Annotated in this window: 59 protein-coding genes and 1 other annotated feature (1 of these 60 cut by a window edge); of the genes, 52 read left to right on the top strand and 7 right to left on the bottom strand. The window is 52.5% G+C overall.

What is annotated here, in order from left to right; genetic code table 11:
• Window positions 1–73 precede the first annotated feature (73 nt).
• Entirely contained in the window at window positions 74–424 is a 351-nt protein-coding gene (locus EVJ21_RS02975) for a YlaH-like family protein (protein ID WP_236633741.1), read from the top strand.
• A gap of 36 nt (window positions 425–460) precedes the next feature.
• Here the strand turns inward: EVJ21_RS02975 and EVJ21_RS02970 are convergent, their stop codons facing one another.
• Complete coding sequence (locus EVJ21_RS02970; RefSeq protein ID WP_083273976.1) at window positions 461–661, bottom strand: YlaI family protein; 201 nt, start codon at window positions 659–661, stop codon at window positions 461–463.
• Window positions 662–774: 113 nt separating this feature from the next.
• Between EVJ21_RS02970 and EVJ21_RS02965 the strand changes: the two genes are divergently transcribed.
• Window positions 775–1,224, top strand: a complete 450-nt coding sequence (locus tag EVJ21_RS02965) for a PNPOx family protein (RefSeq protein WP_070327586.1) — start codon at window positions 775–777, stop codon at window positions 1,222–1,224.
• 32 nt (window positions 1,225–1,256) lie between these two features.
• Window positions 1,257–2,573, top strand: coding sequence for a PhoH family protein (locus EVJ21_RS02960; protein WP_016509526.1), 1,317 nt, complete (start codon window positions 1,257–1,259; stop codon window positions 2,571–2,573).
• A 361-nt stretch (window positions 2,574–2,934) separates the two neighbouring features.
• Here EVJ21_RS02960 and EVJ21_RS02955 read toward each other — a convergent pair whose 3' ends face one another.
• Entirely contained in the window at window positions 2,935–4,134 is a 1,200-nt protein-coding gene (locus tag EVJ21_RS02955; protein ID WP_070327957.1) for a multidrug efflux MFS transporter, read from the bottom strand.
• A gap of 147 nt (window positions 4,135–4,281) precedes the next feature.
• Complete coding sequence (locus tag EVJ21_RS02950; protein ID WP_070327585.1) at window positions 4,282–4,749, bottom strand: hypothetical protein; 468 nt, start codon at window positions 4,747–4,749, stop codon at window positions 4,282–4,284.
• Window positions 4,750–4,921: 172 nt separating this feature from the next.
• Between EVJ21_RS02950 and EVJ21_RS02945 the strand changes: the two genes are divergently transcribed.
• The 4 genes from EVJ21_RS02945 to EVJ21_RS02930 all read left to right on the top strand — a co-directional run bounded on the left by EVJ21_RS02945 (window position 4,922) and on the right by EVJ21_RS02930 (window position 11,407).
• Window positions 4,922–5,200 carry an Fpa/YlaN family protein gene (locus EVJ21_RS02945; RefSeq protein WP_070327584.1) on the top strand — a complete coding sequence of 93 codons (279 nt, stop codon included), beginning with the start codon at window positions 4,922–4,924 and terminating at the stop codon, window positions 5,198–5,200.
• A gap of 86 nt (window positions 5,201–5,286) precedes the next feature.
• Window positions 5,287–6,522, top strand: a complete 1,236-nt coding sequence (locus EVJ21_RS02940; RefSeq protein WP_131465356.1) for an FtsW/RodA/SpoVE family cell cycle protein — start codon at window positions 5,287–5,289, stop codon at window positions 6,520–6,522.
• A gap of 26 nt (window positions 6,523–6,548) precedes the next feature.
• Window positions 6,549–9,998 carry a pyruvate carboxylase gene (locus EVJ21_RS02935; protein ID WP_131465354.1) on the top strand — a complete coding sequence of 1,150 codons (3,450 nt, stop codon included), beginning with the start codon at window positions 6,549–6,551 and terminating at the stop codon, window positions 9,996–9,998.
• A gap of 53 nt (window positions 9,999–10,051) precedes the next feature.
• Window positions 10,052–11,407 (top strand): cryptochrome/photolyase family protein, encoded by a 1,356-nt coding sequence (locus EVJ21_RS02930; protein ID WP_131489863.1) that lies wholly within the window; start codon window positions 10,052–10,054, stop codon window positions 11,405–11,407.
• Between the two features lie 66 nt (window positions 11,408–11,473).
• Here the strand turns inward: EVJ21_RS02930 and EVJ21_RS02925 are convergent, their stop codons facing one another.
• The gene (locus tag EVJ21_RS02925) at window positions 11,474–12,376 is read right to left on the bottom strand and encodes a COX15/CtaA family protein (protein ID WP_071399536.1); all 903 of its coding nucleotides are present in this window, start codon (window positions 12,374–12,376) and stop codon (window positions 11,474–11,476) included.
• A 333-nt stretch (window positions 12,377–12,709) separates the two neighbouring features.
• Here EVJ21_RS02925 and cyoE point away from each other — a divergent pair, with 333 nt between their 5' ends.
• From cyoE to EVJ21_RS02875, 10 genes are all read left to right on the top strand, one after another.
• Complete coding sequence (gene cyoE, locus EVJ21_RS02920) at window positions 12,710–13,642, top strand: heme o synthase (RefSeq protein ID WP_070327579.1); 933 nt, start codon at window positions 12,710–12,712, stop codon at window positions 13,640–13,642.
• Window positions 13,643–13,752: 110 nt separating this feature from the next.
• Window positions 13,753–14,730, top strand: coding sequence for a cytochrome c oxidase subunit II (coxB, locus tag EVJ21_RS02915; RefSeq protein WP_070327956.1), 978 nt, complete (start codon window positions 13,753–13,755; stop codon window positions 14,728–14,730).
• 38 nt (window positions 14,731–14,768) lie between these two features.
• A complete protein-coding gene (gene ctaD, locus EVJ21_RS02910) occupies window positions 14,769–16,637 on the top strand; it encodes a cytochrome c oxidase subunit I (RefSeq protein ID WP_070327578.1) in 1,869 nt (622 codons plus the stop codon).
• Entirely contained in the window at window positions 16,638–17,264 is a 627-nt protein-coding gene (locus EVJ21_RS02905) for a cytochrome (ubi)quinol oxidase subunit III (protein ID WP_070327577.1), read from the top strand. It begins immediately after the preceding gene.
• Between the two features lies 1 nt (window position 17,265).
• Window positions 17,266–17,595 carry a cytochrome C oxidase subunit IV family protein gene (locus EVJ21_RS02900; RefSeq protein WP_083273975.1) on the top strand — a complete coding sequence of 110 codons (330 nt, stop codon included), beginning with the start codon at window positions 17,266–17,268 and terminating at the stop codon, window positions 17,593–17,595.
• A 136-nt stretch (window positions 17,596–17,731) separates the two neighbouring features.
• Window positions 17,732–18,655, top strand: coding sequence for a cytochrome c oxidase assembly protein (locus EVJ21_RS02895; protein WP_070327576.1), 924 nt, complete (start codon window positions 17,732–17,734; stop codon window positions 18,653–18,655).
• 23 nt (window positions 18,656–18,678) lie between these two features.
• On the top strand, window positions 18,679–19,140 hold the full coding sequence (locus EVJ21_RS02890; protein ID WP_016509532.1) for a DUF420 domain-containing protein: 462 nt from the start codon (window positions 18,679–18,681) through the stop codon (window positions 19,138–19,140).
• Between the two features lie 20 nt (window positions 19,141–19,160).
• A complete protein-coding gene (locus tag EVJ21_RS02885; RefSeq protein WP_131440363.1) occupies window positions 19,161–19,775 on the top strand; it encodes an SCO family protein in 615 nt (204 codons plus the stop codon).
• A 5-nt stretch (window positions 19,776–19,780) separates the two neighbouring features.
• Window positions 19,781–20,053 carry a hypothetical protein gene (locus EVJ21_RS02880; protein WP_035386138.1) on the top strand — a complete coding sequence of 91 codons (273 nt, stop codon included), beginning with the start codon at window positions 19,781–19,783 and terminating at the stop codon, window positions 20,051–20,053.
• Between the two features lie 145 nt (window positions 20,054–20,198).
• Window positions 20,199–20,690: a cysteine hydrolase family protein gene (locus tag EVJ21_RS02875; protein ID WP_131465350.1), complete on the top strand. Its 492-nt coding sequence runs from the start codon at window positions 20,199–20,201 to the stop codon at window positions 20,688–20,690.
• Between the two features lie 76 nt (window positions 20,691–20,766).
• Here the strand turns inward: EVJ21_RS02875 and EVJ21_RS02870 are convergent, their stop codons facing one another.
• Both EVJ21_RS02870 and EVJ21_RS02865 read right to left on the bottom strand, forming a co-directional pair.
• Window positions 20,767–21,126, bottom strand: coding sequence for a YugN family protein (locus EVJ21_RS02870; protein ID WP_070327573.1), 360 nt, complete (start codon window positions 21,124–21,126; stop codon window positions 20,767–20,769).
• Between the two features lie 102 nt (window positions 21,127–21,228).
• Complete coding sequence (locus tag EVJ21_RS02865) at window positions 21,229–21,984, bottom strand: ATP-grasp domain-containing protein (protein ID WP_201738980.1); 756 nt, start codon at window positions 21,982–21,984, stop codon at window positions 21,229–21,231.
• Window positions 21,985–22,105: 121 nt separating this feature from the next.
• Between EVJ21_RS02865 and EVJ21_RS02860 the strand changes: the two genes are divergently transcribed.
• The 5 genes from EVJ21_RS02860 to EVJ21_RS02840 are packed head-to-tail and all read left to right on the top strand — an operon-like array spanning window position 22,106 to window position 24,913.
• Entirely contained in the window at window positions 22,106–22,558 is a 453-nt protein-coding gene (locus EVJ21_RS02860) for a YlbF/YmcA family competence regulator (RefSeq protein WP_070327571.1), read from the top strand.
• Window positions 22,542–22,805, top strand: a complete 264-nt coding sequence (locus tag EVJ21_RS02855; RefSeq protein WP_016508973.1) for a YlbG family protein — start codon at window positions 22,542–22,544, stop codon at window positions 22,803–22,805. Before EVJ21_RS02860 ends, EVJ21_RS02855 begins: the two co-directional genes overlap by 17 nt.
• A 53-nt stretch (window positions 22,806–22,858) precedes the next feature.
• Entirely contained in the window at window positions 22,859–23,425 is a 567-nt protein-coding gene (rsmD, locus tag EVJ21_RS02850) for a 16S rRNA (guanine(966)-N(2))-methyltransferase RsmD (protein ID WP_070327570.1), read from the top strand.
• A 4-nt stretch (window positions 23,426–23,429) separates the two neighbouring features.
• A complete protein-coding gene (gene coaD, locus EVJ21_RS02845; RefSeq protein WP_016509015.1) occupies window positions 23,430–23,924 on the top strand; it encodes a pantetheine-phosphate adenylyltransferase in 495 nt (164 codons plus the stop codon).
• Window positions 23,921–24,913, top strand: a complete 993-nt coding sequence (locus EVJ21_RS02840) for a SepM family pheromone-processing serine protease (protein WP_131465346.1) — start codon at window positions 23,921–23,923, stop codon at window positions 24,911–24,913. Before coaD ends, EVJ21_RS02840 begins: the two co-directional genes overlap by 4 nt.
• Here the strand turns inward: EVJ21_RS02840 and EVJ21_RS02835 are convergent.
• The gene (locus tag EVJ21_RS02835; protein WP_236636552.1) at window positions 24,892–26,022 is read right to left on the bottom strand and encodes a tRNA(Met) cytidine acetate ligase; all 1,131 of its coding nucleotides are present in this window, start codon (window positions 26,020–26,022) and stop codon (window positions 24,892–24,894) included. The genes EVJ21_RS02840 and EVJ21_RS02835 overlap by 22 nt on opposite strands.
• 157 nt (window positions 26,023–26,179) lie before the next feature.
• On the opposite strand from EVJ21_RS02835, the gene EVJ21_RS02830 reads away from it, so the two are divergent.
• From EVJ21_RS02830 to carB, 30 genes are all read left to right on the top strand, one after another.
• Window positions 26,180–26,707 (top strand): YceD family protein, encoded by a 528-nt coding sequence (locus EVJ21_RS02830; RefSeq protein ID WP_070327567.1) that lies wholly within the window; start codon window positions 26,180–26,182, stop codon window positions 26,705–26,707.
• A gap of 22 nt (window positions 26,708–26,729) precedes the next feature.
• A complete protein-coding gene (gene rpmF, locus EVJ21_RS02825) occupies window positions 26,730–26,903 on the top strand; it encodes a 50S ribosomal protein L32 (RefSeq protein ID WP_081338944.1) in 174 nt (57 codons plus the stop codon).
• A 110-nt stretch (window positions 26,904–27,013) separates the two neighbouring features.
• Window positions 27,014–27,853: a ketopantoate reductase family protein gene (locus EVJ21_RS02820; RefSeq protein ID WP_131489861.1), complete on the top strand. Its 840-nt coding sequence runs from the start codon at window positions 27,014–27,016 to the stop codon at window positions 27,851–27,853.
• Complete coding sequence (locus EVJ21_RS02815) at window positions 27,847–28,206, top strand: DUF3397 domain-containing protein (RefSeq protein WP_131489860.1); 360 nt, start codon at window positions 27,847–27,849, stop codon at window positions 28,204–28,206. The genes EVJ21_RS02820 and EVJ21_RS02815 overlap by 7 nt, the downstream gene beginning before the upstream one ends.
• A 24-nt stretch (window positions 28,207–28,230) precedes the next feature.
• Window positions 28,231–29,787 (top strand): bacillithiol biosynthesis cysteine-adding enzyme BshC, encoded by a 1,557-nt coding sequence (bshC, locus tag EVJ21_RS02810; RefSeq protein ID WP_236636551.1) that lies wholly within the window; start codon window positions 28,231–28,233, stop codon window positions 29,785–29,787.
• 168 nt (window positions 29,788–29,955) lie between these two features.
• A complete protein-coding gene (gene rsmH, locus EVJ21_RS02805) occupies window positions 29,956–30,888 on the top strand; it encodes a 16S rRNA (cytosine(1402)-N(4))-methyltransferase RsmH (protein ID WP_131465336.1) in 933 nt (310 codons plus the stop codon).
• A 23-nt stretch (window positions 30,889–30,911) separates the two neighbouring features.
• A complete protein-coding gene (gene ftsL / locus EVJ21_RS02800; RefSeq protein WP_084813098.1) occupies window positions 30,912–31,274 on the top strand; it encodes a cell division protein FtsL in 363 nt (120 codons plus the stop codon).
• A 38-nt stretch (window positions 31,275–31,312) separates the two neighbouring features.
• A complete protein-coding gene (locus EVJ21_RS02795; RefSeq protein ID WP_236633738.1) occupies window positions 31,313–33,421 on the top strand; it encodes a penicillin-binding transpeptidase domain-containing protein in 2,109 nt (702 codons plus the stop codon).
• A gap of 58 nt (window positions 33,422–33,479) precedes the next feature.
• The gene (locus tag EVJ21_RS02790; protein ID WP_201739975.1) at window positions 33,480–34,784 is read left to right on the top strand and encodes a UDP-N-acetylmuramoyl-tripeptide--D-alanyl-D-alanine ligase; all 1,305 of its coding nucleotides are present in this window, start codon (window positions 33,480–33,482) and stop codon (window positions 34,782–34,784) included.
• Between the two features lie 21 nt (window positions 34,785–34,805).
• Complete coding sequence (gene mraY / locus EVJ21_RS02785; RefSeq protein WP_070327561.1) at window positions 34,806–35,765, top strand: phospho-N-acetylmuramoyl-pentapeptide-transferase; 960 nt, start codon at window positions 34,806–34,808, stop codon at window positions 35,763–35,765.
• Window positions 35,766–35,780: 15 nt separating this feature from the next.
• Window positions 35,781–37,118, top strand: a complete 1,338-nt coding sequence (murD, locus tag EVJ21_RS02780) for a UDP-N-acetylmuramoyl-L-alanine--D-glutamate ligase (RefSeq protein ID WP_236636550.1) — start codon at window positions 35,781–35,783, stop codon at window positions 37,116–37,118.
• Entirely contained in the window at window positions 37,115–38,191 is a 1,077-nt protein-coding gene (gene murG / locus EVJ21_RS02775) for an undecaprenyldiphospho-muramoylpentapeptide beta-N-acetylglucosaminyltransferase (RefSeq protein ID WP_131489857.1), read from the top strand. The genes murD and murG overlap by 4 nt, the downstream gene beginning before the upstream one ends.
• Window positions 38,192–38,204: 13 nt before the next feature.
• A complete protein-coding gene (locus tag EVJ21_RS02770) occupies window positions 38,205–38,975 on the top strand; it encodes a cell division protein FtsQ/DivIB (RefSeq protein WP_131456279.1) in 771 nt (256 codons plus the stop codon).
• A gap of 228 nt (window positions 38,976–39,203) precedes the next feature.
• Complete coding sequence (gene ftsA / locus EVJ21_RS02765; RefSeq protein WP_070327557.1) at window positions 39,204–40,493, top strand: cell division protein FtsA; 1,290 nt, start codon at window positions 39,204–39,206, stop codon at window positions 40,491–40,493.
• 47 nt (window positions 40,494–40,540) lie between these two features.
• Window positions 40,541–41,686, top strand: coding sequence for a cell division protein FtsZ (gene ftsZ / locus EVJ21_RS02760; protein ID WP_070327556.1), 1,146 nt, complete (start codon window positions 40,541–40,543; stop codon window positions 41,684–41,686).
• Window positions 41,687–41,740: 54 nt separating this feature from the next.
• The gene (gene pgeF, locus EVJ21_RS02755; protein WP_131489856.1) at window positions 41,741–42,502 is read left to right on the top strand and encodes a peptidoglycan editing factor PgeF; all 762 of its coding nucleotides are present in this window, start codon (window positions 41,741–41,743) and stop codon (window positions 42,500–42,502) included.
• On the top strand, window positions 42,499–43,152 hold the full coding sequence (locus tag EVJ21_RS02750) for a YggS family pyridoxal phosphate-dependent enzyme (RefSeq protein ID WP_201739974.1): 654 nt from the start codon (window positions 42,499–42,501) through the stop codon (window positions 43,150–43,152). Before pgeF ends, EVJ21_RS02750 begins: the two co-directional genes overlap by 4 nt.
• Window positions 43,153–43,175: 23 nt before the next feature.
• A complete protein-coding gene (locus EVJ21_RS02745) occupies window positions 43,176–43,643 on the top strand; it encodes a cell division protein SepF (protein ID WP_070327553.1) in 468 nt (155 codons plus the stop codon).
• A gap of 4 nt (window positions 43,644–43,647) precedes the next feature.
• Window positions 43,648–43,920, top strand: coding sequence for a YggT family protein (locus EVJ21_RS02740; protein WP_070327552.1), 273 nt, complete (start codon window positions 43,648–43,650; stop codon window positions 43,918–43,920).
• Window positions 43,921–44,691 (top strand): YlmH family RNA-binding protein, encoded by a 771-nt coding sequence (locus EVJ21_RS02735; RefSeq protein WP_070327551.1) that lies wholly within the window; start codon window positions 43,921–43,923, stop codon window positions 44,689–44,691.
• Between the two features lie 18 nt (window positions 44,692–44,709).
• A complete protein-coding gene (locus EVJ21_RS02730; protein WP_016509011.1) occupies window positions 44,710–45,255 on the top strand; it encodes a DivIVA domain-containing protein in 546 nt (181 codons plus the stop codon).
• 2 nt (window positions 45,256–45,257) lie between these two features.
• Window positions 45,258–45,478, top strand: a binding site (T-box leader).
• Window positions 45,479–45,527: 49 nt separating this feature from the next.
• Complete coding sequence (gene ileS / locus EVJ21_RS02725; protein ID WP_131443391.1) at window positions 45,528–48,254, top strand: isoleucine--tRNA ligase; 2,727 nt, start codon at window positions 45,528–45,530, stop codon at window positions 48,252–48,254.
• Between the two features lie 59 nt (window positions 48,255–48,313).
• Window positions 48,314–48,787 carry a signal peptidase II gene (gene lspA, locus EVJ21_RS02720; RefSeq protein ID WP_070327549.1) on the top strand — a complete coding sequence of 158 codons (474 nt, stop codon included), beginning with the start codon at window positions 48,314–48,316 and terminating at the stop codon, window positions 48,785–48,787.
• Window positions 48,787–49,698, top strand: coding sequence for an RluA family pseudouridine synthase (locus EVJ21_RS02715; protein ID WP_070327548.1), 912 nt, complete (start codon window positions 48,787–48,789; stop codon window positions 49,696–49,698). Before lspA ends, EVJ21_RS02715 begins: the two co-directional genes overlap by 1 nt.
• Window positions 49,699–49,890: 192 nt before the next feature.
• Window positions 49,891–50,424, top strand: coding sequence for a bifunctional pyr operon transcriptional regulator/uracil phosphoribosyltransferase PyrR (pyrR, locus tag EVJ21_RS02710; RefSeq protein ID WP_070327547.1), 534 nt, complete (start codon window positions 49,891–49,893; stop codon window positions 50,422–50,424).
• A gap of 49 nt (window positions 50,425–50,473) precedes the next feature.
• Complete coding sequence (locus EVJ21_RS02705; RefSeq protein WP_131465318.1) at window positions 50,474–51,775, top strand: uracil-xanthine permease family protein; 1,302 nt, start codon at window positions 50,474–50,476, stop codon at window positions 51,773–51,775.
• Between the two features lie 130 nt (window positions 51,776–51,905).
• The gene (locus tag EVJ21_RS02700; protein ID WP_131465316.1) at window positions 51,906–52,811 is read left to right on the top strand and encodes an aspartate carbamoyltransferase catalytic subunit; all 906 of its coding nucleotides are present in this window, start codon (window positions 51,906–51,908) and stop codon (window positions 52,809–52,811) included.
• Complete coding sequence (locus EVJ21_RS02695) at window positions 52,808–54,088, top strand: dihydroorotase (RefSeq protein ID WP_131489854.1); 1,281 nt, start codon at window positions 52,808–52,810, stop codon at window positions 54,086–54,088. The genes EVJ21_RS02700 and EVJ21_RS02695 overlap by 4 nt, the downstream gene beginning before the upstream one ends.
• Entirely contained in the window at window positions 54,066–55,148 is a 1,083-nt protein-coding gene (locus EVJ21_RS02690) for a carbamoyl phosphate synthase small subunit (protein WP_131489853.1), read from the top strand. Before EVJ21_RS02695 ends, EVJ21_RS02690 begins: the two co-directional genes overlap by 23 nt.
• A gap of 1 nt (window position 55,149) precedes the next feature.
• Window positions 55,150–57,671 carry the 5' portion of a carbamoyl-phosphate synthase large subunit gene (carB, locus tag EVJ21_RS02685; RefSeq protein ID WP_131489852.1) on the top strand. 682 nt of this gene lie beyond the right edge of the window, so 2,522 of the gene's 3,204 nt are visible here — the first part of the coding sequence; its start codon is at window positions 55,150–55,152; its stop codon lies off the right edge, out of view.

The following is a 57,671-nucleotide window of genomic DNA, read 5'->3' as shown; positions in this document are numbered from 1 at the left end:
AGCGCCGAGGCGTTCCCTTTTATTTTGATTCGTGTAGAATAGACGTGTAGGAAACAAAGGGGGATTATTTGCCTTGAAAGCTTCTCAAACGATGGACATTACCCAAATCGACGTTCCGTGGATCGCCTCGCTATTAGGTGTCGGCAGTGACGCGAACGACTTTTCGGTCGGCTTTAACGCCTTGATCATCACGGTCATCTTATTGACGTTGCTCGTCTTTAAATTAGGTTTTGCCAAACAACTCGCGTGGTGGAAGGCGCTCATCGTCTACATCATTCTCGCGCTCGGAGCGGGGACGATGGCGCTCGTCTTCTTCACGTGGCCAATCCCGGAAGTATTGCTCGTCATGGCGGTCGTCCTAGCCATTTATCGGGGCCGGCTCTGGTGGAACCGCCGTCAAGACCAAGTCAATGAACCAACCTAAAAAATGGACGTCCCGTTAAAGGGACGTCCATTTTTGTTACCATCTTCGCTTTTGGCGAAACGATGGATATAGGTGGAATTGGCCTGTTGCCGCACGCTCAGCCGTTCGTTCCGTAATGCGTGCATGACATTCTTGGCACATGTACGTTTTAGCAGGTTTATTGCGAAGTCGTTTCGCTTCGAACGACCACGAATCAATCGTATCGACTTTATCACAAAGAGAGCACTTTACGCGCATGGTCTCACCTTCCTCTTCGTTGATTATAGCATGATTTCCAGATAGAAAAGCAGGGAAAGAAGTCATTAAGGGCGAATCCATTTCATATACCCGTTTAAGAAGGAGGGGAGTGCATGGCGAGTAAAGCAACGTTCGAACTTTCCCGGGCGCAACAAGAAACGTTAAACGAGATGCCGTTGACGTTTCTCGTCGCGTTTGATGAAGCGAAGCGGTGGCCGATCACCCACGCCATCAGTTGGGTGCAGGCGACCGATCAACAGACAGTCCGATTTGCCCTGACAAAAAACTCGCATCTCATCACGCTTTTGACAAGCGAAAAGACGGCGGGGCTCATCTTTTTAGAGGACGGTCTCGCTTACAGTGTGACGCTCTCGCACGTCCATGAATTTGAACCGGCTGTAAAACCGGGACTGCACCTGCGTTTTTTTAAAGGTTCGGTCGAAGAAGTCCGCAACATCTCCTTTTACGGGGCGACGTTCGGGCAACCGGACATCGTCAAGACGTACGATATCGAAGCAGCGGAAAAATTGGACCGAGAAGTGAAGGAAAGCTTGAACTCTTGATCACCAACAATTTTCGAGGGGCGGCAAAGCTTATGAAAAAAACGTATGTGCTCGATACGAACGTACTTCTACACGACCCACTCTCACTCTTTCAATTCGATGAGCATGACGTCGTCATCCCGGCCATCGTCCTAGAAGAACTCGATGGAAAAAAACGAAACATGGACGAGCTTGGCCGTAACGCCCGAGAAACGGCGCGTGTGCTTGACCAGCTCCGATCGACCGGCAAACTTCATGACGGGGTGCCGCTCGAGAATGGCGGCCATCTCTTCGTTGAGATCGGTCATGAACATACAGTCGACTTCCCGTTCGACGTCATGACGAATGACAACCGGATTTTGACGGTCGCACTCGGTTTGATGAAACAGTATGAGCATGATCACAACCGGAAAGTCGTGGTCGTCTCAAAAGATATACTGGTCCGTGTCAAAGCGGATGCGATCGGCATCGAAGCCGAAGATTATTTGACAGACCATATCGTCGACACGACGAATTTGTACGCCGGCTATCGCGAGATTGAGGTCGATCAGGCGATAATTGATGAATTCTATCAAGTTCGCCAGCTACCGACGTCGGCTTTTTCAAAAAACCAACTGTACCCGAACTCATTTGTCATCTTAAAGAGTAACGTTTCGAAAGCGAGCGCACTCGCGGTCGTCGATCCGTTACAACCGATCGTTCGACCGTTATCGCTCGACGCCGAGCACGTCTGGGGCATTCATCCGCGGAACGTCCAACAACGAATGGCGCTCGATTTACTACTTCGCGACGATATTCCGTTCGTGACGCTCCTCGGGAAAGCCGGGACCGGGAAGACGCTCCTCGCACTCGCGGCGGGACTTGCCCTCGTCGAGGACGAACGTCGCTTCAACAAGCTCGTCGTGGCGCGTCCGGTCGTGCCGATGGGCAACGACATCGGATACTTGCCGGGTGAGATGGAAGATAAGCTTCGTCCGTGGATGCAGCCGATCTATGACAATCTTGAATTCTTGTTTAATGCCAACTCGAAAGACGAGCTCGGAAATATCCTCGCCGGCATCAAATCGATTCAGCTCGAGGCGCTCACATATATTCGGGGGCGAAGTATGCCGGATCAGTTCATCATCATCGATGAAGCGCAGAACTTGACGAAGCACGAGATCAAGACGATTTTGACCCGGGTCGGGGAGAATTCGAAGATTGTTCTCGTCGGCGATCCGTATCAGATCGATCATCCGTATTTAGATGAATATTCGAACGGGCTCTCGTACGCCGTCGAGCGGTTCAAAGGGCAAAACGTATTCGGTCACGTCCAACTCATCAAAGGCGAACGCTCGTCGCTCGCCCGGTTGGCGGCCGATTTGCTATAGAAATAGACGCCGAGCGTAAGCTCGACGTCTCAGCTTGTTGACCAACATGAACGATATTGCTCGTCTTCCGGCGCCCACGCTTACTGCAGGCAATCCCGGAGCCGCATCGCGACTTGCGTCGCTGCTGGGTCTCCATCGGATTGCTGTCCTGCAAGAGTCGGGGCGCCATCGGACGAGCAACGCAAACGGTCGCCATCTGGCGACCATTTGTCTTTTTCTGAGGCCCCGACAGTCGAAAGAAAAAGCCCGATTTATGTCGGGCAGTTCACTTCGAGGTCTTCGGACATAAAAAAGACGAACCAGATCGCTATTAGCGACCTGGTTCGTTAACAGCCTGAGACGCCGAGCATGAGTTCGACGTCTATTTTGTGTTTGGGTGGAGCAAAACTTGCACGTTCGCTTTCTCAAGAAACGCGTTCGTCAACATGATCAAACCGGTCACGATGAAGAGCGCAGAGAATCCGAAGTGGGCGACGATTTGGGATCCGAACAACGGTCCGAGCAGGTTGCCCATGAACTGGGCCGACTGATTGTAAGAAAAAATGCGTCCGGTCGCGTGACTCGGTGTATGTTTCCTTAGCAGTGACTGCACAGACGGCATGAGTGCCGCGGTCGCGAAACCAAGGCCGAAACGCAACATGACGAGCTGTGTCGTCGACGTCACGAACGCCTGAGGAATCAAGAACGCGGTATAAATGATGAGCGCCCAAAACAAAATCCGTTCCGGCCCGTGGCGGTCTGACAGCCGCCCGAGATGTTGTGCGGACAGGAGGGCGGCCACCCCCGGCGCTGAAGCGACGATTCCCGCGATGAATGCAAGGGAAGTCGTGTACGGGTTCAGTTCGCGGACGTACAGTGTCAACAGTGGCCCGATTGACTGCGTTGAAAACTGAATTAAAAACGTCGTTAAAAACAAGCTGAAGATGAGTTGGGGATGACGGAGCGAGGCGATGATCGACTTTGTCGAATCAAGTCGCTCGCGCGCCACCGGGACGAAATCTTCTTTCACGAACAGGAGTGTGATTAAAAACGTGACGAAGAGTGCGCTACCGGTAAAGAGAAAAACGGGTCGAAGCCCAATCCAATCTGCGAGCAGTCCACCGATCAATGGACCGAGGAGTCCGCCGGTGATACCACCGGTCGACAACGTGCCGAGCGCCCAGCCGCTTTTCTCTTTTGGTGTCTGTGAGATGACGAGAGTGATGCCGGCCGAGATGAATCCGGAGACAGCACCCATGATGAGTCGTAAACCGACGAGTTGATAAACGTCTTGCACGAAGCCGATCAAGAACATGACGACGGCCATTCCGAGGCTCGCCCGAATCAACATGAGCTTGCGCCCTTTCTGGTCAGCGAGTCGGCCCCAAAGCGGGGAGACAATGGCGGCCACGAGGAAAGTGGCGCCGAAAGCGACGGCGGACCAGGTGACGACGTGGTCAGGGTTGGTCACGCCGAGCTCTTCGATAAATAAGGGCAGGAACGGCAAGACGAGGCTCATCGAGGCGGCCGTCAAGAAGCTGCCGATCCAAACGATGATCAAGTTCTTTTTCCATAAAGGTATCGTAAGCGTCACGACCTTTCTGCATAGAGTATATTTCGATATCACACATGTTACACTTTGTGAAGTAAAAAGTCCAAAAAAAAGACGAACGAGATCGCTGATAGCGACCGCGTTCGTCAACAGCCTGAGACGGCGAGCGCCTTCCCATCAGCCATCCGTTCGGACGACGATATGGTCGACTTGACGAATGATTTGGTTGTTGTAGAGTGCATAGACTGGTCCGTCAGCCAACACTTTTCCATCTTGTGAAAACTGAAGATAAATCGAACCGACTTCGGCGAGCGGGATCGTCAATACCGTCTCCCCATAAAAGCTGACATGCGTCGCCGTATTGAGCGGCTCGGCGTTTTGGAGAAATGGTGCGAACGGCATCGCGAACGAGTCACGAAGCGCGGCGTCTTTATCGGCCCGCGACATCGGCTTATTGTGGTCGACGCGCGTCCCTAGTGTCAATCCGTCGTCCCATGCCTTCCCCATTTTGGCATAGTAGGCGTCTGAATCATTCTCGACGGCCTGGTCGAGTTCGTCGACTTTGCGTTTACGTTCGTCAAAAATCCATACAGTCGGGTCAATCGTCAGCGCGTGACGGACCGCTCCATCTAACGGAAAAATCATTGATACTCCCCCTTAACTAGCGATACAATGTATATTATACAGCTCTTCCGTGCAAAAAGGAAAACTGCGAGAAACACGCTTTGAATCTAGACTGTTCATTGAATTATGATGAAATATAATGTACAGTTGAGTTATGACAAACAGTCTGTCATTGTACGGAGGAGGGGTCGTAGTGGCGACAAATTTGGCTGCAGTCCAACGGGAACAGGCGCTTCACTTGCTTGAAGCAGATGCTGAAAAAATCCGTTGCTTGATTGAGGTACAATTAGAAAACTTGAAAATGCCGAAGTGCCCGCTTTATGAAGAGGTACTTGATACACATATGTTCGGTCTGTCGCGCCAAATCGATTTTGCGGTCCGGCTTGGACTTATTTCAGATGTCGAAGGCAAGCAACTGATCGATTCATTGGAACAAAAGTTATCCGCGCTCGCGGAAGCTTCAGAATTATGAACCTTATACTCAAACTGTGCAGGCGGCGCTGTTTGAGTATTTTTTTATAACGGGTTGCGGATTGCTGTACATAAGGAAGTGAAAACATGAAAACTCGGTTTCGGTACTTTGATTTCTCACTGTTCATTGCGGTGCTCTTGCTCGTTGGGATCAGCTCGATCATGATTTACAGCGCCAGTGTTTGGAATCGTGGGGATTACGCGAACAGCGGCTTGTTTTATCGGCAACTGTTCTATGCAGGGTTCGGGATTGTCGTCTATTTGATCGCGACGATGTTCCGGTATGAAAACTTCCGCAAAAAGAACGTGTTGCGAAGCCTGTATGCGCTCTCGGTCATTCTACTGTTTGTCACTTGGGCGATGCCTCCGCTGAACGGTGCCCGGGCTTGGCTCATTATCGGCGGTTTCACGATCCAACCAATCGAGATCGCTAAGTTTGTGTTAATTTTATTGCTCGCCAACTACTACCATCAGTTATGGAATCGTGAACTGACAGGATGGCCGGGCCGAATCGGCCGTGCGGCGATCGAACGGAAAAAGCTACGCGCCCAAATCGGGGCTTTCTTCATCATCCCGGGTTTGTTCTACTTTTTCCCGTATGCCTTCGTCATAAATGGACAGCCTGACCATGGCGGATTGTTCGTCTTAGGGGTAATTATGTTCATGATGTGGTTAGCTGCCGGGGCCCCGCTTCGCATCATCATCCCGGTGATTATTGCTGGAATTGGTTTTGTTTATGCTATGTATACGTTTGTTTTCACAGAAAACCAAGTTAGTCGGATTAACGTCGTCTTCAATCCATTCATGGACCCAGAAGGCTACGGGCATCAACTTCTCATGTCGATCATCTCGATCGTGCATGGGGGATTGACCGGCGTCGGACTTGGGAATAGTTATCAAAAGTATGGCTATTTGCCGGAGCCGGAGACGGACTATATCATGTCGATCATCGCCGAAGAACTTGGCTTTATCGGCGTCCTCGTCGTCTTGGTGTTGCTCTTTTTCATCGCGTTCCGGGCAGTAAATATCGCCAACCATACCGACAGCCATTTTGCGATGTTCGTCTCGTTCGGGATTGCCGCGCAAATCATGGTCCAAACCGGGATCAATATCGGGGCGATGTCGGGCTGGTTCCCGGGTACGGGTGTGACGCTTCCACTCGTCAGTTACGGCGGCACGTCGCTGATCATGACGATGGGAATTCTCGGTGTGCTCAGCAGTATCTCGATGCGTAACCGTCACCGAGAGGCGACACGCCGCGCGGAAATTCGCGAAAAATCAGAAGAAAACGTTCAAAATGCATCACTACATGTAGTAAGGTAAAGATGTATATGTAAACGATTTCCAAAATGGGGGGATTTAGGTTGAAATCAATTAGCAAATTGCTTGTAGCCAACCGTGGAGAGATTGCCATTCGTGTATTTAGGGCAGCCTCAGAATTAGGAATGCGTACTGTCGCCATCTATTCGCAAGAGGATAGTGGATCGTTACATCGTTTTAAAGCCGATGAAGCGTATTTGATCGGTCTCAACAAGAAACCGATCGACGCCTATCTCGACATCGAAGACGTCATTCGAATCGCGAAGCAATCGGGGAGTGACGCGATTCACCCGGGGTACGGTTTCTTATCGGAAAACATTGAACTAGCTCGTCGTTGCCGCGAAGAAGGCATCATCTTCGTCGGACCGGACGAATCGCACCTGCACGCGTTCGGAGATAAAGTTCGGGCTCGTCAAAACGCGATCGCAGCCGGGCTACCGGTCATTCCAGGCTCGAACGGTCCATTGACTTCGTACGAAGACGCGCTCGACTTTGCGAACGTGCATGGTTTCCCGCTCATGGTCAAAGCCTCAATGGGCGGCGGCGGACGCGGTATGCGCGTCATCCGGACCGAGGCTGAGATGAAAGATTTGATTGAACGTGCCAAGTCAGAGGCGAAGCAAGCGTTCGGCTCAGACGAAGTGTACATAGAAAAATTAGTTGAACGTCCGAAGCATATCGAGGTGCAAATTCTCGGGGATGATCACGGGAACATCATCCATTTGTTTGAGCGTGACTGCTCGGTTCAACGTCGTCACCAGAAAGTCGTCGAAGTCGCACCGTGTGTGACGTTGTCGGAGGCGTCTCGTCAAGCAATCTGTGACGCGGCGGTTCAAGTGATGCGTCACGTCGGCTATGTGAACGCAGGGACGGTCGAGTTCCTCGTCACTGAGGATGAGTCGTTCTACTTCATCGAGGTCAACCCACGGATCCAAGTCGAACATACGATCACTGAGATGGTTACTGGGTTCGATATCGTCCAAACACAGCTCATGATCGCCCAAGGCGAGTCGCTTCACGGTGACGTGATTCACATGCCGAAGCAAGAAGATATCAAACTGCTCGGCTATGCGATCCAATCCCGTGTCACGTCGGAAGACCCGGCTAACAACTTCATGCCGGACACAGGGAAAATCATGGCGTATCGTTCGCCAGGCGGTTTTGGGGTTCGTCTCGACGGCGGGAACGCCTATGTCGGGTCTGAAATCTCGCCGTACTACGACTCGCTCCTCGTCAAGCTGTCGACGCATGGGATGACGTTCGAACAAGCGGCAGCGAAGATGGTCCGTAACTTGAACGAGTTCCGGATTCGCGGCATCAAGACGAACATCCCGTTTTTGATCAACGTCATGAAGCACCAAAACTTTATTAGCGGGGACTATAGTACGTCGTTCATCGATGATACACCCGAACTGTTCGTCTTCCCGAAACGGAAAGACCGAGGGACGAAACTCCTCAACTATATCGGGGACGTCACCGTCAACGGATTCCCGGGTGTCGGCTTGAAAGATAAGCCGATCAGCCGCTCGGTCCGAATCCCGCAAAACCTTCCGGCCGAAGCGAAGCCGGGGACGAAACAAATCCTGACAGAACTCGGTCCAGACGGTTTGGCTGACTGGATCAAACGTCAACCAGAGCTGCTCTTGACGGATACGACGATGCGAGACGCCCACCAGTCGCTCCTCGCGACACGGATGCGGACGCAAGACATCTTGAATATCGCCGAGCCGACGAGTAAACTCATGCCAGAACTGTTCTCGGTCGAGGCGTGGGGCGGGGCAACGTTTGACGTCGCCTACCGTTTCCTCTCGGAAGACCCGTGGGTACGTCTCATGCGCCTTCGTGAGAAAATGCCGAACGTCTTGATTCAAATGCTCCTTCGCGGTGCCAACGCCGTCGGGTATAAAAACTATGCTGACAACGTCATCGAGAAGTTCGTCCACGAGGCAGCTTATGCCGGCGTCGACATCTTCCGAATCTTCGACAGCTTGAACAACATTGAATCGATTAAACTCGCGATCGACGCGACGCTGCCGACAGGGAAAGTCGCAGAAGCGGCAATCTGTTACACCGGTGACTTGTATGACGGAAACCGTCCGAAGTATCACTTGCCGTACTACGTCGATCTCGCCAAGCAGCTCGAAGCGAGCGGAGCTCATATTCTTGCGATCAAAGATATGGCTGGCCTCTTAAAACCTGAATCGGCGTATGCGCTCGTGTCGGCACTGAAAGACGCCGTCGACTTGCCGATTCATTTGCACACGCACGACGCTTCGGGGAATGGGATCTTCACTTACGCACGGGCGACTGATGCGGGCGTCGATATCGTCGACGTCGCAGCGAGCTCGATGTCGGGTATGACGTCGCAGCCTTCAGGTGGAAGTTTGATTTACGCACTCGACCATCACGAACGCCAGCCGAAGATCGATGCGAAGCACTACGAAGTCATCAGTGACTACTGGCAAGACGTGCGTCATAACTATGAACCGTTCGAAAGTGACATGCGTGCATCGAATCCATCGGTGTATGAGCATGAGATGCCGGGCGGACAGTATTCGAACTTGCAGCAACAAGCGAAAGCGGTCGGTCTCGGTGACCGCTGGAGTGAAGTGAAGTCGATGTACGCCCGCGTCAACATGTTGTTCGGCGATATCGTCAAAGTGACCCCGTCGTCTAAAGTCGTAGGGGACATGGCGCTCTTCATGGTCCAACATAACTTGAGCGAACAGGACGTCATCGAACGAGGAAATCAACTCGATTTCCCAGACTCGGTCGTCGAGATGATGCGCGGTGAGCTCGGGTCACCTCCAGGAGGGTTCCCGAAAGACGTCCAACAAGCGATTCTCAAAGGTGAGGCGCCGCTCGAGGTCCGTCCGGGTAAACTGATCAAGCCGTACGACTTTGAAGCGGCTCAAACGAAGTTATTTGAGAAGCTCGAACGTCCGGTGACGGACTTTGAACTGCTCGCGAACGCGCTTTATCCGAAAGTGTTCGAGGACTATGTGACCCATACGAACACGTACGGTGACGTCTCGGTGCTTGACACGTTGACGTTCTTCTATGGATTGAACGTCGGCGAGACGATTCAAGTCGAAATCGAGACAGGGAAGACGCTCATCATCAAGCTCGTTCAAGTGAGCGCTGCGAACGAAGACGGAATCCGCCTCGTCTCGTATGAGATGAACGGCGTACCACGTGAAATCGAGATTAAAGACGTCAACGTGAAGTCGGCGACGACGAGCCGACCGAAAGTGGAACGCTCGAATTCGAAACAAGTCGGGGCCTCGATGCCTGGTTCGGTCTTGAAAGTACTCGTCGAACCAGGAAGCCGGGTCCATCGTGGGGAGCAACTTCTCGTCACTGAGGCGATGAAGATGGAGACGACGATCCAAGCCGCACAAGACGGTGAGATTAAAGCGATCCATATTAAAGAAGGCGACACAATCCAAAGTGACGACTTGTTGATTGAATTTGTATAATCAAAAGAAGCATAGCCAAGCTATGCTTCTTTTTTAGATAGGGAGTGGGAAAGATGAGACGAGTATGTTGGTTCCGGTCAGATTTTCGATTAAGTGACAACCATATGTTACACCGGGTCTTGAAAGATGCCTCAGGTGACGATGACATCGAGTTCGTCTTTTGGCTCAATCCGAAATACTGCGAGCCGTTCGAGACGAGACACGATTATTTTTTCGCGACGATGAAGCAGTTCATGCAGGAGCTCGCCGATCAAGAGATCGGGCTTCGCACCATTGTTGCCAACTCAGCGGAAGCGTTTGTCGAGCAGCTCGGACGACCCGACGCGCTTTATTTTAACGCTGAGTATGTCGAGCCGTTCAAACAACGTGACGATGCGGTCATCGAAGCGCTCGGGGGAGACGTGTTAGTCATCCGTTTACTCGACCGTCATTTATTCGCCCCGAACGCGTTCACGAAAAAAGACGGTACTCCGTATAAAGTGTATACGCCATTCAAAAAAGCGGTGTACGCTGAGACGCCGCCACAACCGTACGACGTCGACGTCGCTCGATTGAAACAACTCGCGACGAAGCAACATGAACTACCTGATGAATTGAAACAGCAGTTTGACCGGTGTGAACGTTCGTGGAAAGCGCTCGGAGAGGAAGCGGCTATGAAACGGTTACGCGATTTTGTGGAACACCGGGTGACGAGTTACGCTGAAGACCGTGACATCCCGGCGACCGCCGGGACGAGCCGGCTGTCACCGTATTTACGGACCGGTGTGTTGTCGATTCGTACGGTCGCAGCAGCCGTCCTCGAGGCGCGGCAGTCAACAGGACGTGACACGTATTACGATGAGTTATTGTGGCGCGAGTTCTACTATATGATCATGGTCCAGTTTCCGGGACTGAAAGACCGGCCGTTCAACGATAAATATAAACATCTCGACTGGGAAGACAATGACGACCAGTTTGAGAAATGGTGCCGTGGCGAGACCGGGTATCCGATCGTCGACGCGGCGATGCGTCAATTGAACGAGACCGGTTGGATGCACAACCGGCTCCGGATGATCGTCGCTTCGTTTTTGACGAAACATCTGTTGATCGACTGGCGCAAAGGCGAGCGCTACTTCGAACGGAAGTTGATCGACTACGAGGCCGCCTCGAACATCGGCGGATGGCAATGGGCCGCTTCGGTCGGAACGGACGCCGTGCCGTATTTCCGAATCTTTAATCCGACGATCCAGTCGGAGAAGTTCGACGCGGACGGGACGTTTATCCGCAAATATGTAACCGAGTTGGCTGACGTTGACAGGAAAGCGATCCACTTTCCGGACCCGTCAGATCGGGACGGTTATATCGAACCGATCGTCGATCATAAGGCGGCGCGTGCAAGGGCACTCGAGCGGTTCAAGGGCGTGCAGTGACAAATAGGCATACAAAAAGGAGCGGTCGCCCGCTCCTTTTTGTGATTCGTGATTTAGTTTGATTCGTCAGACCGTTTCTTTTCGAGCTGCGTCTACCGCTCGATTGGTGCTTCGATACGCATGGTACGCCAAGTACGAGATGATCCCGAAGTAGCACGTGATCAAGAAAGCGTGCAAGAGCGGTACATATGTGGCGTGGCCGCCAAGGACGATCCATGCACCCGTGCCGACTTGAAGCATGATGAAGAATAGTGAGGCCCACATGCCCCGTTCGACGAGACGGTTCGTTTCGCGTCGGGCCAAATAAAGGACGTAGAGCGTGTAGAAGACGAGGAGTGCCGCCATGATGCGATGCCCCATTTGAACGTATGATTCGAACGTCCACACGTTTTGCTCACAGATCGGCCAACCGACACAGGCGTATGTCGCACCGAGGTGTCTGACGTAAGCTCCTGTGTAGACGACGACCATCGTGTAAATCGTCAACCCGTACAAGTGAATCTTTAGTTTTTCGGATACCGCTTTGTGTACCCGTTCACCTTCGAATAAAAGAATCGTCAGGATGAGCAGGGACGCAAACGAGACGAGCGAGATCCCGAAATGGAGCGCGAGAATCGCGTCCGACTGTTGCCAGATGACGGCTCCGGCGCCGATGATCGATTGGATCAACATGAAAATGAACGCTAGGAACGCGAACACTTTGACATCGAATCGATTTTTGACGACCGTGAACGTCCAAATCGTCAAGGCGATGATGAGGAGTCCCTCAATCCCTGACACGACGCGGTGACTGTATTCGATCATCGTCTCGACGCTCGGGTTCGTCGGGATCAGTTTCCCGTGACAGAGCGGCCAGTCCGTCCCGCAACCGTCACCTGAGTCGGTTTTCGTAACAGTACCGCCCATGATCAAGACGAGCATCATACCGAGGGTGACGAGGCTTGAGAATAGTGCGAGTTTTTTATGCATTCGTTTCCACCTGCTTTTTGAGAAAAATCACTAGAATTGTGCCTTGTATGTTTTTATTTTTTTCGCCATACTTATTATACGGCTTTAGTCCGGAAAAACGAAACGGAAAAGCTTGCAATCGCTATCAAAATCGTTATCCTAGTATTAGTACAGGAATTTTACTGTGACAATTATCACACGTTCGCCATAAAAAACTCGCTATTTTACAAGCATAAACGACGTATTCTTTTTGGAAATATGGTATCTTTGTAATGAGTTAGGTGTACTTTGTTCATATTGTGTTTTTTCTGTGAAAAGAATACGAGGATTTCGTGATTATGTGGGGGGGTCAGCATGACAAAAGTCAACCCGGGAACAGTGGCAGAAGTAGACTATACAGAATCCGCCGCCTCGTTCCGTGACTATGTTGCTTTGGCAAAAATGGGAATCGTACGCGCTAACCTTTTGTTAGTGTTCGCCGGTTTCTTTGTGGCAACAACATACCAGAGTGACACGCCAGTGCTTTATTTGTTTGAAGTTTGGCCACAGCTCTTATTAACGATGTTAGGAAGCGCGCTCGTCATTTCCGGGAGTTGTTACCTAAACAACTTCGTGGACCGTGATATCGACTACTTGATGGGACGTACAGACAATCGACCGAGTGTCACCGGTAAAATTTCAGGGGAGCGCATTTTACTTCTCGGACTTACGCAACTTGCGGTCGGGACATTGCTTTTATTGATCGTGTCGTACGTAGCAGCAGTCTTCGGTTTAATCGGGGCATTTTTTTATGTCGTTATTTATACGATGTGGCTAAAACGGACACATACGTTGAACACGGTCGTCGGCAGTATCTCCGGAGCGGTTCCACCGCTGATCGGATGGGCCGCGATTGACCCGGCGCTTCATATCGACGCCTGGCTCATGTTCCTCGTCATGTTCTTGTGGCAACCGCCACATTTCCTCGCGCTCGCGATGCGACGCGTTGAGGAATACCGGGCGGCAGGCATTCCGATGCTGCCCGTTGTAAACGGCTTCGCGATCACCAAGCGGCAAATCATTTGGTGGATTGCGACGCTCATTCCAGCATCGCTCTTGTTTATGCATTACGGTACGGTCTACGTGATCATTGCGGCCGGTCTTGGGGGCTACTGGTTATATCTCGGTTTGAAAGGGTTTAAAGCCGAAGATGAGATCAAGTGGGCTAACAAAATGTTCTTTTATTCATTAATTTATTTAGTCGTGTGGATTGTCGCACTCATGCTGACGGCACTGCCTTCGTCATGACGGCACTTTGGTAATCGCACTCACTATATAGAAACCATTGCACATCATTTTGGGAGAAAGTGGGGATTGTTGTGAAATCATTTAAGAAGCTTCTGTTTGGCATCGTCCCGATGATGATGTTCGCGCTGCTATTGTCAGGGTGCGGCGTAGAGGGATTGTCTGCATTGAAGCCGATGGGAGAAGGCGCTGAAATTCAGCTCCGGATCATTCTCATCAGTTTGGCAATCATGCTCTTTGTACTTGTCATCGTAACGGTCATTTACGTGTACGTGCTCATGAAATTCCGTCGGAAAGATGAATCGATTCCGAAGCAAGTGGAAGGTAGCAGCACGCTCGAGATGATTTGGACAGTCGTTCCAATCATCTTGCTCATCATTCTCGCTGTTCCGACAATCACAACGACTGTCGAACTCGCGAAAGCGAAAGAAGCGAAAAAAGAAGAAGAAATTAACGTTACAGCCAACCTGTACTGGTGGGAGTTCGAATATCCGAACGCTGGTGTTGTCACAGGACAAGAACTTGTCATCCCGGTCGGTAAACGGGTCGGTATCAACTTGACATCAAAAGACGTCATTCACTCGTTCTGGGTACCGGCTTTGTCTGGTAAGACGGATACGAACCCAGGGTTAGATAACGAGATGTGGTTGCATGCGAACGAAGCAGGTACGTTCTACGGTAAATGTGCCGAGCTTTGCGGACCATCGCACGCGCTCATGGACTTCAAAGTCATCGCCCTCGAGCAAGCTGATTACGATCAGTGGCTCGAAGACATGAAAGCGAAGCAAGACGAGAACACAGAAAACCTTGTCGCCGACAATCAAAACTTGACGACAGGTGAGCAAGTGTACGTCGAAAGCTGCTTGAGCTGCCACGGTGGCGGTAAAGTCGCGCCGAGCTTGACGAACTTCGGTGACCGCGAGTGGTTGGCGGGTTACCTCGAAAACAACGAAGAAAAGTTGAAAGAATGGATTCGTGATCCACAAGCATTAAAACAAGGCGCGCTCATGCCTGGCTTCAGTGAAGGCCAAATCAGTGATGAAGAGTTAGATGCACTCGTTGACTTCTTGTACGATCAGAAGATTGACTAACGGGAAAAGGGGGATTTCACGTGGCACAGACCACTGCTATGCAGCAACCGCGTAAATACAATGGCATCATGGATTGGGTTACGACGGTTGACCACAAAAAAATCGGTATTTTGTATTTGTTCTCAGGAATCTTCTTCCTCCTTCTCGGTGGAATTGAAGCGTTACTTATTCGTTGGCAACTCGTCCGTCCGATGAACGATTTCGTCAGCGGCGAAGTGTTCAACCAGTTGATCACGATGCACGGGACGACGATGATCTTCCTTGCGGCGATGCCGATGCTATTCGGTTTTATGAACGCCGTCGTGCCGCTTCAAATCGGGGCGCGCGACGTCGCGTTCCCGTTCATTAACTCGCTCGGTTTTTGGTTGTTCTTCTTCGGTGGCCTCATGTTGAACCTTAGCTGGTTCTTCGGCGCTGCACCGAACGCGGGTTGGACGGCTTACGCGCCGCTCTCGACGCAACCGGAAGCGACAGGGGTCGACTTCTACGCCCTCGGTCTTCAAATCTCAGGGTTCGGTTCACTCATGGCCGGGATTAACTTCCTCGTCACGATTTTGAACATGCGGGCACCAGGCATGAAACTCATGCGGATGCCGCTCTTCACGTGGACGACGTTCGTCGCTTCGGCGTTGATCGTCTTCGCGTTCCCGCCGCTTACAGTCGGCTTGTTCATGTTGATGTTCGAGCGTCTGTTCGGAGCCGTTTACTTCAATCCGGCAATGGGCGGTAACGTCGTCATTTGGGAACACCTCTTCTGGATCTTCGGTCACCCGGAAGTTTACATCTTGATCTTACCGGCATTCGGTATTTTCTCGGAAATCATTCCGACGTTTGCCCGTAAACGCTTGTTCGGTTACACGACGATGGTATTCGCTACGATGCTCATCGGGTTCCTTGGCTTCATGGTTTGGGTTCACCACATGTTCACCGTCGGTCTCGGGCCGGTCGCGAACTCGATCTTCGCCGTCGCGACGATGGCCATCGCCGTTCCGACAGGGGTCAAAATCTTCAACTGGCTGTTCACACTTTGGGGTGGGCAGATCAAGTTCAACGTTCCGATGCTTTACTCGGTGGCGTTCATCCCATCGTTCCTCGTCGGAGGGATGACAGGGGTTATGCTCTCGGTCGCACCGGCTGACTATCAGTACCACGATAGTTACTTCGTTGTCGCCCACTTCCACTACGTAATCGTCGGTGGGGTCGTCTTCGGTCTTTTCGCAGGACTGTTCTACTGGTTCCCGCTCATGTTCGGCAAAGCGCTCTCTGAGAAGCTTGGCTACTGGCAGTTCTGGTTGTTCTTCATCGGGTTCCACTTGACGTTCTTCCCGCAACATTTCCTCGGATTGTTCGGGATGCCACGCCGCGTCTTCACATACTTGCCGAATCAAGGGTTTGAGACGATGAACTTGCTGTCGACGATCGGTGCCTTCTTCATGGGTGTGTCGACGATCATCTTGCTCATCGCCGTCGTCAAGGCGTTCTTGTCGAAAGACGTCGTCAAGCCGGACCATTGGGAAGACGGACGTACGCTCGAGTGGACACTTCCTGTGCCGACTCCAGAGTACAACTTCGCACAAACACCGCTCGTCAAAGGGTTGGACACGTTCTGGCTCGAGAAGATGGCGGGTAACAAACGGGTTTCTGTCGCTGAACCAGTGTCAGACATCCACATGCCGAATAACTCATTGATCCCGTTCTTCATGTCACTCGGGTTATTCATCGCTGGACTTGGCGCGATTTTCCAAATGGACAACCCGGTTGTCGGTTGGTCACTTATCGTCATCGGTTTACTCATCACGTTCGTGTCGATGTTCCTCCGTTCATGGATCGACGACCACGGATTCTACATTCCAAAATCACAAATCGAAGCGGATTTGAAAGCGATTCGTGAGAAAGGAGAACAATAAATGGCACATGCAGTTGAAAAACACCCAGTGACCGGTATTCCGGCCAATCCAGAGAAAGCCACGCTGGAAGGGAAAAATAAATATGTGGCCTTCTGGTTCTTCCTTGGAGGAGAGACGGTTCTCTTCGCCTCGTTGTTTGGAACGTACGTCGGGCTTCTAAATTCTGGTGCGCCAGAGGAACTTCGCTCGTACAACATCTTTGAGATGGGGCTCGTCTTCATGATGACGATGCTCCTCCTCACGAGCTCGCTCACGAGCGTGCTCGCGATGATGAACATGAAAGCGAACAATCCAGGTCGAATGAAGTTTTGGTTGATCGTGACGCTTCTTCTCGGGGCAGGGTTCTTAGGAGCTGAGATTTACGAGTTCATCCACTACTACAGTATCGGTCACACGTTCACGTCGAGTGCGTTCGGTTCTGCGTTCTATACGCTCGTCGGATTCCACGGCGCTCACGTCACGTTCGGTCTCCTTTGGATCACGACGCTGTTGATCCGCAACTGGAACCGTCCGATCGATGTCTACAACGCACCGAAGTTCTATGTGTCGAGTTTATATTGGCACTTCATCGACGTTGTTTGGGTCTTCATTTTCTCGATCGTCTATCTCTTAGGGATGGTGAGCTGACATGGAAAAAAATCCAATGAACGAAACACACAAACAGTTAGAGCTTGAAGTGAAGGCAGAGTCGAGACGCGAGTATCAACTTCAGTTGATCAGTTTCGCGATGATGATTTTGCTCACGTTTGTCGCGTTCGGCGCGGTCTACGCGGAGCTCATGCCGGTATGGGCGGCGGGTGGCTTCTTGATCATCCTCGCCATCATCCAAGTGTTCTTGCAGCTGTACATCTTCATGCATATGAACAACCGTGGCAACACGTGGATCGTCGGAATGATGTGGCTTGGTATTTTCGTCGCCATCATCACTGTCGCGGCACTTCGTTTGCTCATTTGGTAAAAATGTGACAAAGGATTGAACATCTGTGGAAACATAGATGATTCAGTCCTTTTTGCTTTACTTCAAAAATAAAGGAATAGTAATCTTGAAGTGAACGGTTTCATTGGTTTGGGAGAGAAAGAAAAGGGGTGAAGGGATGCTCTGGAATACATCAGAGCTACTCAAACAGTTCGAATGGACAACGCTTTGGAGTCCGTTGTTCGGATTGTTGATGGTAGGGTTGTACGTCCTCTATGCGTTCGTCACAGAGAGAATGGCGAAACGAGGGTACGAGTCGACCACGTTGCTACAAAAGTTCAGCATGTTGTTTGCGATCGTGCTCTATTACATCGGATTTGGTAGTCCAGTCGACGTGCTCGCGCACATCATCTTCTCGGTGCATATGTTGCAGATGGTGCTCGTCTACGTGTTAGCGCCGGCGCTCGTCATTTACGGATTGCCGTATTGGGTATTTGAAAAATTATTTAGTTATAAAGTAATCGGGCCGACGCTTAAGTTTATGACGAAACCGCTGATTGCGCTCGTGTTGTTCAACGCGTTATTTACGTTTTACCACATGCCATTCATCTTTGATTACGTGTTAACGAACTACGGGGTGCATCGCATCTTTCACGGGGCTCTCGTCGTCTTTAGTTTGACGATGTGGTATCCGGTAATCGCCCCGTTCCTCTCGGATGAAGAAGAGGGGATGTCCGATTTGAAACGGATGGTGTACATCATCGCAAACGGTGTGCTATTGACGCCTGCTTGTGCGTTCATCATCTTCAGTCAAGGAATTCTCTATGACGCCTATACGGACGTTGAGACGTTCGCGACGGTGCTCGGATACTGTATGCCGAACGGAGACGTATCCGGTCTCGACTTAAACGCCTTGATGGGTGCGACGAACAGCGCCCTCGAAGACCAGCGCTTCGGCGGGGTATTGATGAAGCTTGGACAGGAAGTCGTGTACGGTTTCTTCTTCGGCTGGACGTTCTTCGGTTGGGTACGCCGGACGAAATCGCTCGCGCTTGACGAAGGCATGTCATTCACACCGAACGAACCGAAAGAGAAAAAATGAACTAAGTCAAAGGGGAAACATCGATGAACTATCTTGCCTTAATTAGTGTGACATTCATTGTAATCAGTGCGATTTTGGTCGCCATCGGCTGGACGATTATCGCGCGCGACCGCCGCAATATTGAAAAGCATAAAAAAGTCATGACAGCAGCTGCCGTCGCGGCGACGACGTTCTTTATCCTTTACGTCTCGCGGACGATCTTTGTTGGGAATACCGCATTTGGAGGTCCGGACTCGGTGAAGCCGTACTATCTCGCTTTCATGATTTTCCACATCATCCTGGCGACGACAGGTGGTATCCTCGGATTGATCACACTCTATCTCGGCTATAAAAACAAGATCGAGAAACATCGTAAAATCGGACCGAAAGCATCAGTCGTCTGGTTTTTCACAGCCATTACAGGTGTGATGGTCTATGTTCTTCTCTATGTGGCGTTTGAACCGGGTGAGACGACGAACGTCTTCCGGGCCATCATCGGAGGATGACCGAAGAGAGGGGGATGAGCATGAAACGGAATAGTTACTTGACGGTCGGGTTGACGGTCGTCATTTTGATCGCTATCGGAGCGGCCTCGTATTTCCTCTTCTTCAAAGAAGATGATTTGCCGGTCATCCAAGAGCCGACCCCGTTCACGTTGACGAACGCGCTCGATGGCCAACCGTACGACTCAGATAACGGAAAAGTCAAAATCGTCACGTTCTTTTATACGAACTGTCCCGATATTTGTCCGCTCACGCTACGCGACTTCATGAAACTCGAGCAAGACTTGAAGGCGAACGACTTGTACGGCACTGACGTCGAACTCGTCGCCATCACGGTCGACCCGGAAGTCGATACGATCCCGGTACTTGAGAACTACGGAGCGGCGTTCCAAGCTGAGCCAACTGGATGGAAGATGTTGACCGGTGACAAAGCCGACATCGACCGGATCACCCGTCAGCTTCAGTTCTATTATTCGAAAGCGAATAGTGGACTTGTCACCCACGCGACGACGATGTATATCATCGACCGTCACCATGATGTTCGTGCAGTCGCGCAAATGGCGACGACAGGAGAAAAACCAGTCGACATCGAAACCATTATGGAGGACGTGAAAGTGCTCGTTGCAGAAAAGGAGTGAAGAAGATGAACGATACGATGGCTGTCATCGGAAACGATTATTCATACGGAGATGTGACGATTGCAGAGCGGGCGATCGAGGATTTGATTGCGTGTAGCGCGATCGAATTCGGATTGCGTGAAGTGAAAGTCGTGTCGCTCTCGAAAGAGCGGTACGATTATCTACTGATCGCACCCGTCTCGCTTAGCGAGGCAGAGCGGTTGTACCGTTACGTCCGCGACCAGTTCGATCTATTGCTCGGACAAGTCGATGTGACACTCAATGTGATTGCTACATGAGAGAAGGGAGGACCCATTGAGGGCCTCCCTTTTTGTGTATCATATTATCTGAAATGACATGTCTATATTTTCCAGAAGCAACCTCTGGTATGATGAGAGATGAGTCATACGACAGTTCGTTTCTTATTATGAAGGAGGACGTAACATGCAGAATAACGCGTTGGTCATCATTGATATTCAAAATGATATCACGAAGAATTATAAGGCGATTATCGATCACATTAACCGCTCAATCGATTGGGCGGTCGAGCAAGGGATTCCGGTCGTGTATATTCGCCATGAGAATCTGTCGCCCGGCACTAGGACGTTTAAAACGGGTACGCGCGGTGCTGAGCTGGCCCCGGAGTTGAAACGCGTGTCCGATCATGTATTCACAAAATATAAGGGCAACGCCTTGACGAGTGACGCGTTCAGCGAGTTTATTCAAGCGAATGAGATTGGCCACTTTTATATTGCCGGCGCGGATGCGATTGCCTGCGTGAAATCGACGTGCTATAACTTACGCAAATTAGACTATGCGGTCAGCGTATTAACGGACTGTATCACGAGTTATGATTTAAAGAAAATTGACGGGATGCTCGACTATTATGAGAGTAAAGGGTGTGCCATCATCCGGTCAGAGGACTTACCGGCGTAAAGGGATCCTCGGTCTGAATCCAGCCGCCCTCTACATAGATGAATCGCCGTTTCAGCCAAAAGAAAAACCCCTTCGTTTAGAGGGGTTTGACTTCCAGTGTTTCCGCAAGAGCCGCGAGACGACGCTCACAGTCGCGAACGATTTCTTCTGGGAACTCTTCGTCGTACTCGACGCCGTGCGGGTAGTAATGTTTCCCGAGAATCGGTGTCACCATTTTAACGACCGCATGACGGTCCTCGATTTGGCCTTCAATCGCATAAACCGGCAAGCGCAGGTAAAACGTCTCGCCCGTCGATTGCTTCTCGTACTTCATATCATACGTCGCACGCTCATAGTCCCAAGCGCCTTCACGGATGAAATGATGATGATCCATGATCGTCTCGAGCAAACCGAAGCGGATCTCTTTTCCCTCGATGTGGAACTGCTCAAATTTCATCATAATCCCCCTTTTCCCTAATAAACCTCATATGTCATCATATCATATTCGAAAACGTTCTTGGAATAACGTGTGTTCAAATTGTGAAAAAAAGATGAACGGTCAAGACATCGTTTCGAGATACGCCGCAATCTTGTCGATAAGTCTCACGCCGAGCGGCATCAATCCTTCTGAACCGAAGAAGACGTTGAATTCCAAGATGTAAAAATTATCCCCTGAGACGATGACGTCGAACGCGGCGTGATTGATGTGAAGCGTCTTCGCGATCGAGAGCACTTCTTCCACGACGTGACCTGGGATATCGTCATACGAGAAGTGGGCACCTTGGGCGACGTTGTTTAAAAAGGCCTCACTGACGCGCCAATAAGAACCGACGACTTCTTCGCCGATGACGATGATGCGCAGGTCACGGTCGTTCGGGATGAACTGTTGGACGTAAAACGTCTCGTGTTTGTCGACGTATTCGAGCCATTCTTGTTCATTTTTAATGAGCCAGACGCCTTGACCCATCGAGGACTTGGCGGTCTTGGCGACGAACGGGTATTCGAACTCTTCAAGGACGCGTTCGATCGTGTACGGGTTCTTCCCGTAAATTAACGTCTTCGGGATGCGATGCGGGAACGTCGCTGTGAAAGCGCGTGTCATCTCGATTTTATCGTGCCCGAGGTGGTACGTTGCCGGAGACGGGAAGATCGGTTTGTTCAATCCGTAAATGATCGAGTTGACCATCCAGTACTCCGGGAAGAGGACGAGATCGGCCGCCCGGACTTTATCGAGCTGATCATAATAATATTCTGGTTTCGCATAGTCGGTTTTCATACCGGCCGAGCGAATCATGTTAAACGAGACTTTTTTCATCGTACACCGCACGAAGCGGTGGTTCACTTCCTTTCTGCATTTACGTCACGTTCAATTATAAGTCCGATTGCTCACAGAGGGAATCAATTGTGGTAAAATCATGTCAGAAAGGGTGAAAGCCATGATTATTACTGAACAGACGATTGATTTGCTCGATCAAACAGAAGCATTGACTGCCTTGATCGAGACGAGCGAATCGTTCCAAACATATATCGCGACAAAACAAGCTCGCGCTCGCTCGAAAGAAGCCCAGGAAGTCGAACGGGAATTTTTACGAATGAAAGAAGATTATGAGTACGTGCAACGGTTCGGGAAACATCACCCAGATCACGATCGTATTAAAAAAGAGATGCATCTCGTGAAGCGTCGTCTCGACGTGCAACCGGAAGTGGCCGCCTTCAAAAAGGCGGAACGTAACTTGGATAAGTTACTCGGAGAAGTGAGTGAGCTGTTGGCGTTCTCGGTATCTCCAAAAATCAAAGTGCCTACCGGCAACCCGTTCTTCGATGAGGGTGGCTGTTCCGGTGGCGGAAGCTGTGGCGGAGGAGGCGGAAGTTGTGGATGTGCTGGCTGAATCATTCGAGTTAAAAGGTCGAATCGGACTCGTCGTTTACGTGCAGTCGCTCAAACAAGTGAAAGCGCTACGTCGCTACGCAAACTTATATTACGTCTCGAAGCGTGAGAAGTACGCCTTTTTATATACGGACTTAGAAGACCATGAGACGATCATCGAGAAAATCAGTGCCTTGCCATTCGTCGACGCGGTCGTTCGGAGCGAACGGCCTTTCATTGCCGAGACGTACGAGCCAAAGCAGAAATAAACGGGCGAGATGAAGGTGGTGACGCCTTCATCTTTTCTAATGGAGGATCAACGATGCGAGTCATTTCAGGAGAACGAAAAGGGACGCGCCTAAAGGCGGTCCCAGGGTCGACGACACGACCGACGGCAGATAAAGTAAAAGAATCATTGTTTAATATCATCGGCCCTTACTTCGCCGGGGGGGATGCCCTCGACCTTTACGCGGGGAGTGGCGGTCTCGGGATCGAGGCGTTATCACGGGGGTGCGACCGTGCCGTCTTCGTCGATCGTCATGGGAAGGCGATTCAAACGATACAGGACAATCTACGGGCGACGCGTTACGAGGCACAAGCGACGATTCAAAGACAAGACGCGCGGGCCGTCCTCGACCAACTCGCCGAGACGGGGCGGTCGTTTAAACTCATTTTCATGGACCCGCCGTACCATGAGGAAGAACATGAATCGTTTTTACAACTCATTGAATCGAACCGACTGTTGACAGACAACGGCGTCGTCGTCTGCGAACATGGCAGCGAGACGACGTTGCCGGATCGGGTCGGTCTGCTCGAAAAAATTAAGGTTCAACGCTACTCGTCTGTCATTACGATCAGCCTTTACGAGTACGCAACGACCGAGGAGTGAACATATGAAACGGATCGCGATTTGCCCGGGGAGCTTTGACCCGATTACGAACGGACATTTAGATATTATTGAGCGGGCGGCAGCCATCTTTGATGAAGTGATCGTCGCGGTGCTCGAAAACTCGAGCAAGGCACCGTTATTCAACGTCGAAGAGCGGCTCACGCTCATTCGGGAAGTGACATCGCATTTACCGAACGTGTCAGCGGACGCGTTTGGCGGGCTGCTCGTCGAGTATGCCGCTAAACGAGAAGCAGCGACGATCGTCCGCGGTCTTCGGGCCGTCTCTGACTTCGAATACGAACTTCAGATCGCTTCGATCAACAAGAAGTTAAACGAGGACGTCGAGACGCTGTTTATGATGACGAACAGCAAATACTCGTTCCTCAGCTCGTCGATCGTGAAAGAAGTCGCCAAATACGGCGCCTCGGTCGCTGAACTCGTTCCCGAACAAGTCGAACAGGCACTTCGGAAAAAATATGAAGTGAGTCAACAGCAATGAAGTCGCTGAAGATCGGCTTCGGTATCCTCGTCGCCGTGCTCATCTTTCTGTTTGCCCCGTTACCTTATTACATCACGTATCCGGGCGAAGCGACGACCATCGAAACCTTTATGACGGTTGAAGACGGGACGAAAGATGCGGGTGAACTGATGATGGTCACGATCTCGCAACGACGGGCGACACCGCTTTGGCTCGTCGGGAGCTGGTTCACGCCGTTCACGGAAGCGAGTCCGTCTAGTCGCTATTTGTATGACGGCGAAGGGGAAGACGATTACGAGCGAAGACAGCAGCTGCTCATGTCATCGTCGCAGCAAGCGGCCATTCAATACGCGTACGGTCTAGCCGAAGAGGACGTGACCGTCACGTTTGACGGCATGTACGTCTCGGCTCCAATCACCGGGTCGCTCGCGGCGAACGTCCTTAAACCAGGTGACGTCATTACAGCGCTTGACGGCCAATCGTTCGCGTCACGTCTTGATTTCATCAACCGCGTCTCGGCGTTCGAGACGGGGGATGAAGTGACGATCACGCTCGAACGGGATGGACGGGAACGTGTCGTGAAGACGCTCGTTCAACCGCTCGACCGGAGCGGGGACCGTGTCGGTCTCGGAATTTATGAACCGCTGCCGGTGCAAGATGTGCGCACAGAACCGGACGTCACGTTTGAACTGACGAACGTTGGGGGGCCCTCGGCCGGGCTCATGTTCACGCTAGAGATTTATGATCAGTTGACGCCGGGTGACTTGGCGGGCGGTGAGACGATTGCCGGTACTGGCACGGTCGATGAAGAAGGAAACGTCGGTCCGATCGGTGGGGCGTGGCAAAAAATCGTCGCGGCTGACCGAGCCGGTGCCTCGGTGTTCTTCGTGCCGGCCGGTTCGAATTATGATGAAGCGCTGGAATCACTCGACCGGCTCGAGAGCGATATTGCAGTCGTTCCGGTCGAAACGGTCGAGGACGCCATCGATTATTTGGAGTCGATGAATTGAGGGGTTTGCATATGCTCGAGCAGTGACCGGTTGCCGAGAGGTAACCGGTACGCCTCGGTCACACGAGCTTCGAACGCTAAATCGGACTGGTACTTGCTGACGAGCGGTACCGTTTTTTTTATGTCTTTTAAGACGCTACGGCCAATCGCATTGAATGCGAGCGGACGGACGTATGGGACTTCGTCAAATCGTTCCGGAAGTTCGTCACGTTTCCAATGGATGAGGACCGAGACGAGAGCGCGCTGGATGGCCGTGCGTGTATAGCGTCGCGTCAACAGGCCGCCCATAGCTTGTTCGAACGTCGGTGCGAGACCTGCTTCAATCAAGCGAGGGGACAACGAAGCGTCAATGCCGACGAGTTGTTCGAGTTCTGACTTTGGGATCGTCCGTAACTTGAATTGCAAGACAGGCCAATAGAGCGACCAGTGGGCCATCGACGTCTGCTGGAATAACGCCCGTGTCGCTTCTGGGACAGCCCGGACACTCCCGGTCTCGAGATAGTGGGCCCGGACGCCCGTTGCCGACATGACGTCCGAGACGCCTGTATCGTGGTAGCCGGCCCCAAGACGCTTTACGGTATGGAGTGAGATGGTGCGAGCGGCTTTCGCATAATGATAGGCGAGAATGTTGTTTGGAAGCGTCAAGTCAAAAGTTGGATAAAGTGCCGCAAACGCCTCGCTCGATGCTTTGGCGGATGACTTGCCTGCTTTTAAGGCGTGTTGGAGCGCGTCATGATAGGCGGGTGTCGCTTCGATGCCAGCGTGTGCCGCGCGCAGGACCGCATCGGCGTCGCCGCTCTCACTGCCGAACGAGAGCGTCTGGCATCCGATTTGTTCCGCGATGGCGACAGCCGCGCTCGCGAACCGGTCGGCGCGTTGGACGCCGTAACAAGTCGGCAGTTCGATCACAAGGTCGATCGCCCCTGTTTTGACTGCCGCCGCAGCCCGGCTCCACTTGTCAAAAGCAGCCGGTTCACCGCGCTGTGTGAACTGGGCACTCATGATGGCGATCATGGCGTCGGCATCCGTTTCGATTCGAGCTGTTTTTGCCTGATAGAGATGTCCGTTATGGAACGGATTGTACTCCGCGATGATGGCCGTCTTTTTCATAAATTTACTCCTTTGCATTGTCGATTGGATTGGTGTAAGATAGGTAAGTACGCTTTGGCAAAGCGCCGTCGCCAACTGATTTTAGTGTAAAGAAAAAACATTGACAAAACAAGTTGGCCTATCTATAATTCATATTGTTGCAATTGAGGTGATTCGGATGAAGTGGTCTATTGCACAGCTACTTAAGCTACGAAACCAGGATGACAGTTTTTCCATCGATGAGATGGTTGAACTCGAAGAGCTTACTCAGCTCCATCCGGATATCCGTTCGATTCGCCCGGTGCATGTGCACGGGGATGCGTCGTTCACATCTAATCAAGTTACATTCAATTTGAAGGTTCAAGGGGACCTGACGTTGCCAGATGCGCGTACGTTAGAAGATGTCGTCTTTGAATTTGATATTGAATCGCTCGAGCCTTTCTTTTTGGAGAATGGGCGTTATACGGAGCAATTCGATGATGTCAATTTGCCAGAAGGAAATACGATTGATCTGCGACCGATCGTAAAAGAGCTCATCATGTTAGAAGTCCCGATTCAAATTTTCGGGAACGAAACAGACAAAACTCAGGTTGAAGGGGAAGGCTGGTCTCTCATTGACGAACAGCCGGACGACCAACCAAAAATCGACCCGCGCCTCGCGGGCCTTGCTGACTTGTTCTCTAAAAAAGAGGACGAGAACGGCTAACTTTTCAAGGAGGTGGACAACGATGGCAGTACCATTCCGTAGAACGTCGAAAACTCGCAAACGTCTTCGTCGTACTCACTTCAAACTTAACGTACCTGGTATGAACGAGTGCCCGAACTGTGGCGACATGAAACTTTCACACCGTGTTTGCAAATCTTGCGGACATTACAACGGTAAAGAAGTAACAAGCAAATAATGCGAAAAGAAGCGGTCTCCTTGGGAGATCGCTTCTTTTTTTAATTGTGTGGTCCTGGAAACAGATTGTGGTAAAATTCTTTGTGCACACTGTTTGTGGAGGGATAGCGAATGAAGCCGATCAAACGAATTGGGATTATAGGGAACGGGGCTATCGGGATGTTGATGGCGTCGTTACTCGCGAAAGACTACAGCGTCACCTTGTACGGTCGAGGCGAAGAAACGAAAGACGTCATGATCGAACGAGCCGGTATGACGAAGGGGACCGTCGCTGTCCCGCTCAAACCGGTACATACACTCAACGAGACGGATGCGGACGTCTTTTTCGTGACGACGAAAGCGCACCAAGTGCGCGCGGCGACAGAACGGCTTACCGGGGGCGTCCCTGTGTTCATCTGCTCGAACGGGATTGCCCATCTCGAGTACGCTCGGGAACGAGGATTCCACTTAGGCGTCATCGAGCACGGGGTGACGCGAGACGAAAATCGAATTAACCATAGCGGCCTCGGCCGAGTTCGGATCGGGAGCTTGGATGCCCTACAGCCGCTCACGTTCATCGCCTCGCCGCTCCAAGTCGTGTGGGAAGCGGATATCGAACAAGTCGTCGTTGAAAAGTTGTTTGCGAACGCGATCATCAATCCGATCACCGCACTTTGTCGCGTCCCGAACGGAGCCGTCGCCGAACCGCCTTGCCGCGAAGTCGCGCAAACGATCTATGAGGAGCTGACACCGCTGTTCGATCAGTTCGTGCCTTATACATATATTGAGACGATCATCGAGAAGACAGCTCAAAACCGCTCTTCGATGCTTCGAGATATCGAGGCCGGACGTATGACCGAGGTCGATGCCATCTTGACCCCGCTCTTGAAACGGGCCGAGGACAGAGGCCGAAAACTGACGGTCATCCCACTCATGCAAAAATTGATAATAGGAGCGAGCGCATTATGTTAGTGTATATCGTTTCATTTCCGCTTGTCATATGGTTTATGGTGTATATGATACTTAGAAAAATTATGCCGAAATCGGTCAATACGTTTAAACTTGTCTGCGATGCCGGAGTGTTCCTCTGGTTTTATGCGTGTGCGGTCCTATTAGAGACACTCGTCGGGGACGACGTCTTTTGGTTGCTCTTAGCCGTCTGCTGCGCTATTTTTCCGGCAAATGCGATTTGGCAGCGAGTCCGACACGAAGAAGTCTTATATACAAAAATGTTCGTACACGGCTGGCGATTGTTATTTTTACTACTCGTCCCGTTACACGCCGTGTTGTTCTCGCTCGGTGTCGCAAAAGAAATGATTCATTGACCGTTTGAAAGGAAGTCGTTATACGTGAGGATAGAGTCGCTAGACGCCATGTACAGTCCATCTTCCCCGATGATCCAAATCGAAGCGGGATATACGAAGTGGCTGGACTATAAAGGAATGGACGAGCTCGAAGCTCGAGCGAGCGAGCTTGAAGGACGCTCATACCCGCATCTGGAATCGTTAGCAGGGATTCTTCGGGCGCAACAGATGGTTCACGGTCCGCTCTCGGACGTGCTTGACTCAAAACTCGACGCGCTCGCGAAAGGCGAGGCGTTCACGATTGTGACCGGACAGCAAGTCGGCGTCTTCGGGGGCCCGTTGTTTGCGGTGTATAAGCTGTTAACCGTGCTCAAACGAGCGAAACAGGCGGAAGCCGTGCTCGGTAAGCCGGTCATCCCGATTTTTTGGATGGCGACCGAGGATCATGACTTCGCCGAGATCAACCATGTGTACGCCCCCCAGCCGTTGTCACGGCAACTGCGGAAAGAAGCGTTGTCGACCGTTCCGCTCGCAGGGAAAGCATCGGTCGGAGAACTCGAATTCGACCGTCTCAAAATCGAACTCGTCCAAATGTTGCAACGTCTGTTCGTGTCGGAGACAGAGACTGTCCATACGGCGACGCTTTATCATGAGCTTGTCGTCTTACTCCAAGCGAGTCACTCGTTCGCACAATTTTTTGGGAAGATGATGCGGCGTTTCGTCGGGTACGATTTTCTCCTGTTCGACCCGCATCAGCCTGACGTACGCCGGCTCGAACGTGAGGCGTTCAAACAGTTGATCGTGCAACACGACCGCTTGCACGAAGTGTTCCGCGACTCATTTGAGGACGGCATGCCGACCGTAGAACTGAACCGCGATGCGGCCCACGTGTTTTATCATGACGGGACGCGTGAATTGTTGACGAAAGAACAAGATGTCTTCACGACGAAACGCGGTCACCGCTTCACGGAGGCGGAACTGTTACAAGAAATTGATGAGCATCCCGAACGGTTCTCGAATAATGTCGTGTCACGGCCGCTCATGCAAGATTACTTGTTTCCGACGCTCGCATACGTCGCTGGTCCGGGGGAGATCGCCTATTGGCTCCAACTTCGTCCGTTGTTTCATGTATTCGGTTGGAAGATGCCGTTGTTGATCCCGAGACTTGGCGCTGTCGTCATGTCGACGAACGACGAGAAAAAACTCGCTCAAGAAGGGACCACACTCGTCGATTACTTGACGAATCCGCTCCCGGACCATTCGTTCGATGACGAATCGTTTGACCAAAGTCTGTATGCCTACCGCACGCTGTCTGAAGCAATCGGGCAAGAGGCAGGAAAGCGCGGGCATCGCTTTGAGACGAACGCGCGACATATCCTTGACCGTCTCGCTGACGAGATGCGGGCCGAGGCGAAGCGCGAGCAGTATCGTTTGAATCGACGCCGGATCCATCTGTCGACACGCTTGCTGCCGATGGACGCACCGCAAGAGCGGATCTGGTCGATGGTCCCACTGATGAATCGTCACGGAGACGATTTATTCGTTCGGTTACGCGCCGCCTATGAACAGGCGGAATGGGAGCGTTGTTTAGTCAAAATTTGATTGTGAAATCGTAAATGATCGAGGTTCTCCACTTGTTTGGAGAACCATTTTTTGTTTGTTACCTTTTTGTTTCCTATTTTCTCTAAAAACCAATGCGTAGCTTGACATTTTTATGATAAAGTAAATGTAATAAACTAGTTGAAAAATGTAGGTTGAGAGGGTTTTTGTATGTTTGAGCATGAAACGGTTTTAAAAATGGAGTCTGTTGATGGACTGAACATCAAACCGGACGGAATTTACGTCGATTGTACGTTAGGGGGAGCCGGTCATAGCGAAGAGATTGTGAAACGCCTGACGACGGGCCATCTTTACGCCTTCGACCAGGACGACGTCGCACTCACGCACGCTGCTGAGCGTTTGGCTCCATATGAGGACCGGGTTACGTTTATAAAGAGCAACTTCGTCCATCTGAAAGACGAGTTAGCGGTACGAGGTGTGACACAAGTCGATGGAGTATTATTTGACCTCGGTGTCTCTTCACCACAGTTAGATGAGGCAGAACGCGGCTTTAGCTATAATTTTGACGCTCCGCTCGATATGCGAATGGACCGGTCACGAGATTTTTCGGCGTATCACGTCGTCAACGAATGGCCGTTCGGGGACCTCGCCCGCATTTTCTTTACATACGGGGAAGAGAAGTTCTCGAAACAGATTGCGCGTAAAATCGAACAAGCCCGTGCCGTCAAGCCGATTGAGACGACGTTCGAACTCGTCGAATTGATTAAAGACGCAATTCCGGCGCCGGCGCGACGCAAAGGCGGCCATCCGGCGAAACGGACGTTCCAAGCGATCCGCATCGCTGTGAACGACGAATTGAACGTGTTCGATCGTGCCGTCCAAGACGCGATTGACATTCTCGCCATCGGTGGACGGATTTGTGTGATCACGTTCCATTCACTTGAAGACCGCATCTGTAAGCAGGTTTTCAAAGAGAAGAGCCAGTATCCACAGTTGCCAAAAGGATTGCCGATTATCCCAGAGGAGTTCGAACCGGAATTGAAGCTGATCACACGCAAGCCGATCACTGCCGGAGATAACGAACTTGAAGACAACCGCCGGGCCCGGTCGGCCAAACTTCGGATCGCTGAAAAACAAAAATAGATTGTACGTAGGAGGGATACCTGATGCCAGAAGCTGCCCGCAAGGCTCTGCAGCCTCAAATTTCACCGAATCGAAATCCGATTCCGCAAGAACGACCAATACCAGCTCCGAAACGACGTACGTTGACCTTGTTCGAATCCATCCTGTACCCGACGATGATTTTCTCGGTCGTCTTGTTCGGTGGCATCACGGTGTCGAAACATAACGAAGCGTACAATATTATGCGAGATACGGCTGTCATCAGCCAAGAGATGAATACGATCTCGAAAGAGAATGAAGAACTGAAGTATGAGATTGCCCAACTAAGCTCACCTGAGAGAATTTATGCGATTGCTGAAAAGCTCGGCATGCAGTTCAATGAAAAGAACGTTTTGGTGATCGACTGATGAATTCTCTACAACAGAGTAAAAAAAGAGTGGCGTGGGTGGCGATCGTTTGCTTCACACCGCTCTTTTTATTTTTTGTCGGCTGGTTCCTCTACTTGTCCGTCTTTCAGACGTACAAAGGGGAGAACATGCTCGCTTTCGCTGAAGAAGAGCGTTGGAAGGCTGTCAGTACACTTAAGGCGGAGCGTGGAGAGATTTTTGATCGGTTCGGGCAACCGATTGCCATCAATATCCCGTCCTACCGGATTGTCGCGGTCTTGAAGCTAGGGGGAGAGCGGGTCGAAAACAAGACGCTCTTGCCTGACGAGTTTAAGGGCGCGTCTAAAGAGCTTGCGACGGTCATTCCGATGACTGAAGCCGATATTTTGAAACGGCTCGAACAAAATGTCGATCGCGGTCAAATCGAGTTCGGGGTACCGGGCCGGGATTTGACGGTCGAACAAAAAGAAGCGATCGAAGCGTTTGAGATTCCGGGCATCACGTTCGTCGAAGAACCGAAACGCTATTACCCGAATAAAGTCTTTGCTTCATCCGTCGTCGGCTACGCCCAAAAGATTGATCAAAACGGCCGCATCGAACTCGTCGGAGAACTTGGAATCGAAAAATCGCTCAATGACGTGCTGAGTGAATCGTACGGTTTATATCGTTTCGAGAAAGATTTAGCAGGCCGACAGCTCGTGTCGAGCGATGAACAACTAAAAATCGACCCGGAAGACGGGGCGGACGTCCAGTTGACGCTCGATCATCGCATCCAACAACTGCTTGATACGAAAATGGATGAACTGTATAAAGAATATAAACCGAAAAATGCGACGGCGATCATCATGGATCCAAAGACCGGTGAGATCATCGCCTTGTCCGATCGTCCGTCTTTTGATCCGAATACCCGTGAGATCACGTCTTACAGCAACTTCTCTGTCTCATCTCGCTTTGAGCCGGGTTCGACGATGAAAATCTTCACACTCGCCGCAGCGATCAATGAAGGTGTTTACAACCCGAACGAGTTGTATAAATCCGGGTCTTACAAGTATGGCAAGACGGTGTTCAATGATTATAACGTCACCGGATGGGGTACGATTCCTATGGTGGAAGGCGTCTGGCACTCTTCGAACGTCGCCTTCTCGATTTTAGCGAATGAACGACTCGGACTCGGCCGGTACGAAGATTACTTCAAGGCGTTCAAGTTCGACCAACGAACGGGCGTCGATTTGCCGGGAGAAGTGAACAGTCAATACGACTTCGATAGTCCGATGAACGTGTTGATCACAGCATGGGGACAATCGACGGCGATGACACCGATGCAAATCCTACAAGCGACTTCAGCGATCGCGACCGACGGGACGATGAAACAACCGTACGTGATTAAAAAAGTCGTCAACCGTGAAACGGGCGAGACGATTCGGACGACCAATCCGAAAACTGTCGGTCAACCGGTCACGGAAGAAACGGCCAAGCTGACACGCGAAGCACTCGACGGTGTCGTCAATAGTGATCTCGGAACCGGTCAACTGTATGCGCTCGATAATTATCGCGTCATCGGAAAAACCGGGACGGCTCAAATTGCCGAAAATGGGAAGTACTTGAGCGGTCAGTACATCCACTCGTTCGTCGGAATGGCACCGAAAGATGATCCGGAACTCGTCATGTATATTGCGGTCGACCGACCAAACGGCGACTCGTCGACGACGGGTCCGCGCATCATGGCGCCGCTGTTCAAGGATGTCATGGACGTGGCGTTGCGCTATCGAAGCGTCGAACCGGAAAAACAAACGAAAACAATCGATGCGTCGACGAAGACGACGGAAACATACGTCGAGCTTGGTCGTGATGAGGCGGTCAAGCAGGCGAAAGCCGCTTCGTTCGAACCGATCTTACTCGGTAGCGGGGACGATGTCGTCGCTCAAAGCCCGGTCGAAGGGCAGTCGTACGTCGTCGGGGAGCGTCTCCTGTTGAAGACGGAGGACTCGTTCACGATGCCGAACCTATCAGGCTGGTCGCTTCGTGATGCGAAACGATTGGCGACGCTCTATCAATTGAATTTAGAAATAGACGGAACGGGCTTTGTCACTTCCCAGTCAATCGGGAAAGGCAAGCCGGTCAAGAATGGGGCGACACTCAAAGTGAGGCTCCAAGCACCGTCGAACTAACGCATAGGGATGAAGAGGGCCTCGGCTCTCTTTTCCTTTGTCACAGGAGGAAATAAGGATGGAACAGTTAACGATACAAACACTTGCTTCTTGGTTTGGGATGGAGACGGACGACACACGTGAGGTCCGTCATGTCGCGACCGACTCGAGAGACGGTAATGAGGACGGATTGTTCGTGCCGATCATCGGGGCTCGCGTCGATGGCCACGACTTCATCGATGCGGCCGTCCAAAAAGGCGCAATCGTGACGTTTTGGGAGCAGGGGCGTCCGCTGCCGGAAGGGATTGTGGCGATTCCTGTCGAGTCACCGCTAAAGGCGCTGCAAGAAGCGGCGGCACGATACTTGGCTGAAATCGATCCGTTCGTGGTCGCGATCACCGGTTCAAATGGCAAGACGTCGACGAAAGACATGGTTGCCGTCGTTCTCGGGGAAAAGTTCAAAACGCACAAGACGGCTGGAAACTTCAACTCGGACGTCGGTTTGCCGCTGACCGTACTGCGAATGCCTCGTGATACGGAAGTCGCGGTGCTCGAGATGGGGATGAACGGATTCGGGCAAATCGAGTTGTTATCGAAACTTGCCAAGCCTGACGTCGCGTTCGTGACGAACATCGGCGAGTCGCACGGCGAACAAGTCGGAGGTCGCTCAGGGATCGCTAAAGCAAAACTTGAGATTAAAGCCGGGCTCAAACCGGACGGGGTGCTCATCGTCGATGCCGACGAGCCGCTTTTGGCCAACGAAGGTTACCGAGTCGGTTACGACGCGACGGCGGATGGGAAACTTGAAGTCGTCGAATCGACGTTTGACGCCTCGATTTTCCGCTACAATAACGAGTTTTATGAGTTAAAAGTGCTCGGAGCCCACCAAATCCGGAATGCGGCGTATGCGATCGCGTGCGGACTCAGATTAGGTCTTGATCACGAGACGATCCAACGCGGTCTGAATCGAGTTCAATTGACATCGATGCGGATGGAGAAGCAAATGTTCGGTGACGCGCATTTGATCAATGACGCCTACAATGCGAGCCCGACATCGATGATTGCCGCCATCGAGACGGTGAAAACGTTAGAAGGCTTTAGCCGTCGTGTCCTCGTCCTCGGGGATATGTACGAACTCGGAACAGATGAACAGGCCCAGCACGAGAGTGTCGGCCACGTCATCACGGCACCTGTGACCGATTGCGTGCTGATCGGCGACAAAGCGAAATGGATCGCACAAGGGATCAGTGACCCGCGCGTGAATGTGACGATGGTCCCAACGGTAGAGGAAGCGAAAGCACTCCTCAGCAGTTATCAACGGCCACAGACTGTGATATTGTTAAAAGCATCGCGAGGACTTGCGCTTGAGCGCTTAGTCCAATAAATAGAGTAGTGAGGTACGAATATGTTAATCAGTTTAATCGTCTTAATCAGTTCATTATTGACCGTATTGGTCGTCATGCCGCGAGCCATCCCGGCGCTTCGTAACTTAAAGTTTGGTCAGGAGATCCGGGACGAGGGTCCGGATTGGCATCAAAAGAAATCAGGGACACCGACGATGGGCGGGATCGTCATCCTGCTCGCACTTCTTGTCGGCTTTCTCGTTTCGATCGTGTTTGGAGAAGCGGTCGCCGGATTCGGGACGCTCTTGTTCGTCACGCTCGCGTTCGGGATCATTGGATTCCTTGACGACTACATTAAAGTCGTCAACAAACGCAACCTTGGATTGACATCGCTCCAAAAGTTGATTGGCCAAATCATTGTCTCGGTGTTGTTCGTTTGGTTCTTATCACTTGGCGGCGGGCTCGACACAACAATCAGCATTCCGTTCACATCGATCGCGTTTGATACGGGCTGGTTCTACATCGCCATCGTCATCTTCTGGCTCGTCGGTTTCTCGAACGCCGTCAACTTGACGGACGGTTTGGACGGTCTCGTTTCGTTCTCGGCCATCCCGACGTTTGCGTTCTTTGGAATTTATGCGTTAGGACAAGATGAAGTCGGCATCGCTTGGTTTGCGTTTAGTACGGTCGGAGCACTCCTTGGGTTCCTCGTCTTTAACAAATACCCGGCGAAAATTTTCATGGGTGACACGGGTTCGCTCGCTTTAGGCGGAGCGGTCGCTGGTCTCGCCCTCATGTTGAAACTTGAATTATTACTCGTCTTCGTCGGTATTATTTTTGTCATTGAGACGCTCAGTGTCATCTTGCAGGTCATCTCGTTTAAAACGACGGGGAAACGAATCTTTAAGATGAGTCCGATCCACCACCATTTCGAGATGGTCGGCTGGTCAGAATGGCGCATCGTATTGACGTTCAGTGGAATTAGCTTGATCACGGCAGTATTGTCGTTACTTCTCATGTAATGGATGGTGGAAGACATGAATCAACAGTGGAATGGTAAGCGAGTCCTCGTACTCGGGGCGGCTCGGAGCGGTATCGCAGCTGCCGCCTATTTAAAGGCGGTCGGCGCAGACGTAGTGATCAATACGGGCAGTGAGCCAACAGAAGCAGAGCGGGCAAAGATTGAAGCGCTAAACGTAAAAACTGTCTTCGGCTCGCATCCGCTTGAACTGTTAGACGAAGCTGAACTGATCGTCAAGAATCCGGGTATCCCTTATCAGATCGCGTTACTAGAAGAAGCGATTGCGCGTCACATCCCGATTTATACGGAAGTCGAGCTCGCTTATTTGGCAACAGAGGCAGATTTTGTCGCCATCACCGGGTCGAACGGTAAAACGACGACGACGACGCTCGTCCATGAGCTGTTAAAAGGTGGCGAACGTCCCGTCCACGTGGCGGGAAATATCGGGTTTCCGGCCATCGAAGTCGCGACGCAAGCCGCGCCGGGCGACCTGATCGTGATCGAACTATCGAGTTTTCAGCTGATGGGAGTGGAAGCGTTCCATCCCCGCTCGGCAGCACTGCTCAACTTGTCAGAAGCCCATCTTGACTATCACGGGGACTTTGAATCATACGCTGACGCGAAAGCGAATCTGTTCCAAAACATGACACCTTCAGACCGGGTCGTCGTCAAAGGTGAGGATCGAGAAGTCATGAAGCGAGTGCCGACTGGACTTTCAGCTCAAACGTTTGGCTATGAAACCGGTGACGCGCATGTCGATTCAGGATGGATCACTTTGCATGGCGCACGGATCATGCCGGTGTCAGAACTTGCGCTTGGAGGCGCCCATAACGTCGAGAACGTATTGGCCGCGCTCTTATTGATCGAGCCGTTTGACATCCCGACTGATCATATCGAGCACGTCTTGCGCACGTTCGGCGGCGTCGCCCATCGGACGGAGAGCCTCGGCCGTGTGCTTGGCCGTCGCGTCTACAACGATTCAAAAGCGACGAACAACGTCGCTGCCGAGGCGGCACTCACTGGTTTCGAAGCACCGATCGTTTGGTTATGCGGCGGGCTCGAACGTGGAGCCGACCTGACATCACTCGTTCCGGCGATGAAACGGGTGAAAGCTGTCATCGCTTACGGCGAGACGGCTGAACGGTTCAAAACGTTAAGTGAATCAGAAAACATTCCGGCGCAAGCCGTCGCCACGCTCGACGAGGCGGTGCCGCTCGCGTTTGAACAGTCCGTTGCAGGCGACGTGATCTTGCTGTCGCCGGCCTGTGCGAGCTGGGATCAATATAAGACGTTTGAAGAACGAGGCGAACATTTCGTCAAGCTCGTGAACGCATATGAGGAGGCAAACCGATGAGAGTCATCATTTCTGGTGGAGGGACGGGTGGTCACATCTATCCGGCGCTCGCCCTGCTCGATACGTTGAAAGAGCGGCATACCGATTTAGAGGTGCTCTATATCGGGACCGAGAACGGGCTTGAAGCCGATCTCGTACCGCGAGCGGGTATCCCGTTCAAATCGATTCGAATCAGTGGCTTGAAACGGTCGCTTTCGATTGAGAACGTCAAGACGGGTTATCGGTTCGTCCAATCGGTTCTCGCATTACGAAAAGACATGAAAGCGTTCCGACCTGACGTCGTCATCGGAACGGGCGGTTTCGTGTCCGGGCCTGTCGTCTTCACCGCACAACTGCTCGGTATTCCGACGATTTTGCATGAACAAAACAGCATCCCGGGACTGACGAATAAGTTTTTGTCTAAAAAAGCGGATCGTGTGGCGCTGTCGTTCGCCGGTTCTGAACACCATTTCCCAGGGGCGAACGTGCAAGTCATCGGGAATCCACGGGGTAGTGAGGTCTTGAAGACAACGGCAGACGAGATGAAACTGCGCACCGAGTACGGGATTGACGACCGACCGATTGTTCTCATCTATGGCGGCAGCCGTGGGGCGGAAGCGATCAATCGAGCGGTCATCGAGGCGATCCCGGAACTCGCGACTGAACCTGTGAACGTCTTATATGTGACCGGAAAAGTGCATTTTGACGATGTCGTCGCCAAAGCGCCGAGCTCAGATAACGTCCAAATCTTGCCTTACGTCTACGATATGCCAGAGCTCCTCGCCTGTGCGAGTCTCGTCGTCTCACGGGCCGGTGCTTCGACAATCTCGGAATTGACTGCGCTCGGTTTGCCGAGCATTTTAATCCCGAGCCCTTACGTGACAGCGGATCATCAGACGAAAAATGCGTCGGCGCTCGTCGAGAACGGTGCCGCTGAACTGATTAAAGAGCAAGCGTTGACAGGCGCCACGCTCGTCGCGTCGATCCGTCACGTCTTGAATCACCATGACGAGATGGCCGCAGCGTCGAAACGATTAGGATTCCCGCACGCCGCGGAATCACTCGCCGATCTTGTTGAAGAAGTAAGCCGATAAAGGAGAGAAGTTAATGGAGACGCGTCAGAATACCGTTCGCAGTTTGGAAGATCGCATTCCGTATATGAAGGACCAACGGCGCAAAAAAGCGAATCGACGCTTGGCGACGATTCTACTCTTGTTTGCCGTGCTCATCGCACTCGTCGTCTATATGCAGACGTCGGTTTCTGACGTGAAGGCAGTGAATGTGTCCGGACTCGACTGGTTGACTGAAGCTTACGTCCTTGAGGGAACGGATCTCGACACGTCTTCAAAGATTGTTCGCATCTCTCCGAACGACATCGAGCAGACGATTCGCGCACTCCCGGGAGTGCGGGACGTCAAAGTCGATCGGTCTTGGTATAACATCGTCACCGTGGACATCGAGGAAGAGAAGATGATCGCCTACTCGCGAAACGACTCAGAAGAAGTCGTCGTGCTCGCAGACGGATCACTTCACCCGACCGGACAAATCGATGATCCGGAGAAGTTGCAGGATGGTCCGCTCTTACGTGAGTTCACGGACGTCGCCGAGCTCGAGAAAGTGGCAAGTGAACTCGAGCAAGTTGATGACGCGATGCGGGCCCGGATGTCTGAAATCGTCTTTTCGAAAAAAAAGGATGAACCAGTCCGGTATGAGATTTACATGAACGATGGAAACACGTTGCTCACACCGACGTTCAAACTGAGCCAAACCGTCTCAAAATACGGGGATATCTTTGAAAACATCCCAAAAGGTCAACGCGGAACCGTCGTCATGGACGGAGGCTTTTATTTCGTCCCTTACGAAAAAACGAAAGAATAATCTGATTTTTTACAGTCCTTAGACACGTAAGGACTGTTTTTTTATGGTTTGTAATCGAATTGACACCCCAAAACCGCTTAATTTGTAGGATTCTACCTTTTCTCACTATGTTATTTGTTGTAAACTTAGACGTGAGATATCTTGCCGGACCTATCAATATTTTTGGATATCTGTAACAATGTAACGGAAATTCAGAAACAGAAATTTAAGCGCGGAGGTGTTTCCCTTTTGGAAGCGAACGGTTATGTTGCCGCATTGGATATAGGAACGTCAGAAATTAAGCTCGTCGTGGGCGAATTGCTCGGAGGAACGCTTAACATTTTGGCGGAGGGGTGCGCCCCGTCTGCAGGAGTAAAACGTGGCGCCGTCGTCGACATCGATAAAACGGTTCAAGCCATTAAGCAAGCCGTCGAACATGCCGAAGCGGCGCTCGGTGATCAAGTTCGTTCGGTATATGTTGCCATCGAAGGGGAACATATCCAAATTGCCCCGTGTCATGGGATCGCATCGGTGAAACGAGAAGACCAAGAGATCACGGACGTCGACGTCATCGAAGTCATCAATTCGGCGCAAGTGATGCGTTTGCCGGATGAGATGAGCGTCATCGATGTCATCCCGACGTCGTTCACAGTCGACCAACAGACAGGGGTCGTCGATCCCCGTGGTATGCTCGGCTACCGGTTAGAGATGCACGGAAAAATGGTAACGGGTTCAAAAACGGTCCTACATAGCATCCGTCGTTCGATTGAACGGGCAGGCCTTACGCTAGAAGGATTTGTACTCGGTAACTTGGCGCTCGGAATGAGTGCTGCTTCCGTCGATGAAATCGACCTTGGGATCGGCCTCGTCGACATCGGACACGAAAAGACGACCGTCTCTGTATTTTATCGCGGTGATCTCGTCTACTCGTATATCCTCCCAGTCGGCGGGGACCACATGACGCGAGACTTGGTATATAAACTCAACTGTAAGTACCAAGACGCAAAAGTGGCGAAAGAAGAATACGGACTCGCGCTCGAAGAAATGGCGGACGCTTCTGAAGGATTCTCATTTACGAATATTAATGGGGAAGTGGCATTCGAGCCACAAACAGAAATTAGTTACGTTTTAGAGGCGCGAATAGAGGAAATGTTCACACTCGTGTTGAATAGAGTGCAAAAGGTAGGTGTTCCACCGCTCAGCGGAGGTTATCTCCTCTGTGGCGGAGCGGCTGCCTTGCCTGGCATCCAGGAATTGGCGACGCGCGTCATGGGTCAAAAGACAAGACTCTACCAACCTTCGTCGATTGGTGTCAGACATCCGAAATACGCGACGGCTGTCGGTGTTCTCAAGTATGTGCTCATGAGCGACCATCATGTCTCGAAGTCGCAACTTGAGAAGCCAGATGAGCGCGTGACTGTTCCAACACCAACTGGCGGGACAGAACGCGACATCGATCGTGATGACGAGCCTGAAACAACAGAGCGCGAATCTAAAAATGGATTCGGGCGTTTAATGGAAAAATTATTTGGCGTGTAAGCTGATGATGTGTTAACAATTGGAAATTACGTAGGGGGATACCTGAAATGATGTACTTTGATGAGGCGATTGACGCCGTAGCAAAAATTAAAGTAATTGGAGTCGGTGGTGGTGGTTCAAACGCCGTCAACCGAATGATCGAGCACGGAGTGCAAGGTGTCGAGTTCATCGCGGTCAATACAGACGCACAAGCACTCAATATGTCGAAAGCGGACGTCAAGCTTCAGCTTGGCGCTAAATTGACACGCGGCCTTGGTGCCGGTGCGAACCCGGACATCGGTAAGAAAGCGGCTGAAGAAAGCCGTGAGCAATTGATCGAAGCACTTGACGGTGCCGATATGGTCTTCGTCACTGCCGGTATGGGTGGGGGAACAGGTACGGGCGCTGCACCAGTCATCGCTGAGATTTCAAAAGAAATCGGAGCGCTCACAGTCGGTGTCGTCACGAAACCGTTCATGTTCGAAGGACGCAAACGGATGCAGCATGCGCAACACGGAATCCAAGCGTTCAAAGAAAAAGTCGATACACTCATCGTCATCCCGAACGACAAGTTGCTTGAAATCGTCGAGCGGAACACGCCGATGATCGAAGCGTTCCGCGAAGCGGATAACGTGCTTCGCCAAGGTGTCCAAGGGATCACAGACTTGATCGCCATCCCTGGTTTGATCAACCTTGACTTCGCCGACGTGAAAACGATCATGACGGAAAAAGGATCGGCGCTCATGGGTGTCGGTGTGGCAACTGGTGAAAACCGTGCCATCGAAGCAGCGAAAAAGGCGATCTCATCTCCACTGCTCGAGTCTTCAATCGAAGGCGCGAAAGGTGTCTTGATGAACATTACAGGTGGACTCAGCCTCAGCTTGTATGAAGTAACAGAGGCTGCTCAAATCGTTCAAAGCGCCGCTGATGAAGAAGTGAACTTGATCTTTGGTTCGGTCATCAACGAAAACTTGAACGAGGAGATCATCGTCACTGTCATCGCGACTGAGTTTGCGGAAGAGTCACAAGGCACGAACCCGTTCCTTCAGCAACCGAAGAAACAAGCGGAGCCTGAGGCGAACAAAGAAGTTCAACCGAAACCGACTGAACCTGCTCAACAAGAAGAAGGGAACTTCCATAGACCAGTCTATGGTGGGGACGTCCCAGACGAGACGATCAACATCCCAGCGTTCGTAAGACAACGCCGTAACTAAACAACAGGGGGTGCCGTTCTCGGCACCCCCTTTTTCTAAAAAAAGGAGACTGGTATGCAACTCATACATACATGGGAAACCGAGGCGTATCGCTATCTGGCTTATGTGACGACTCGGACGGATGGACACAATGAAGGCAATGTCGGTTTGCACGTCGGCGATGATGCGGAACAAGTCATTGCCAACCGGGAACGTTTCTTCACCGAAGCAAACTTGTCGCTCATCGATTCGGTTTGGGCCGATCAAGTGCACGGGACGCGTGTCGCGACCGTCGACGAAGCGGACAAGGGCAAAGGCGCCTATCGATACGATGAGGCGATTCAAGCGACTGACGGACTCGTCACGACCGCTACCGATTTGCCACTCGCTCTCGTGTTCGCCGATTGCGTCCCGTTGTTCTTTTGTGCGAAAGATCACGGAATCATCGGCATGGCTCATGCCGGGTGGAAAGGGACGGTCGGAAACATCGTGTCTTCGATGGCGGACGCATTCGCTCGGCTCGGGGTTCCGGAACACGACATCGAGATGTACGTCGGACCGGCCATCACGGCCGAGCATTATGAAGTCGACCGCCGTGTCCTCGATGCCGTAAATGCCGTCTCGCCCGAAGCATATGCGGCCTCGGTGTATAACGAATCAGAACGTCATGCGAATCTGTCATTGCAACGAGTCAATGAGACACTCGCTGTCGAAAGAAACATGGACGTCAAGCAGTCGAACTTGTCGACCGCTTCCGATCGAGACTTTTTCTCTTATCGGAACGGAGACGCCAAGCGTCGATTTGCCGCCGTCCTCGTCAAGGAGAAGAAATTGTGAGCATAGCTGATAACGTCAAACAAGTGAGACAGAATATTGAGAACCTTCAATCGGAAACAGCGGTGACGCTCATCGCGGTCACGAAGTCGGTCGGTGTCGACGTCGCGAACGCGCTTTACGCAGAAGGTGTCCGTGATTTCGGTGAGAACCGTCCGGAAGGCTTGCTCGAGAAAGTCAATGCGATGCCGTCGGACGCCAAGTTCCATTTTATCGGCAGTCTACAGACGCGCAAAGTGAGACAAGTCATCGATCATGTTGCCGCAATCCATTCGCTCGACCGATTATCGCTCGCCGAAGAGATTGACAAACGGTCCGACCGTGTCATCGATTGTTTCGTCCAAGTGAACGTATCGGGCGAGACGTCAAAACATGGGCTTGAAAAAGAGGAAGTCATCCCGTTCATCGAGAACTGTAGACAGTATCGCCATATTCGGGTCATCGGACTGATGACGATGGCTCCGTTCACAGAAGATGAAGGTGAGATCCGTGAAACATTCCGTGCTTTACGCGAATTGCGCGACCGCGTCGCGGCAAATCGCTTCGAACATGCACCATGCAACGAATTGTCGATGGGTATGTCTAACGACTACGAGTTGGCAATCGAAGAAGGCGCATCGTTTGTTCGTATTGGGACCGTACTTGTGCAATAATATATTCTAAGGAGGAATCCGTTATGTCAATCAAAAACAAAATGAAAGACTTCTTTGGACTTGAGGAAGATCCGAATCACGCGTATGAAGGGGAAGAGTATGCTGTCGCAGAGACGAACACTCAACCGACGACTGATGCGCTCGTCAAAACCGAGGAGCGTCCGAAACCATCGAACAACCTCGTCGCGCTAAACACGAAGAAGAAAGAACGTTCGAAAGTCGTTCTTGCCGAACCGCGCGTCTTTGCCGAGGCACAAGATATTGGCGACCAGTTGAAAGAAAATCGTGCCGTCATCGTCAACCTTCAGCGCATGTCGAAAGAGCAGTCTCGTCAAGTTGTAAACTTCTTGTCGGGTGTCGTTTACGCCCTAGAAGGAACGATGACGTCGATTGGACATAACACGATTCTATGTGCTCCGAACAATATCGAATTGACTGGATCGATTTCGAATTTGATTTCGGAGGACGAACTAAACAGTAAAGGGTGGTAAATGAATGGAAAATGCGATCCCTGCATTAGGCAATACGATTGTTACGCTTCTTGGATATTATAGTTGGGTCTTGATTGCCTATATTTTATTATCGTGGTTCCCGAATGCGAGAGAATCAAAATTCGGACAGATTTTGACATACTTGTGTGAGCCGTTTCTTAACCCGTTCCGTCGGATCATCCCGCCAATCGGCGGTATGCTCGACATTTCTCCAATCGTCGCCCTGTTCGTGCTTCGTATGGCGCAAGCAGGAGTGCGAGCGATTTTCGGTCTGTAAATGAGCGTCTTCGATCATTATCGACCGAATGAACGCCCGTTTGTCGAGCAAGTGCTCGACTGGGTGCGACAAGTCGAGGACAACTACTTGTTTAAATTGACGGATTTTTTAGACCCACGTGAGCAACAAATCGTCAGGCAACTCGTTGGCAAACGGCTCGCCATCTACGAGGACGGCGGTTTCCCTGGAGCTGAGCGGAAACGGCTTTTATTGACGCCCGACTACTATGAGCTCGACGTGAACGACTTTGAAGTCAAGATTCTTCAAATCGATTATCCGACGAAGTTTGTCGACTTGACCCACCGCCAAGTGACAGGCACGCTTCTTAACGCGGGCCTGAAGCGGCAAAAGTTTGGCGACGTTGTCCTCGCTGACGGGATCGCTCAGTTCGCGACGACGGCTGATGCGGCTGGATTCATCGAAATGAACGTGGATCGCGTCGGCAAAGCCCGGGTGCGGCTGTCTGATGTGCCGGCCGCATCGATTTTGACCGTCCCAGAAGTCAAATGGAGCGACGAGTTTGGCATCGTCTCCTCACTCCGCTTTGATGCGGTCGTTAGCGAGGTGCTCGGTCTGTCGCGCCAGAAAGCACAGGCGCTCGTCAAACATGGTGACTGCAAAGTCAATCATAAAGCGATCACGGACGCGAGCTTTTTACTCGAACCAGACGATTTGGTTTCAATCCGGGGTTACGGTCGTGTCAAATTGACGGCAATCCTCGGCTCGACAAAGCGTGAGAAAATAAAAATCCAGTATGGCATCATACGTTGAATTTAGGAGGAAAGTCGAATGGCGTTGACACCGATTGATATTCATAACAAAGAGTTCTCGACTCGTTTTCGCGGGTACGATATCGATGAGGTCAATGAATTTTTAGATCAAATCATTAAAGAGTTTGAGCTATTGATTCGTGAAAATAGAAGGTACGAAGAACTCGTCAACGATATGCAAGCCCGTATTGACTACTTCTCCTCGATGGAAGACACGTTGAATAAATCGATTATCGTCGCACAAGAGGCGGCAGAAGAAGTCAAGACCAATGCGGCCAAAGAAGCCAGCCTCATCTTGAAGCAGGCTGAACGCGAAGCGCTCGCCCGAGAAGAGGAAGCGTCGCGTAAAGAGCAGATGGCAGAGCGTGAAGTCATTCAAATGTTGAAAAAAGTCGAACTGTACCGGACCCGGTTCCGTGTTCTCGTCGACGCACAGATGGAACTTCTAAATAGTACCGAATGGGACACGATTGTCGGAGAGCCGCCTGTCCAGACGGTTCTTGACGATACGAGTGAACTTGCGTATAATGACGACGAAGTCACACCAAACAAACATCACGGATAATAAACAATACGTTGATTAGGACACGTCAATAAAGTCACACCTACGAAGCGACTTAGGGAAGGTGCAAGCCTAAGAGAAAGACTTTATTTGGTATCCCCTATGAGTGTCATGCTGAATTGAGTAAGCGTGACCGCTTGACCTCGTTATCGGTTACCGAGAGCGGTCTCAAGGTCTACTTGAGATTAGTAGGGTGGTACCGCGAGTCGATGAACTCGTCCCTATTTAGGGGCGGGTTTTTTTTGTTTTTCAAAAAAGATGCAGGAGGAGTTTCAATGAACTACAAAGACACATTATTGATGCCTGATACAGAATTCGCGATGCGTGGAAATTTGCCGAAGCGCGAGCCAGCAATGCACGAGGCTTGGGAGCAGATGGACTTGTACAACCGCGTCCAAGAGAAGAATGCAGGAAAGCCGCAATACATTCTACATGACGGACCTCCGTACGCCAACGGTGACATCCATATGGGCCATGCACTCAACAAAGTGTTAAAAGACATCATCGTCCGTTTCAAGTCGTTGAACGGCTATCAATCACCGATGATCCCAGGTTGGGACACACACGGTCTTCCGATCGAGAACGCGCTTCAAAAAGCAGGCGTCAACCGTAAAGAGATGACTGTCGCCGAGTTCCGCGAAAAATGTGCCGCTTACGCGATGGAGCAAGTGAACTCACAACGTGAACAGTTCAAGCGTCTCGGACTGCTCGCTGACTTTGACAATCCATACATCACGCTCCAGCCTGAATATGAAGCGGCGCAAATCCGCCTGTTCGGCACGATGGCTGAAAAAGGATACATCTATAAAGGGAAAAAACCGGTCTATTGGTCACCGTCTTCTGAATCGGCACTCGCTGAGGCGGAAATCGAGTACTATGACAAAAAATCACCAGCCATCTATGTGGCGTTCCAAGTCGTCGATGGCAAAGGCGTCCTCGGGACGACCGACCATTTCGTCATCTGGACGACGACACCGTGGACGATTCCGGCCAACCTCGGGATCGCTGTCAGCGATGAGCTGACATACACACGGATCGAGCACGATGGCAAAGGGTATATCGTTGCCGAGACGCTCGTCGAAGAAGTGACGACAGCACTCGGCTGGGATGAGTACTCAGTGAGCGGATCTTGGAACGGACGCGAGTTCGAGCACATGACGGTACAGCACCCGCTTTACGACCGGACGTCACTCCTCATCCTTGGCGACCACGTCACGGCTGAAGCGACAGGCTGCGTCCATATCGCACCTGGCCACGGGGAAGACGACTACCGTGTCGGCCAAGCGTACGGACTTGACGTGTTGTGCCCGGTCGACGACCGCGGGTATATGACGGACGAAGCACCAGGCTTTGAAGGACTGTTCTATGAAGATGCGAACAAAGAGATCGGCATGAAGCTCGAAGCAAATGGCAACTTGTTGAAGCTCAAATTCATCAAGCACTCGTACCCGCACGACTGGCGTACGAAAAAGCCGGTCATCTTCCGGGCGACACCGCAATGGTTCGCTTCGATCAAAGACTTCCGCAGCGACATGTTGCGTGAAATCGAAGAAGTAAACTGGGTACCGGAATGGGGCATGACGCGCCTGTTCAACATGGTCCGTGACCGTGGCGACTGGGTCATCAGCCGTCAGCGGGCATGGGGTGTGCCGATCCCGATTTTCTACGCAGAAGACGGAACGGAAATCATCACGAACGAAACGATCGACCATATCGCCAACTTGTTCCATGAGCACGGATCAAACGTCTGGTACGAGCGCGAGGCGAAAGACTTGTTGCCATCCGGCTTCACACATCCGAACAGTCCAAACGGCGAGTTCCGTAAAGAAGTCGACATCATGGACGTCTGGTTCGATTCAGGTTCGTCACACGCAGGCGTGCTCGAACAGCGCGACAACTTGCGCCGTCCGGCCGACCTGTACCTAGAAGGTTCGGACCAATACCGTGGTTGGTTCAACTCGTCACTGTCGACTGCAGTCGCGACGACCGGCAAAGCACCGTATCGCAACGTCCTCAGTCACGGCTTCGTCCTTGACGGCGACGGCCGGAAGATGTCGAAATCGCTCGGCAACACGATTGCACCGAACGACCTCGTGAAACAGTACGGTGCTGAAATCGTACGTCTTTGGGTCGCGTCTGTGGACTATCAGTCAGACGTCCGCGCCTCGCATGACAACTTTAAACAAGTGTCAGAAGTATACCGGAAGATCCGTAACACGTTACGCTTCTTGCTCGGTAACTTGAACGGGTTCGATCCGTCGATGCGCGTCGCGTTCGAAGATATGCCGGAAGCCGACCGCTTCATGGCGACGAAGCTGAAACAACTTCAGACGAAAGTCGTCAAAGCGTACGATACGTTCGACTTTATGGCTGTTTACCACATGAGCCACAACTTCTGTGTCAACGAATTGTCGTCGTTCTATCTCGACTTCACGAAAGACATCCTCTACATCGAACGTGAAAACGATGCGCGTCGCCGTGCCGTTCAGACGGTCATGTATGATGCGGTCATCACGTTGACGAAGCTGCTTGCCCCGATCCTCCCGCATACGGCGGACGAAGTCTGGCAAGAAATCCCGGCCAAGACGGCGGATAGCGTCTTCTTGTCGGACCTTGAAGAAGTGGCGCCGCTCACGGAAGCAGAGACGGAATTACTCGCGAAATGGTCGAAATTCCTCACGTTCCGCGACGACGTCTTGAAAGCGATCGAGATCGCCCGCGGCGAGAAGTTGATCGGGAAACCGCTCGAAGCAAAACTTCAAGTCGCACCGAAGGGTGAGACGAAAGCGCTGCTCGATACGATCGATAACGTTCGTCAACTCCTGCAAGTGTCACAACTCGACTACGTCGATACGGCCGACGTCGACTACGCGACGGCGAAGATCAGCGTCGCGAAAGCAGACGGTGCCGCTTGTGCCCGCTGTTGGACGTATTCGACCGAACTTGGTCAGAACGCAGATCATCCAGAACTTTGCCCGCGCTGTACAGAAGTCATCGCATGAGCCGGACCGGAGTGGCGCACAGTCCACTCCGGTTTCTTATGACTTGAAAGGAGAATTTGATGAAACGTTATTACGGATTAGCAGTCGTTCTCATTTTGCTCGACCAAGTGACGAAATGGATCGTCGTCCAGACGATGACGATCGGTCAATCGATCGAATTGATTCCAGGATGGCTCTATTTGACATCGTACCGCAACAGAGGCGCGGCCTGGGGCATGCTCGAAGGACAGATGGTGTTCTTCTTCGTCGTCACCGCCGTCGTTGTCGTCGGTCTGATCTACTTCTTGCATAAAGAAGTGAATGGGTTCAAACTGCTCGGCTACAGTGTCGGCTTACTGCTCGCCGGAGCGATCGGCAACTTTATCGATCGTCTGTTCCGGGGCGAGGTCGTCGACTTCGTCGACACGTACCCGTTTGGCTACAACTTCCCAATCTTTAACGTCGCCGATATGGCACTCACGTTCGGGGTCATCTTTATGATCATCGGCGTCTTGTTCGAAGAAAAATTAAACAAAGAAAGGGGACAATCGTAATGGAAACTTACACATTTGTCGCCGAAGAAAAGGCACGGATCGATAAATGGATGAGCGAACGAAGTGACTGGTCACGTTCGCAAATCCAAGACTGGATTAAGGCAGGGGATCTGCTCGTCAACGGTCAACTCGTGAAGCCGAACTATAAACTGCAAGAAGGGGACGAAGTCGTCGTGACGGTGCCAGAAGCCGTCGAACTCCAAGTCCTCCCCGAAGATATTCCGCTCGACGTCGTGTTCGAGGACGAGGATGTCATCGTCGTCAACAAAGCACGTGGCATGGTCGTGCACCCTGCGGCTGGTCATACGTCTGGAACGCTCGTCAACGCGCTGTTATATCACTGTGACGACCTCTCAGGCATCAATGGTGTGAAGCGTCCGGGTATCGTCCATCGTATCGATAAAGATACGACGGGACTGCTCATGGTCGCGAAAAACGATATGGCGCACGAGTCACTCGCGCAACAGTTGAAAGACAGAACGATCAAACGCGAATACGTCGCACTCGTCCACGGCGAGCTCGTCCATGAGCTCGGATCGATCGAGGCGCCGATCGGGCGCGACACGAACGATCGTCAGCGCATGACGGTGACAGACAAGAATGCGAAAGAAGCGGTAACACACTTCCGTCTGCTCGAGCGCTATAAAGACTTCACGCTCGTCGAGTGCAAGCTCGAGACAGGACGGACGCATCAAATCCGTGTCCATATGCGCTATATCGGCCATCCGCTTGCCGGAGACCCGAAATACGGACCGCGTCGGACAATCGATTTGAACGGGCAAGCGCTCCATGCAGCCACGCTCGGCTTCCATCATCCGCGGACGAACGAATGGCTCGAGTTCGAGGCGGCACTCCCGACCGACTTCGAGGCAGAGCTCGCAAAATTGGACAAAATCGAGAAAACACGTTGACTTTCAACCGATTCAGATTTATAGTCTAGAAAGCATAACACCTTTAAACCCAGTCCAGAGAGGCTGTGAAAGGATCGTGGCCGCGGCCACAACCGTCTATCATATACGGCACTCGTTTGCCTTCGTGAAGACTTCCTTTCCAGCCGGATGAGGAAGTCTTCTTTTTTTATAGATTACGAGAGGAGGAATCATATGAAACGCTCGACCATACTAGACGAAGCCGCGATCCGACGCGCCTTGACGCGAATCGCCCATGAGATCATTGAACGCAACAAAGGAACGGACAACGTCGTCCTCGTCGGGATCAAAACGCGCGGTGAGACGCTCGGCGACCGACTCGCCCATCGCATCGAAGAAATCGAAGGAAAACCGATCGCGCTCGGTAACTTAGACATCACGCTCTACCGGGACGACCTATCGAAGAAGTCGCTCGACCCAGAAGTGAAAGCAACCGAACTCCCGCACGATATCAATGGCAAGACGGTCGTCCTCGTCGATGACGTCTTGTACACGGGACGGACGGTCCGAGCCGCCATGGACGCACTCGTCGACCACGGTCGGCCCGATTACATCCAACTCGCCGTCTTGATCGACCGGGGGCACCGCGAGTTGCCGATTCGCCCGGACTTTGTCGGGAAAAACGTCCCGACATCGAAAACAGAACAAGTCGTGGTCCGACTCAGTGAAGTCGACACGACAGACGAAGTGTACATCCAACAGCAATAAATCCAAAACCTTTAAGGTGGTCCAGAGAGGCCAGGAAGGAGAACTATTTATGAAAACCCCCATCCTCAACATCCACGAGCGTCCCGCTCACTTGCCGCAATGGCTGCTCTTCAGCTTGCAACACGTCTTCGCCATGTTCGGAGCGACGATCTTAGTCCCGATTTTGACCGGACTGAACACGTCCGTCGCCCTCGTCGCTTCCGGTGTGGCCACGCTCTCATTCCTAGTCATCACCCAATTCAAAGTCCCGACGTATCTCGGGTCAAGTTTTGCCTACATCGCACCGATCATCGCGGTCAGCCAGCAATGGGGCGTCGAAGCCGCACTGTTCGGCGGTATTATCGCCGGTTCGGTCTACGGTGTCGTGTCGCTCATCATCTTTAAGACGGGCGTCGGTTGGTTGTTACGACTGTTGCCGCCGGTCGTCGTCGGTCCGGTCATCATGGTCATCGGCTTATCGCTCGCACCGGTCGCCATCGACATGTCGATGAACCGCGACGGAGCGTATAACGGCACGTTCATCACGGTCGCCCTGCTCACGCTCGGCATCACGATCCTCGCGATGACAAAGTTAAAAGGAGTATGGGGCGCGGTTCCAATCTTGTTCGGCATCGTCGGCGGATACGCCATCGCCGCCATGTTCGGCATCATCGACTACTCGGCCATCGGTCAAGCGAGCCTGTTCCAACTGCCTGACTTCACGATGGTGTTCGTCGACTACATGCCGATGTGGCAAGTCGGGGCACTCCTCGCCATCGTCCCGGTCGCGCTCGTCACGATGACGGAGCACATCGGCGACCAAATGGTCACGTCGAAAATCATCGGACGCGAGACGATGAAAGATCCAGGCCTGCACCGGACGCTCCTCGGCGACGGCGTCGGCAAAGCCGTCGCCTCAGCGCTCGGTGGACCGCCGTGTACGACGTACGGTGAAAACAACGGGGTCATGGCGATCACGAGAGTGTACAGCGTCTACGTCATCGCGGGAGCAGCGCTCATGGCCATCAGTTTCGGCTTCCTCGGTCACGTCGAGGCGTTCATCTCGACAATCCCGAATCCGGTCAAAGGCGGTATCTCGATCCTCTTGTTCGGTGTCATCGCCTCGAACGGACTGCGGACGATGGTCGACAGCAACGTCGACCTCGCCGAGAAACGCAACCTCATCATCGCCTCGGTCATTCTCGTCGTCGGCCTCGGCGGGGCGATGGTCCAACTCGGTAGCTTCCCAGTCCAAGGGATGGCGCTCGCGACGGTCGTCGGTATTCTTTTGAACGCGGTGTTGCCGAAAGAAGAAGTCGAACCGGCTTCGGTCGATACAACTGAAGAAACGAAACAGGCAAGTAACTTTTAATTCGATCCCGTGAGGTCGGCAAAGTGAAGGCTCGTTTATTTGGGTGCAGTCTACCCAAATGAAGGCGTCCCTTCACGTAGGTGAAGAGACGCCTTTTCTCTTTGCCTCCAAACAAAAGGAGGAGACGAACATGAATTTGATCAAACAACAACCGAACCATTTTGTCAGCTTAGAAACGCTCACCCTCGAAGAGATCATGGGGATGATCGAAGAGTCGCTCCGCTACAAACAAGGGGACATGCCGCCGCTGTTTGACGGGAAGACGGTCGCGAACTTGTTTTTCGAAAATTCGACGCGGACGAAAAACTCGTTTCAAATGGCCGAGCGGCACTTGAACATCCAAGAGATCCCGTTCGACGTGGCGACGTCATCGGTGACGAAAGGCGAGACGTTATACGACACGTGCAAGACGCTTGAAGCGATCGGGGTCGACGCGCTCGTCATCCGCCATCCTGAAGCGGGATACTACCATGAGCTCGTCGAGAAGCTGACAATCCCAGTATTAAACGGCGGGGACGGGAGCGGGGAACACCCGTCACAGTCGCTGCTCGACCTCGTCACGATTTATGAAGAGTTCAAGACGTTCGAAGGCTTGAATATCGCCATCTGCGGCGATCTCGTCCATAGCCGGGTCGCCCGCTCGAACGCAGGCGTGTTGAAACGGCTCGGGGCGAATGTCGTCGGTTGTAGCCCGGAATCGTGGTGGGATGGTTCGATGGGGCTTTCGCACCGCGACCTTGATGACATCTTACCGGACTGCGACGTCGTCATGTTGCTCCGCGTTCAGCACGAGCGCCACATTATGGGTGACATTTTTTCTAAAGAAGACTATCATGCGCGCTACGGCTTGACGGTCGAGCGGGTCGAGCGGATGAAACAAGGCGCCATCATCATGCATCCGGCTCCGGTCAACCGGGACGTCGAGATCGCCGGCAGTTTGATCGAACATCCGTCATCGCGCATCTTTCCACAGATGAAGAACGGCGTTTACGCACGGATGGCCATCTTAAATCGAGCATTAGGGGGACAACAATGATTATTCAACACGCAACGTGGTATGACGGGAAGACGAAACGGACGAGCAATCTGTTGATCGAAGGCGGTACGATCCGTTCGGTCGATTACGACGGGACGACCGAAGGACACGAAGTGATTGACGCAAACGGGAAGCTGTTGATCCCAGGTCTCGTCGACGTCCACGTCCATTTGCGCGAGCCGGGTGGCGAGGCGAAAGAGACGATCAAGACCGGGACGGCTGCGGCTGCGGCCGGAGGGTTCACGACGATTTGCGCGATGCCGAACACACGGCCGGTCCCGGACGACCGGGCGACGCTCGATGACTTGCTCGCTCGGATCGAGCGGGACGCCAGCGTCCGCGTGCTCCCGTATGCGGCGATCACGAAACGGCAGCTCGGTGTCGAACAAGTCGATATGCCGTCACTTGCGGACGCGTTCGCGTTCACAGACGACGGAGTCGGCGTGCAGTCGGCGGCGATGATGCGTCAAGCGATGAGGGAAGCGAAACGGCTTGGGAAAGCGGTCGTGGCCCATTGCGAAGACAATACGCTCAAGGCCGGTTCGGTCCATGAAGGGAAGTTTAGTGAGACGCACGGCATCCAAGGCATCCCGAGTCTCGCCGAGAGCATCCATATCGCCCGTGACGTGTTGATTGCCGAAGAGACGGGCTGCCACTATCACGTCTGTCACGTGTCGTCACGTCAATCGGTCCGTGTCATCCGTGACGCCAAACGGGCCGGAATCCACGTCACGGCGGAAGTGACACCGCACCACCTCGTCTTATCGGAAGACGACATCCCGGGGTTAGATCCGAACTTCAAGATGAATCCGCCGCTGCGGAGCCAAGACGACCGCGCGGCGCTCTTAGAAGGGCTGTTCGACGGGACGATCGATTTGATTGCGACCGATCACGCCCCGCACACGGCTGAAGAGAAAGCACAAGGGATGGAGCGCGCCCCGTTCGGCATCACCGGATTCGAGACGGCGTTCCCGCTCCTTTACACGACGTTCGTCAAGACGGGACAAATGGAAGAGGCGGCGCTCATCGACTGGATGACGAGACGACCGAGCGAGGTGTTCGGTCTGCCTTACGGCGTGATTGAAGACGGCCGGGCGGCGGACCTCGCGCTGATCGATACGGAGACGGTGCGTCCGGTCGACCCGGCGACGTTCGCGTCAAAAGGGAAGAACACACCGTTCGCTGGGAAAAGACTCACAGGTTGGCCGGTCGTGACGATCGTGGCCGGAGAAATCGTATATAAGGGGAGATTCGATGAAACGAACATTATGGCTTGAAGACGGGACAGCATTTGTAGGCAAGGCGTTCGGCGCGAACGCCGAGACGATCGGGGAAGTCGTCTTTCAAACGGGAATGACCGGCTACCAAGAGATTTTATCGGACCCGTCTTATTGTGACCAGCTCATCGTGTTGACGAATCCACTCATCGGGAATTATGGCGTCAACCGTGAAGACTTTGAGACGACCGTCCCGATGGCAAAAGCGCTCATCGTCAAAGAAGCGTGTGATCTGCCGTCGAACTTCCGCTCGACGGCGACGTTGCCGGAGACGCTCGAACGCTTCGAAATACCAGGTCTAGAAGGTGTCGATACGCGCATGTTGACGCGTCACCTTCGTTCACGCGGCGTCATGCGCGGCGTGTTGATCGACGGTGAGTCGACGTGGGCAGACGTTTCGATGCGCTTTGAAGCGAGCTTCCCGACCGATCAAGTGGCACGTGTCTCGACAAAACGGGCTTACGTCAGCACCGGGAGCGGCCGCCGGATCGCCCTCATCGATTTCGGGGCCAAACTCGGGATCATGCGCGAATTGTTGAAGCGCGACTGTGAAGTCGTCGTCTTGCCGCACGACGTGACGGCTGAAGAAGTGATGCGCTATGAGCCGGACGGGGTCATGCTCTCGAACGGACCAGGCGACCCGAAAGACGTACCGACGGCGCTCCCGCTGATCGAAGCACTCATGCCAAAACTCCCGATGTTCGGGATCTGTCTCGGCCATCAGTTGATTGCGCTCGCGAGCGGTGCCAACACGTTCAAGCTTCCGTTCGGGCATCGTGGTGCCAATCATCCTGTCCTCGAGCTTGAGACCGGTGCTGTGACGATCACGTCACAAAACCACGGCTACGCCGTCGACGAGACGTCGCTCCTTGAGACGCCGCTCATCGTGACGCATCGCGCCGTCAACGACGGGACGATCGAAGGCATCAAACATTTACATCATCCGACGTTCTCGGTGCAATATCATCCGGAAGCGGCGCCAGGACCATATGACGCCAACGACCTATTCGACCGCTTTATGACACTCGTCAACGAAAACAGACAGAAAGTAGGAATGTGACATGCCAAAACGACCAGATATTCAGAAAATCCTTGTGATCGGATCCGGCCCGATCGTCATCGGACAAGCGGCAGAATTTGACTATGCTGGTACCCAGGCGTGTCTTGCCTTAAAAGAAGAGGGCTACGAAGTCATCCTCGTCAACTCGAACCCGGCGACGATTATGACTGACCCATCGACGGCGGACCGCGTCTATATCGAACCACTCGAACCGGAGTTTGTGGAGCGGATCATCCGTCAAGAACGTCCGGACGCGCTTCTCGCGACACTCGGGGGACAGACCGGACTGAACTTGGCGGTCGAGCTCGATAAGCGCGGCGTGCTCCGCGACTGCGGCGTCGAACTGCTCGGAACGAAATTGTCGGCGATTGAGCAGGCAGAAGACCGGGAACAGTTCCGCGACCTCATGTACAAGCTCGGTCACGGCGTCCCAGACAGCGATATCGTCCATTCACTCGATGCCGCCTGGAGCTTCGCTGACCGGATCGGCTATCCAATCATCATTCGTCCGGCTTATACGCTCGGCGGGACCGGTGGGGGAATCGCCCACGACCGGGAACAGTTCGAGCAGATTGTCGAATCGGGACTCAAGGCGAGTCCGGTGACGCAAGTGCTGCTTGAAGAGTCGATTGCCGGCATGAAAGAAGTCGAATATGAAGTGATGCGCGACTCGAGCGACCAGGCCATCATCGTCTGCGCCATGGAAAACTTCGATCCGGTCGGTGTCCATACCGGTGACTCGATCGTGTTCGCCCCGACCCAGACGTTGTCTGACCGTGATTATCAAATGCTCCGCAGCGTCTCGCTCGACATCATCCGGGCGCTCGGCATCGAAGGCGGATGTAACATCCAGTTCGCGCTCGACCCGGACAGCTTCACGTACTACGTGATCGAGGTCAACCCACGCGTCTCGCGGAGTTCGGCTCTCGCCTCAAAAGCGACGGGATACCCGATCGCCAAGCTCGCCGCGAAAGTCGCGGTCGGCTACAAGTTGTCGGAACTAAAAAATCCGGTGACGGAGACGAGTTACGCCTCGTTCGAGCCGGCGCTCGACTACGTCGTCGCTAAAATCCCGCGCTTCCCGTTCGACAAGTTCGAGACCGCGGACCGTCGTCTCGGCACACAAATGAAAGCGACGGGCGAAGTCATGGCCATCGGTCGAAATTTAGAAGAAGCGCTCTTGAAAGCCGTCCGTTCGCTCGAACTCGGTACTGAAGACTTATACGTACCACGCCTTTCCGAATTGACGGCTGAACAACTGGAACGAGAACTGACGACACCGACCGACGAACGGTTGTGGATGCTGTACGAGGCGCTTCGCCGCGGCTACTCGACAGAACAGCTTCACGGCTTGACGAAAATCGACCGGTTCTTCTTATCAAAACTCGATCGGATTTGGCGTGAGGAAGAAGCGTTGCGCGACGAGCCGTTGACAGAGGAGCGATTGCGCGAAGTGAAGCAACGTGGGTTCAGTGATCGCATGATCGCCCGCATCACGGACCAAGCCGTCGAGACGATCGCGTCGTTACGCGATGAGTGGAAAGTTCGGCCAGTGTATAAGATGGTCGACACGTGTGCCGCCGAATTCGCCTCGGAGACGCCGTACTTTTACGGGACGTACGAAGTCGAGAACGAAGCGGTGAAAACGGATAAACCGTCCATCCTCGTACTCGGTTCAGGCCCGATCCGGATTGGTCAAGGCGTCGAGTTCGACTATGCGACCGTCCATTCGATCCAAACGATCCGTGACGCCGGATATGAGGCGATCATCGTCAACAACAACCCGGAGACGGTATCGACCGACTTCTCGATCTCAGACCGTCTCTACTTTGAACCGCTCACGACAGAAGACGTATTAGAAGTCGTTCGCAATGAACGACCGCTCGGGGTCATCGTCCAGTTCGGCGGGCAGACGGCAATCAATTTGGCCGCCTCGCTCGAAGCGAACGGCGTCCAAATTCTCGGGACGTCACTTGAAGACATCGACCGGGCCGAAAACCGGAAAGCGTTCGAGGCGACGCTCACGAAAGAACGGCTCGCCCAACCACCGGGCAAGACCGCGGTCACGGTCGAGGAAGCGGTCGCTTGTGCTGACATGCTCGGCTATCCCGTACTCGTCCGCCCATCGTACGTCCTCGGCGGCCGGGCGATGGAGATCGTCTATGAGCGTTCGGAGCTCGAGCGGTATATGCGCCACGCCGTCGTCGCCTCGAAAGATCGTCCCGTCCTCATCGACCGCTACTTGACAGGGATCGAGATCGAAGTCGACGCCATCTGCGACGGGACGGACGTCTACATCCCGGGCATCATGGAACATATCGAACGGGCCGGGGTCCACTCTGGCGATTCGATTGCCGTCTATCCGCCGCAACGGCTGAGCGAGGCGTTAAAACAAAAAGTCGTCGATTACACGATCAAACTCGCCAAAGCGTTCCGCATCAAAGGGTTGCTCAACATTCAGTTCGTCTATGCGGACGACTTGTACGTCATCGAAGTCAACCCACGGGCGAGCCGGACGGTGCC

It is taken from the genome of Exiguobacterium sp. SH0S2 (genome assembly GCF_004337185.1).
Lineage (GTDB): Bacteria > Bacillota > Bacilli > Exiguobacteriales > Exiguobacteriaceae > Exiguobacterium > Exiguobacterium aurantiacum_A.
The sequence above is the reverse complement of the archived record's forward strand: the minus strand, read 5'-3'. Positions and strand labels throughout refer to the sequence as shown.

Excerpts from the sequence above, each read along its gene's own strand:
- EVJ21_RS02970 (WP_083273976.1), bottom strand. The coding sequence starts at position 661 with ATGCGCGTAAAGTGCTCTCTTTGTGATAAAGTCGATACGATTGATTCG.
- EVJ21_RS02965 (WP_070327586.1), top strand. The coding sequence starts at position 775 with ATGGCGAGTAAAGCAACGTTCGAACTTTCCCGGGCGCAACAAGAAACG.
- EVJ21_RS02960 (WP_016509526.1), top strand. The coding sequence starts at position 1,257 with ATGAAAAAAACGTATGTGCTCGATACGAACGTACTTCTACACGACCCA.
- EVJ21_RS02950 (WP_070327585.1), bottom strand. The coding sequence starts at position 4,749 with ATGATTTTTCCGTTAGATGGAGCGGTCCGTCACGCGCTGACGATTGAC.
- EVJ21_RS02940 (WP_131465356.1), top strand. The coding sequence starts at position 5,287 with ATGAAAACTCGGTTTCGGTACTTTGATTTCTCACTGTTCATTGCGGTG.
- EVJ21_RS02935 (WP_131465354.1), top strand. The coding sequence starts at position 6,549 with ATGGGGGGATTTAGGTTGAAATCAATTAGCAAATTGCTTGTAGCCAAC.
- EVJ21_RS02930 (WP_131489863.1), top strand. The coding sequence starts at position 10,052 with ATGAGACGAGTATGTTGGTTCCGGTCAGATTTTCGATTAAGTGACAAC.
- EVJ21_RS02925 (WP_071399536.1), bottom strand. The coding sequence starts at position 12,376 with ATGCATAAAAAACTCGCACTATTCTCAAGCCTCGTCACCCTCGGTATG.
- cyoE (WP_070327579.1), top strand. The coding sequence starts at position 12,710 with ATGACAAAAGTCAACCCGGGAACAGTGGCAGAAGTAGACTATACAGAA.
- coxB (WP_070327956.1), top strand. The coding sequence starts at position 13,753 with ATGATGATGTTCGCGCTGCTATTGTCAGGGTGCGGCGTAGAGGGATTG.
- ctaD (WP_070327578.1), top strand. The coding sequence starts at position 14,769 with ATGCAGCAACCGCGTAAATACAATGGCATCATGGATTGGGTTACGACG.
- EVJ21_RS02905 (WP_070327577.1), top strand. The coding sequence starts at position 16,638 with ATGGCACATGCAGTTGAAAAACACCCAGTGACCGGTATTCCGGCCAAT.
- EVJ21_RS02900 (WP_083273975.1), top strand. The coding sequence starts at position 17,266 with ATGGAAAAAAATCCAATGAACGAAACACACAAACAGTTAGAGCTTGAA.
- EVJ21_RS02895 (WP_070327576.1), top strand. The coding sequence starts at position 17,732 with ATGCTCTGGAATACATCAGAGCTACTCAAACAGTTCGAATGGACAACG.
- EVJ21_RS02890 (WP_016509532.1), top strand. The coding sequence starts at position 18,679 with ATGAACTATCTTGCCTTAATTAGTGTGACATTCATTGTAATCAGTGCG.
- EVJ21_RS02885 (WP_131440363.1), top strand. The coding sequence starts at position 19,161 with ATGAAACGGAATAGTTACTTGACGGTCGGGTTGACGGTCGTCATTTTG.
- EVJ21_RS02880 (WP_035386138.1), top strand. The coding sequence starts at position 19,781 with ATGAACGATACGATGGCTGTCATCGGAAACGATTATTCATACGGAGAT.
- EVJ21_RS02875 (WP_131465350.1), top strand. The coding sequence starts at position 20,199 with ATGCAGAATAACGCGTTGGTCATCATTGATATTCAAAATGATATCACG.
- EVJ21_RS02870 (WP_070327573.1), bottom strand. The coding sequence starts at position 21,126 with ATGAAATTTGAGCAGTTCCACATCGAGGGAAAAGAGATCCGCTTCGGT.
- EVJ21_RS02865 (WP_201738980.1), bottom strand. The coding sequence starts at position 21,984 with ATGAAAAAAGTCTCGTTTAACATGATTCGCTCGGCCGGTATGAAAACC.
- EVJ21_RS02860 (WP_070327571.1), top strand. The coding sequence starts at position 22,106 with ATGATTATTACTGAACAGACGATTGATTTGCTCGATCAAACAGAAGCA.
- rsmD (WP_070327570.1), top strand. The coding sequence starts at position 22,859 with ATGCGAGTCATTTCAGGAGAACGAAAAGGGACGCGCCTAAAGGCGGTC.
- coaD (WP_016509015.1), top strand. The coding sequence starts at position 23,430 with ATGAAACGGATCGCGATTTGCCCGGGGAGCTTTGACCCGATTACGAAC.
- EVJ21_RS02840 (WP_131465346.1), top strand. The coding sequence starts at position 23,921 with ATGAAGTCGCTGAAGATCGGCTTCGGTATCCTCGTCGCCGTGCTCATC.
- EVJ21_RS02835 (WP_236636552.1), bottom strand. The coding sequence starts at position 26,022 with ATGAAAAAGACGGCCATCATCGCGGAGTACAATCCGTTCCATAACGGA.
- EVJ21_RS02830 (WP_070327567.1), top strand. The coding sequence starts at position 26,180 with ATGAAGTGGTCTATTGCACAGCTACTTAAGCTACGAAACCAGGATGAC.
- rpmF (WP_081338944.1), top strand. The coding sequence starts at position 26,730 with ATGGCAGTACCATTCCGTAGAACGTCGAAAACTCGCAAACGTCTTCGT.
- EVJ21_RS02820 (WP_131489861.1), top strand. The coding sequence starts at position 27,014 with ATGAAGCCGATCAAACGAATTGGGATTATAGGGAACGGGGCTATCGGG.
- EVJ21_RS02815 (WP_131489860.1), top strand. The coding sequence starts at position 27,847 with ATGTTAGTGTATATCGTTTCATTTCCGCTTGTCATATGGTTTATGGTG.
- rsmH (WP_131465336.1), top strand. The coding sequence starts at position 29,956 with ATGTTTGAGCATGAAACGGTTTTAAAAATGGAGTCTGTTGATGGACTG.
- ftsL (WP_084813098.1), top strand. The coding sequence starts at position 30,912 with ATGCCAGAAGCTGCCCGCAAGGCTCTGCAGCCTCAAATTTCACCGAAT.
- EVJ21_RS02790 (WP_201739975.1), top strand. The coding sequence starts at position 33,480 with ATGGAACAGTTAACGATACAAACACTTGCTTCTTGGTTTGGGATGGAG.
- mraY (WP_070327561.1), top strand. The coding sequence starts at position 34,806 with ATGTTAATCAGTTTAATCGTCTTAATCAGTTCATTATTGACCGTATTG.
- murD (WP_236636550.1), top strand. The coding sequence starts at position 35,781 with ATGAATCAACAGTGGAATGGTAAGCGAGTCCTCGTACTCGGGGCGGCT.
- murG (WP_131489857.1), top strand. The coding sequence starts at position 37,115 with ATGAGAGTCATCATTTCTGGTGGAGGGACGGGTGGTCACATCTATCCG.
- EVJ21_RS02770 (WP_131456279.1), top strand. The coding sequence starts at position 38,205 with ATGGAGACGCGTCAGAATACCGTTCGCAGTTTGGAAGATCGCATTCCG.
- ftsZ (WP_070327556.1), top strand. The coding sequence starts at position 40,541 with ATGATGTACTTTGATGAGGCGATTGACGCCGTAGCAAAAATTAAAGTA.
- pgeF (WP_131489856.1), top strand. The coding sequence starts at position 41,741 with ATGCAACTCATACATACATGGGAAACCGAGGCGTATCGCTATCTGGCT.
- EVJ21_RS02745 (WP_070327553.1), top strand. The coding sequence starts at position 43,176 with ATGTCAATCAAAAACAAAATGAAAGACTTCTTTGGACTTGAGGAAGAT.
- EVJ21_RS02740 (WP_070327552.1), top strand. The coding sequence starts at position 43,648 with ATGGAAAATGCGATCCCTGCATTAGGCAATACGATTGTTACGCTTCTT.
- EVJ21_RS02735 (WP_070327551.1), top strand. The coding sequence starts at position 43,921 with ATGAGCGTCTTCGATCATTATCGACCGAATGAACGCCCGTTTGTCGAG.
- EVJ21_RS02730 (WP_016509011.1), top strand. The coding sequence starts at position 44,710 with ATGGCGTTGACACCGATTGATATTCATAACAAAGAGTTCTCGACTCGT.
- ileS (WP_131443391.1), top strand. The coding sequence starts at position 45,528 with ATGAACTACAAAGACACATTATTGATGCCTGATACAGAATTCGCGATG.
- lspA (WP_070327549.1), top strand. The coding sequence starts at position 48,314 with ATGAAACGTTATTACGGATTAGCAGTCGTTCTCATTTTGCTCGACCAA.
- EVJ21_RS02715 (WP_070327548.1), top strand. The coding sequence starts at position 48,787 with ATGGAAACTTACACATTTGTCGCCGAAGAAAAGGCACGGATCGATAAA.
- pyrR (WP_070327547.1), top strand. The coding sequence starts at position 49,891 with ATGAAACGCTCGACCATACTAGACGAAGCCGCGATCCGACGCGCCTTG.
- EVJ21_RS02705 (WP_131465318.1), top strand. The coding sequence starts at position 50,474 with ATGAAAACCCCCATCCTCAACATCCACGAGCGTCCCGCTCACTTGCCG.
- EVJ21_RS02700 (WP_131465316.1), top strand. The coding sequence starts at position 51,906 with ATGAATTTGATCAAACAACAACCGAACCATTTTGTCAGCTTAGAAACG.
- EVJ21_RS02695 (WP_131489854.1), top strand. The coding sequence starts at position 52,808 with ATGATTATTCAACACGCAACGTGGTATGACGGGAAGACGAAACGGACG.
- EVJ21_RS02690 (WP_131489853.1), top strand. The coding sequence starts at position 54,066 with ATGAAACGAACATTATGGCTTGAAGACGGGACAGCATTTGTAGGCAAG.